The 57,671-nt window shown below is 44.3% G+C and carries 57 protein-coding genes (1 of these 57 running past the window's edge); 24 read left to right on the plus strand and 33 right to left on the minus strand.

Annotated features, from left to right (window positions below; genetic code table 11):
• Nucleotides 1-603 (minus strand): IS3 family transposase (locus tag CK503_RS12315; protein WP_141239929.1); only part of this gene is annotated, 603 nt, incomplete at its 3' end.
• Between the two features lie 11 nt (nucleotides 604-614).
• Nucleotides 615-920 (minus strand): transposase, encoded by a 306-nt coding sequence (locus tag CK503_RS12320; protein ID WP_095607132.1) that lies wholly within the window; start codon nucleotides 918-920, stop codon nucleotides 615-617.
• A 457-nt stretch (nucleotides 921-1,377) separates the two neighbouring features.
• On the opposite strand from CK503_RS12320, the gene CK503_RS12325 reads away from it, so the two are divergent.
• Nucleotides 1,378-1,836, plus strand: coding sequence for a nucleotidyltransferase (locus CK503_RS12325; protein WP_095607133.1), 459 nt, complete (start codon nucleotides 1,378-1,380; stop codon nucleotides 1,834-1,836).
• Nucleotides 1,837-2,323: 487 nt separating this feature from the next.
• On the opposite strand, the gene cysN is transcribed toward CK503_RS12325, so the two are convergent.
• The 11 genes from cysN to CK503_RS12380 form a co-directional block, all read right to left on the minus strand.
• On the minus strand, nucleotides 2,324-3,604 hold the full coding sequence (gene cysN, locus CK503_RS12330; RefSeq protein ID WP_095607134.1) for a sulfate adenylyltransferase subunit CysN: 1,281 nt from the start codon (nucleotides 3,602-3,604) through the stop codon (nucleotides 2,324-2,326).
• Between the two features lie 92 nt (nucleotides 3,605-3,696).
• Nucleotides 3,697-4,107: a four helix bundle protein gene (locus CK503_RS12335; protein ID WP_095607135.1), complete on the minus strand. Its 411-nt coding sequence runs from the start codon at nucleotides 4,105-4,107 to the stop codon at nucleotides 3,697-3,699.
• A 44-nt stretch (nucleotides 4,108-4,151) separates the two neighbouring features.
• Nucleotides 4,152-5,057 carry a sulfate adenylyltransferase subunit CysD gene (cysD, locus tag CK503_RS12340; protein ID WP_095607136.1) on the minus strand — a complete coding sequence of 302 codons (906 nt, stop codon included), beginning with the start codon at nucleotides 5,055-5,057 and terminating at the stop codon, nucleotides 4,152-4,154.
• A gap of 696 nt (nucleotides 5,058-5,753) precedes the next feature.
• Nucleotides 5,754-6,293 carry an adenylyl-sulfate kinase gene (cysC, locus tag CK503_RS12345; RefSeq protein WP_095607137.1) on the minus strand — a complete coding sequence of 180 codons (540 nt, stop codon included), beginning with the start codon at nucleotides 6,291-6,293 and terminating at the stop codon, nucleotides 5,754-5,756.
• 61 nt (nucleotides 6,294-6,354) lie between these two features.
• The gene (locus CK503_RS12350; protein ID WP_095607138.1) at nucleotides 6,355-6,714 is read right to left on the minus strand and encodes a four helix bundle protein; all 360 of its coding nucleotides are present in this window, start codon (nucleotides 6,712-6,714) and stop codon (nucleotides 6,355-6,357) included.
• Between the two features lie 133 nt (nucleotides 6,715-6,847).
• Nucleotides 6,848-7,618: a 3'(2'),5'-bisphosphate nucleotidase CysQ gene (gene cysQ / locus CK503_RS12355; protein WP_095607139.1), complete on the minus strand. Its 771-nt coding sequence runs from the start codon at nucleotides 7,616-7,618 to the stop codon at nucleotides 6,848-6,850.
• A 495-nt stretch (nucleotides 7,619-8,113) separates the two neighbouring features.
• Nucleotides 8,114-9,883, minus strand: a complete 1,770-nt coding sequence (locus CK503_RS12360) for an SLC13 family permease (RefSeq protein ID WP_095607140.1) — start codon at nucleotides 9,881-9,883, stop codon at nucleotides 8,114-8,116.
• A gap of 512 nt (nucleotides 9,884-10,395) precedes the next feature.
• A complete protein-coding gene (locus CK503_RS12365) occupies nucleotides 10,396-10,800 on the minus strand; it encodes a hypothetical protein (protein ID WP_095607141.1) in 405 nt (134 codons plus the stop codon).
• Nucleotides 10,801-12,038: 1,238 nt separating this feature from the next.
• Nucleotides 12,039-13,850 carry an SLC13 family permease gene (locus CK503_RS12370; RefSeq protein ID WP_095607142.1) on the minus strand — a complete coding sequence of 604 codons (1,812 nt, stop codon included), beginning with the start codon at nucleotides 13,848-13,850 and terminating at the stop codon, nucleotides 12,039-12,041.
• A gap of 539 nt (nucleotides 13,851-14,389) precedes the next feature.
• Nucleotides 14,390-16,447, minus strand: a complete 2,058-nt coding sequence (locus CK503_RS12375; RefSeq protein ID WP_095607143.1) for a helix-hairpin-helix domain-containing protein — start codon at nucleotides 16,445-16,447, stop codon at nucleotides 14,390-14,392.
• Complete coding sequence (locus CK503_RS12380) at nucleotides 16,447-17,205, minus strand: PorV/PorQ family protein (RefSeq protein ID WP_095607144.1); 759 nt, start codon at nucleotides 17,203-17,205, stop codon at nucleotides 16,447-16,449. Before CK503_RS12380 ends, CK503_RS12375 begins: the two co-directional genes overlap by 1 nt.
• Nucleotides 17,206-17,338: 133 nt before the next feature.
• On the opposite strand from CK503_RS12380, the gene porD reads away from it, so the two are divergent.
• From porD to CK503_RS12405, 5 genes are all read left to right on the plus strand, one after another.
• Nucleotides 17,339-18,250, plus strand: a complete 912-nt coding sequence (gene porD, locus CK503_RS12385; RefSeq protein WP_095607145.1) for a type IX secretion system protein PorD — start codon at nucleotides 17,339-17,341, stop codon at nucleotides 18,248-18,250.
• Between the two features lie 158 nt (nucleotides 18,251-18,408).
• The gene (locus CK503_RS12390) at nucleotides 18,409-19,179 is read left to right on the plus strand and encodes an electron transfer flavoprotein subunit beta/FixA family protein (RefSeq protein WP_095607146.1); all 771 of its coding nucleotides are present in this window, start codon (nucleotides 18,409-18,411) and stop codon (nucleotides 19,177-19,179) included.
• 116 nt (nucleotides 19,180-19,295) lie between these two features.
• Nucleotides 19,296-20,270, plus strand: a complete 975-nt coding sequence (locus CK503_RS12395; protein ID WP_095607147.1) for an electron transfer flavoprotein subunit alpha/FixB family protein — start codon at nucleotides 19,296-19,298, stop codon at nucleotides 20,268-20,270.
• A 123-nt stretch (nucleotides 20,271-20,393) separates the two neighbouring features.
• Nucleotides 20,394-21,722 (plus strand): FAD-dependent oxidoreductase, encoded by a 1,329-nt coding sequence (locus CK503_RS12400; protein ID WP_095607148.1) that lies wholly within the window; start codon nucleotides 20,394-20,396, stop codon nucleotides 21,720-21,722.
• A gap of 148 nt (nucleotides 21,723-21,870) precedes the next feature.
• Nucleotides 21,871-22,164, plus strand: a complete 294-nt coding sequence (locus tag CK503_RS12405; RefSeq protein WP_095607256.1) for a ferredoxin family protein — start codon at nucleotides 21,871-21,873, stop codon at nucleotides 22,162-22,164.
• Nucleotides 22,165-22,480: 316 nt separating this feature from the next.
• On the opposite strand, the gene CK503_RS12410 is transcribed toward CK503_RS12405, so the two are convergent.
• Nucleotides 22,481-22,891 carry a carboxypeptidase-like regulatory domain-containing protein gene (locus CK503_RS12410; protein WP_095607149.1) on the minus strand — a complete coding sequence of 137 codons (411 nt, stop codon included), beginning with the start codon at nucleotides 22,889-22,891 and terminating at the stop codon, nucleotides 22,481-22,483.
• A 221-nt stretch (nucleotides 22,892-23,112) separates the two neighbouring features.
• Between CK503_RS12410 and CK503_RS12415 the strand changes: the two genes are divergently transcribed.
• Nucleotides 23,113-24,297: an acyl-CoA dehydrogenase family protein gene (locus CK503_RS12415; protein ID WP_095607150.1), complete on the plus strand. Its 1,185-nt coding sequence runs from the start codon at nucleotides 23,113-23,115 to the stop codon at nucleotides 24,295-24,297.
• A 138-nt stretch (nucleotides 24,298-24,435) separates the two neighbouring features.
• Complete coding sequence (locus CK503_RS12420) at nucleotides 24,436-25,653, plus strand: acyl-CoA dehydrogenase (protein ID WP_095607151.1); 1,218 nt, start codon at nucleotides 24,436-24,438, stop codon at nucleotides 25,651-25,653.
• A 92-nt stretch (nucleotides 25,654-25,745) separates the two neighbouring features.
• Here the strand turns inward: CK503_RS12420 and CK503_RS12425 are convergent, their stop codons facing one another.
• From CK503_RS12425 to CK503_RS12460, 8 genes are all read right to left on the minus strand, one after another.
• A complete protein-coding gene (locus tag CK503_RS12425) occupies nucleotides 25,746-27,707 on the minus strand; it encodes a heavy metal translocating P-type ATPase (RefSeq protein ID WP_095607152.1) in 1,962 nt (653 codons plus the stop codon).
• Nucleotides 27,708-27,725: 18 nt separating this feature from the next.
• A complete protein-coding gene (locus tag CK503_RS12430; RefSeq protein ID WP_095607153.1) occupies nucleotides 27,726-27,953 on the minus strand; it encodes a heavy-metal-associated domain-containing protein in 228 nt (75 codons plus the stop codon).
• Between the two features lie 34 nt (nucleotides 27,954-27,987).
• Nucleotides 27,988-28,587, minus strand: coding sequence for a DUF6448 family protein (locus tag CK503_RS12435; protein WP_095607154.1), 600 nt, complete (start codon nucleotides 28,585-28,587; stop codon nucleotides 27,988-27,990).
• Nucleotides 28,588-28,723: 136 nt separating this feature from the next.
• A complete protein-coding gene (locus CK503_RS12440; RefSeq protein ID WP_095607155.1) occupies nucleotides 28,724-29,470 on the minus strand; it encodes a Crp/Fnr family transcriptional regulator in 747 nt (248 codons plus the stop codon).
• 23 nt (nucleotides 29,471-29,493) lie between these two features.
• Nucleotides 29,494-30,282: an undecaprenyl-diphosphate phosphatase gene (locus CK503_RS12445; RefSeq protein WP_095607156.1), complete on the minus strand. Its 789-nt coding sequence runs from the start codon at nucleotides 30,280-30,282 to the stop codon at nucleotides 29,494-29,496.
• Nucleotides 30,283-30,340: 58 nt separating this feature from the next.
• On the minus strand, nucleotides 30,341-30,775 hold the full coding sequence (locus tag CK503_RS12450; protein ID WP_095607157.1) for a hypothetical protein: 435 nt from the start codon (nucleotides 30,773-30,775) through the stop codon (nucleotides 30,341-30,343).
• Between the two features lie 114 nt (nucleotides 30,776-30,889).
• Nucleotides 30,890-31,381, minus strand: coding sequence for a PH domain-containing protein (locus CK503_RS12455; protein ID WP_095607158.1), 492 nt, complete (start codon nucleotides 31,379-31,381; stop codon nucleotides 30,890-30,892).
• Between the two features lie 15 nt (nucleotides 31,382-31,396).
• Complete coding sequence (locus tag CK503_RS12460; RefSeq protein WP_095607159.1) at nucleotides 31,397-32,428, minus strand: LLM class flavin-dependent oxidoreductase; 1,032 nt, start codon at nucleotides 32,426-32,428, stop codon at nucleotides 31,397-31,399.
• Nucleotides 32,429-32,944: 516 nt separating this feature from the next.
• Here CK503_RS12460 and CK503_RS12465 point away from each other — a divergent pair.
• The 10 genes from CK503_RS12465 (at nucleotide 32,945) to CK503_RS12510 (ending at nucleotide 45,637) form a co-directional block, all read left to right on the plus strand.
• Complete coding sequence (locus CK503_RS12465) at nucleotides 32,945-33,991, plus strand: hotdog domain-containing protein (RefSeq protein ID WP_095607160.1); 1,047 nt, start codon at nucleotides 32,945-32,947, stop codon at nucleotides 33,989-33,991.
• Nucleotides 33,992-33,994: 3 nt separating this feature from the next.
• Nucleotides 33,995-34,681 (plus strand): response regulator transcription factor, encoded by a 687-nt coding sequence (locus tag CK503_RS12470; protein ID WP_095607161.1) that lies wholly within the window; start codon nucleotides 33,995-33,997, stop codon nucleotides 34,679-34,681.
• Nucleotides 34,668-35,987: a sensor histidine kinase gene (locus CK503_RS12475; RefSeq protein WP_095607162.1), complete on the plus strand. Its 1,320-nt coding sequence runs from the start codon at nucleotides 34,668-34,670 to the stop codon at nucleotides 35,985-35,987. Before CK503_RS12470 ends, CK503_RS12475 begins: the two co-directional genes overlap by 14 nt.
• A 263-nt stretch (nucleotides 35,988-36,250) precedes the next feature.
• Nucleotides 36,251-37,489: a TolC family protein gene (locus tag CK503_RS12480; RefSeq protein ID WP_095607163.1), complete on the plus strand. Its 1,239-nt coding sequence runs from the start codon at nucleotides 36,251-36,253 to the stop codon at nucleotides 37,487-37,489.
• 15 nt (nucleotides 37,490-37,504) lie between these two features.
• On the plus strand, nucleotides 37,505-38,734 hold the full coding sequence (locus CK503_RS12485) for an efflux RND transporter periplasmic adaptor subunit (protein WP_095607164.1): 1,230 nt from the start codon (nucleotides 37,505-37,507) through the stop codon (nucleotides 38,732-38,734).
• Between the two features lie 18 nt (nucleotides 38,735-38,752).
• Nucleotides 38,753-41,842: an efflux RND transporter permease subunit gene (locus tag CK503_RS12490; protein WP_095607165.1), complete on the plus strand. Its 3,090-nt coding sequence runs from the start codon at nucleotides 38,753-38,755 to the stop codon at nucleotides 41,840-41,842.
• A gap of 18 nt (nucleotides 41,843-41,860) precedes the next feature.
• Entirely contained in the window at nucleotides 41,861-42,367 is a 507-nt protein-coding gene (locus CK503_RS12495) for a hypothetical protein (protein WP_095607166.1), read from the plus strand.
• Between the two features lie 206 nt (nucleotides 42,368-42,573).
• On the plus strand, nucleotides 42,574-42,897 hold the full coding sequence (locus tag CK503_RS12500) for a hypothetical protein (RefSeq protein WP_141239930.1): 324 nt from the start codon (nucleotides 42,574-42,576) through the stop codon (nucleotides 42,895-42,897).
• Nucleotides 42,898-43,005: 108 nt separating this feature from the next.
• A complete protein-coding gene (locus CK503_RS12505; RefSeq protein WP_095607168.1) occupies nucleotides 43,006-45,285 on the plus strand; it encodes a TonB-dependent receptor in 2,280 nt (759 codons plus the stop codon).
• An 88-nt stretch (nucleotides 45,286-45,373) separates the two neighbouring features.
• Complete coding sequence (locus CK503_RS12510) at nucleotides 45,374-45,637, plus strand: hypothetical protein (RefSeq protein WP_095607169.1); 264 nt, start codon at nucleotides 45,374-45,376, stop codon at nucleotides 45,635-45,637.
• Between the two features lie 204 nt (nucleotides 45,638-45,841).
• Here CK503_RS12510 and CK503_RS12515 read toward each other — a convergent pair whose 3' ends face one another.
• The 11 genes from CK503_RS12515 to CK503_RS12565 form a co-directional block, all read right to left on the minus strand.
• Nucleotides 45,842-46,297, minus strand: coding sequence for a plastocyanin/azurin family copper-binding protein (locus CK503_RS12515; RefSeq protein WP_095607170.1), 456 nt, complete (start codon nucleotides 46,295-46,297; stop codon nucleotides 45,842-45,844).
• Nucleotides 46,298-46,332: 35 nt separating this feature from the next.
• On the minus strand, nucleotides 46,333-46,815 hold the full coding sequence (locus CK503_RS12520) for a cupredoxin domain-containing protein (RefSeq protein WP_095607171.1): 483 nt from the start codon (nucleotides 46,813-46,815) through the stop codon (nucleotides 46,333-46,335).
• The gene (locus CK503_RS12525) at nucleotides 46,815-47,429 is read right to left on the minus strand and encodes an SCO family protein (protein ID WP_095607172.1); all 615 of its coding nucleotides are present in this window, start codon (nucleotides 47,427-47,429) and stop codon (nucleotides 46,815-46,817) included. Before CK503_RS12525 ends, CK503_RS12520 begins: the two co-directional genes overlap by 1 nt.
• Entirely contained in the window at nucleotides 47,429-48,223 is a 795-nt protein-coding gene (locus tag CK503_RS12530) for a formylglycine-generating enzyme family protein (protein WP_095607173.1), read from the minus strand. The genes CK503_RS12525 and CK503_RS12530 overlap by 1 nt, the downstream gene beginning before the upstream one ends.
• Before the next feature lie 40 nt (nucleotides 48,224-48,263).
• Nucleotides 48,264-49,397 (minus strand): multicopper oxidase domain-containing protein, encoded by a 1,134-nt coding sequence (locus CK503_RS12535; protein ID WP_095607174.1) that lies wholly within the window; start codon nucleotides 49,395-49,397, stop codon nucleotides 48,264-48,266.
• Nucleotides 49,398-49,624: 227 nt separating this feature from the next.
• Nucleotides 49,625-50,371, minus strand: coding sequence for a DUF2249 domain-containing protein (locus tag CK503_RS12540; RefSeq protein WP_095607175.1), 747 nt, complete (start codon nucleotides 50,369-50,371; stop codon nucleotides 49,625-49,627).
• Nucleotides 50,372-50,538: 167 nt separating this feature from the next.
• Nucleotides 50,539-50,892, minus strand: a complete 354-nt coding sequence (locus CK503_RS12545) for a DUF488 domain-containing protein (protein WP_095607257.1) — start codon at nucleotides 50,890-50,892, stop codon at nucleotides 50,539-50,541.
• 68 nt (nucleotides 50,893-50,960) lie between these two features.
• Nucleotides 50,961-51,785 (minus strand): phosphosulfolactate synthase, encoded by an 825-nt coding sequence (locus CK503_RS12550; RefSeq protein ID WP_095607176.1) that lies wholly within the window; start codon nucleotides 51,783-51,785, stop codon nucleotides 50,961-50,963.
• Between the two features lie 65 nt (nucleotides 51,786-51,850).
• Complete coding sequence (locus CK503_RS12555; protein WP_095607177.1) at nucleotides 51,851-53,218, minus strand: MmgE/PrpD family protein; 1,368 nt, start codon at nucleotides 53,216-53,218, stop codon at nucleotides 51,851-51,853.
• Between the two features lie 119 nt (nucleotides 53,219-53,337).
• Nucleotides 53,338-53,967: a helix-turn-helix transcriptional regulator gene (locus tag CK503_RS12560; protein ID WP_095607178.1), complete on the minus strand. Its 630-nt coding sequence runs from the start codon at nucleotides 53,965-53,967 to the stop codon at nucleotides 53,338-53,340.
• Between the two features lie 32 nt (nucleotides 53,968-53,999).
• The gene (locus CK503_RS12565) at nucleotides 54,000-54,755 is read right to left on the minus strand and encodes a hypothetical protein (protein ID WP_141239931.1); all 756 of its coding nucleotides are present in this window, start codon (nucleotides 54,753-54,755) and stop codon (nucleotides 54,000-54,002) included.
• A gap of 168 nt (nucleotides 54,756-54,923) precedes the next feature.
• On the opposite strand from CK503_RS12565, the gene CK503_RS12570 reads away from it, so the two are divergent.
• From CK503_RS12570 to CK503_RS12595, 6 genes are all read left to right on the plus strand, one after another.
• Nucleotides 54,924-55,280, plus strand: coding sequence for a ferredoxin family protein (locus tag CK503_RS12570; RefSeq protein ID WP_095607180.1), 357 nt, complete (start codon nucleotides 54,924-54,926; stop codon nucleotides 55,278-55,280).
• A 76-nt stretch (nucleotides 55,281-55,356) separates the two neighbouring features.
• A complete protein-coding gene (locus CK503_RS12575; RefSeq protein WP_095607181.1) occupies nucleotides 55,357-55,599 on the plus strand; it encodes a DUF2249 domain-containing protein in 243 nt (80 codons plus the stop codon).
• A 6-nt stretch (nucleotides 55,600-55,605) separates the two neighbouring features.
• A complete protein-coding gene (locus CK503_RS12580; protein ID WP_095607182.1) occupies nucleotides 55,606-55,932 on the plus strand; it encodes a metal-sulfur cluster assembly factor in 327 nt (108 codons plus the stop codon).
• Nucleotides 55,933-55,944: 12 nt separating this feature from the next.
• The gene (locus tag CK503_RS12585) at nucleotides 55,945-57,054 is read left to right on the plus strand and encodes a DUF8744 domain-containing protein (RefSeq protein ID WP_095607183.1); all 1,110 of its coding nucleotides are present in this window, start codon (nucleotides 55,945-55,947) and stop codon (nucleotides 57,052-57,054) included.
• A 13-nt stretch (nucleotides 57,055-57,067) separates the two neighbouring features.
• A complete protein-coding gene (locus CK503_RS12590; RefSeq protein ID WP_095607184.1) occupies nucleotides 57,068-57,505 on the plus strand; it encodes an OsmC family protein in 438 nt (145 codons plus the stop codon).
• Nucleotides 57,506-57,572: 67 nt separating this feature from the next.
• Nucleotides 57,573-57,671, plus strand: the beginning of a protein-coding gene (locus tag CK503_RS12595; protein ID WP_095607185.1) for a plastocyanin/azurin family copper-binding protein. It continues 474 nt past the right edge of the window; only the first 99 of its 573 coding nucleotides appear in the window; it begins with the start codon at nucleotides 57,573-57,575; the stop codon falls past the right edge of the window.

Below are 57,671 nucleotides of genomic sequence, written 5' to 3' on the forward strand. Positions count from 1 at the left end.
CCTGGTAAACTCCCCACAAGCATACTGGATACCACGATCGGAGTGGAACAACAGCGAATCCGTCGGTCGGCGTCTTGCCAGCGCCTGTGTCAAGGCTGCAACAGAGGTGGCTTTGGCCGAAAGGGTTCGGCTAAGATTCCAACCTATAATTTGTCGGTCTCCCAAATCCATCACCGTGGTAAGGTATAACCATCCCCCGCTACTGGGCAGGTAGGTAATATCGCTCACCCATACGGTCCCAAGCCCCGATGGAGCAAACTGGCGATCCAGCAGGTTGGGAGCCACCGGAAACACGTGCCGAGAATCTGTGGTCGCTTTCCATTTACGTCGAATTCGGCTTTGCACACCCATGGCTTGCATCAGTCGAGCTACCCGCGGGCGACTGGTCGACCACCCTTCGGCCTCCAGTTGCCGGTAAATGCGAGGCGCTCCGTAGATCCGGTCTGAGGCCTCCCAAACACGGAGGATTGCTCTTTTGAGCTGTTGGTTGGCCATAGCACGCCTTGAGGGCCCACGACCCCGCCACTGGTAATAGCCGCTTCGGGAGACCCCGAATAGTCGTGACATCTTCGCAATAGGGAACCTGTGATTATGGTCTGTCATAAACTGGTAGATTACCCACGGCGGCTGGTGAAGATGCCAATGGCCTTTTTTAGAATATCACGCTCCATCCGGGCATCTGCCAACTCCCGGCGGAGTCGGTCCACCTCGGCTTGCTCGGGGGATAGCTTCGGTATGCCATTACCGGGAAAACTTTCCTCGGGAGCCTCCTTGTATTCGGTTCGCCAGCGGTAGATCAGCTCTGGGCGAAGCCCCAACTCATCAGCCAGCTCCTTTATGTTATCTCGCTGGTAACTCTGGGTGATCACGTCCAGCTTGTACTCCTTGCTAAATTTTCGTCGTGTTCTTTTTTCTGTCATCGTTGGTATGGGTACGTTATAGCCACAATCTATGACTTAACCGGGTGTCCACCAAAATGTAGCAACTTCAGAGATTGGGGCTAACCTTTCACCTTGTTACTCAGTAACTTTATTACTTTGTCACTGCATCACCTAATTACCCCTTCACCATTCACCACCGTCGTCCGTCCCTGGTCCAACTTTGCAACTTAGTCAATCTGTTACTACCCTTAAAACAAAAAGGAAACTGAATATCCACTCATGATTTTTTAGACAGATATTTTATATATTATCAATCTGGTAAGAAACTCAACATCGATTGTTATCATGATTCATAAAGCAAAAATCCTTAGTAGAGAACAAGCTGAACAGGAGAATATTTCCTATTGGAAGTCGAAAACACCGGAAGAACGTCTAAGTCATCTACAGGACATACGAGAGCAACACATCAAGCTATTTAATAAAACCAAAGCATACAATGAGGCTCGAAGAGGACTACGAAGAGTTTATAGAATTGTTAAACGAACATAAGATACAATACCTTATCGTTGGAGCCTATGCAGTTTCGTTTTATGCCCGCCCAAGAAATACCGGTGACATCGATTTTTTTATCGATAACTCTTCTAAAAATATCTCTAATCTTTTAAAGGTACTCCAAAAATTCGGATTTGGGGAACTCGATCTTACTTCGGATGATTTTGAAGGAAATGATAATATCATCCAATTAGGCTATGAACCGGTTAGAATAGATATTATGACCGGCATCAGCGGTATATCTTTCACTCAGGCTTACAAGAATAAAGTACGAGGTAAATTAGGGAATCAGCCTGTTTATTTTATTTCTTTAGATGATCTGATTATCAATAAAAGATCGAGCAATAGAACACAAGATATGGCAGATGCTGAGCTATTGGAAAAGTTTCAAAATAAAAATTAAATAGTTCCTTCCAGTGGGTATTGGTCCTCAGAGAAAGCAAAAAATGCTTCTCCATTCTGGCTCAAATGACGTCATCCCGTATCAATACTTCACAACTTGAAGTCCCTCCCTGCTTGCGGGGAGGGATTTAGGGTGGGGCAAAACATTGCTCGCGCGTACAATTCACTCACAACCTTGTAGGGCTGTAAACGAAACCATCCTCAGCCACGAATTAAAAACAAAGATTTCTCCACTCCCTATCGGTCGGTCGAAATGACATCTACATGTATTAGATTCACCATTAAAATCTAATATTAAATGCTTCAACCGTCATTGGTCATCCATCTTCCGTCAATCTGTAACTTTGTTACTCGATCACTCAAAAACTTCCTCACCTAATCACCCTTCACCATTTCCCCGTCGTCCGTCCCCGGTCTAACTCTGTAACTTTGCTTCTTTGTCACTTTGCAACTTAGTCACCCAGTAACCTCATCACCAAAAACCGCTCTTAAAGAATCATCCCCGCACCCACGGTCTCATTGGTATATTCATCGATCAGGATAATACTCCCCGTCTTGCGGTTACGCTTGTAGCTGTCATAGAACAGCGGCTTGGTGGTGCGGATTTTGATCCGACCAATGTCGTTGAGGCCAATCTCTTTATCCCCTTCCACGCGGTGCAGCGTATTGATATTCACTTTGTATTTTACATCCTTGATGATGCATCGCGCTTCTTTGGTTGTATGCTTGATGGCATACTTTCCATTGGGATCAAGCGGCTCTTTATTCAGCCAGCAGACCATCAGCTCGATATCCTGCCCCACTTCCGGCTGATTATCCGGCTTGGCAATCATATCGCCGCGGGAGATATCAATATCATCCTCGAGCGTCATCGTCACCGACATAGGAGAAAAGGCTTCCTCCTCATCCTGCTCAAAGGTTTGTATCTGGTCGATGGTACTGGTAAAGCCGGATGGAAGAGCAATAATTTCATCACCGGGCTTAAATACACCACCGGCAATTTGTCCGGCATAGCCGCGGTAATCGGGGTAGTCGGTGGACTGCGGACGCGTAACCCACTGCACGGGAAAACGGCTGTCGACGTGATTGTAGTCGCTGTCTACCTGCACGTTTTCGAGGGTGTACAACAGCGTAGCCCCACCATACCACGGCATGTTATCAGATTTATCCACCACGTTATCTCCATACAGGGCGCTGATGGGTATATAGTGGATATCGGGGACATCCAGCTTGGAGGAGAAGGTCTTGAACTCTTCGCGGATCTCTTTGAATCGCTCTTCACTGTAGTCAACCAGATCCATCTTATTGACACAAAGCACCACGTGCTTAATTCCCAGCAATGATGCAATAAATGAGTGTCGGCACGTTTGCTCGATGACGCCACTGCGCGCATCCACCAGAATAACAGCCAGGTTCGCCGTAGAGGCTCCAGTCACCATGTTGCGGGTGTACTGCACGTGTCCCGGCGTATCGGCAATAATAAACTTGCGATTGGGAGTCGAAAAATAGCGATAGGCTACATCAATAGTAATCCCCTGCTCGCGTTCGGCCGAAAGGCCGTCGGTAAGCAGTGCCAGATTCGTATATTCGTCTCCCTTTTTGCGACTGGATTCCTCAATTTTCTCCATCTGATCGTCAAAGATCGATTTGGAATCGTACAGCAAGCGCCCGATCAGGGTACTCTTGCCGTCATCCACGCTGCCCGCCGTCGTAAAGCGGAGCAGATCCATGTCTAAATATTTTTGTGCTTCAGTTTCGTCAGTGCTCATTGTGATTACTCAGTATCTTAAAATTAAATTCGTTAAATATTCTCAGCCTCAACAGCAGATATTGTTGAATGTTATATGTTGAAGGTTGCAGGTTAAGTTCCATAATCAACTAAAATATCCTTAACCCTGTCATTAGAACTGTACCCTTCCAAATAAGAAATTAACTTCTTTGTCTTTTTGGAAATAGTTGTACATCGATCAAAAAGTGTATGGAACTCCGAATCAGTAATATAATTACAATCTAAAGCTACATAAGATAGAGATCTTGTTTCACCACAAGATCCTTTAGAATGTCCCAAGTAATTAATGAATCGCTTAGTTATTCTACTTTCAAATCCTTCACTAATATTACTCATAACTGAAACAGAAGAGCGACGAATCTGATCCTTTAACCCATAGTCTTTAGAGAACTCTTTTTTTCGAGTCAATTTATAAACATCTCTAACAAGCTGTCTTGCCAGCTGCCAAATATCTAAGTCTTCAAATTTCTCAATCGATGCCATAACGTTTAACCTGCAACATTCAACCTTTAACCTGTAACTGCCCTTTAAAAATACCCTTGCTTCTTTCGCTCTTCCATGGCCGCTTCCGCTTTCTTGTCATCCGTGCGATTGCCGCGCTCGGTAATACGTGCAGAGGCCACTTCCTCAATAATTTGCGGAATAGTATCGGCATCGGATTGAAAAGCTCCGGTGCATGTCATATCGCCGATAGTACGGAATCGGATCTTCTTCTCTTCGTACTCTTCCTCTTCGGAAAGGGTAATAAATTTCGACTTTGCCAGGTATGTCCCTTCTCGCTCCACCACATCACGGGTATGCGCCAGGTACAGGCTGGGGATATCGATATCCTCGGCGGCAATATACTGCCAGACGTCCATTTCCGTCCAGTTACTCAACGGAAACACGCGGAAATGCTCGCCTTGGTTCTTGCGTCCGTTATATAGATTCCACAACTCCGGACGCTGGTTTTTGGGATCCCACTGCCCAAACTCATCGCGATGTGAGAAAAACCGTTCTTTGGCTCGCGCCTTTTCTTCATCACGTCGCGCGCCGCCAAAGGCAGCATCAAAGTCATGATCTTCCAACGCCTTTAACAAAGTGGGGATCTGTAGCTTATTACGACTGGGATTTGGCCCTTTCGGTGCCTTCACTTTACCCTCGTCAATCATATCCTGAACGTGAGCTACGATGAGCTCCACGCCCAGATCATCCATCAGCTGGTCGCGGAATTCGATCGTCTCATCAAAATTATGTCCCGTATCAACGTGTAAAAAGGGAAAGGGAATTTTGCCGGGCCAAAACGCTTTTTGAGCCAGCCGCGCCATCGTAATTGAATCTTTTCCCCCTGAAAACATCAGCACGGGATTCTCAAATTGGGCCGCAACCTCTCGGAAGATATGAATAGATTCCGACTCCAGTTGCCGGATATGGTTCAGTTTATATAAATGCATTTCCTGATATTATTTTAGAGTAAAACTAAAGCGCATGAAATTAAGGATTTTAACATACAATGACTATTGGGATTATGACTCTCGCGGAAGGAGTCTTCTATCGGACGACTATATTTGCCATCCGATAGATGTAATAGTTTGAATATTCGATTTGTTTGGAGGGGTTGCAAAGTTTGAAGGGAGTTGTACCCCCGAGAAACGCTCCCTGATATTGTTCGAGGGTGCAACCCTCTCACAACTTCAACGACAAGAATTCCAAACGCCTAACAGATACTCCTTTTGATTCTACGCGAATCTATTCGAGGAGATTCCTGTAAGAAAGGTTTTTTCCTCTCAACTTCACGGTTTTAACCTTTAACCTTAAACACTGAAAACCTTATCTCTCTGTCCCTTTGTTTCTTTGTCACTGAATGACACAGTCACCCAATCACAGCTTTAAATTCCGTTACAGACATCCAACATCCGTCAAACCACACACCCCGACCCCGAAGATTCGCCCCCCCCTCTCAAGAGGGGAATTTCCCAGTGCCGGGTTCACGGTTTTAACCCAACATTTAACATTCAACCTTCAACATTGAACTATACTCTGTCCACAGTCAACCGTCGTCCGTCCTCCATCCCCAGTCCAACTATGCAACTTTGTTTCTTTATCACCGCATCACCTAATTACCCCTTCACCATTCAACACCGCCCCAATCATCCGTCAGCTTCTCCGCGCAAATACTCAAAAACCCTTTGCACCCCTTCCTCAGGAGTAATATTGGTAGTATCAATGCTGAGTTCCGGATCTTCCGGTTCTTCATAGGGATCACTGATGCCGGTAAAGTTATCAATTTCTCCTTTTCTGGCTTTTTCGTACAATCCTTTTACATCGCGCTCCTCACAAACTTCGAGCGGCGTCGATATATGGATTTCGGTAAAATCCTGACACATATCGCGGACAAAGTCGCGGGCATCCTGGTAAGGCGAAATAAACGAAGCAACCACAAAAACACCGTGCTTTTGCAGCAGGCTCGCTACAAAGCCGACTCTCTTAACGTGATCATCGCGCTCTTTTTTAGAAAATCCGGTCGTAGGAAACACTTCACGTACTGCATCTCCATCTAAATGCTCAACCTCATATCCCTGTTCCTTTAGCTGCGCATATACCCTTTCTGATATCGTACTCTTCCCCGAGCCGGATAAACCCGTAAACCAAAGGACGGTGGGCTTAAGGGCACTTTTTTTATTTTTCATAAAACAATTTTTTTCCTAATAGTTTAACCTTTCAGACGGGCGACAAATGACTGATGACCGCCTATGTCAATGCTTTTAAAAATGCATTTAATTTTGCAAATAATGTGGATCCCAACTGTTTAAAATCTTTAACCAACTTACTGTTTGGATCTATATAATCTCGCCTTTGAATTAATCGAATACATGCAATAACCTCTACATGAGACCGAATTGCAAAAGATAAAAATCTTGACTGCTGAGCATTACTTTGCCCTGTAGAACCTTCAGCAATATTCAAAGCGATTGAAGTAGAGGCTCTTCTGAGTTGTGAATTCAAATTATACTTTTCACTTTCCGGTAATTTCTCAGCTATATCATATGAAAGTGCGTTAAACTCCATTGCAAGTTTCCATACTTCAAGTTTCTCAAACTTATATGTCATGATAATAAGATCTTAATTAAATGAAGCGGTCATCCGTCGTCTATCAACCGTCTTTAATGTAAGACCATCAATCAACACCTTACAATATTTTTGAAAACGGTCTCCCGTCCCCGGTCCTCTATCATTCAAAAATTTACAATTTAACATTCTCTTTCAGCCCAATTAAAAAGGAGCCATTTTTCAAATCCGGCTTATTATAGGTTAACGGCGATTCATGAACGCCTTCCCGCGCCGAATAGCGATACACCGCATCCCCCGCTGCCACATCCCATTCCATGGTAGGCCCCATTCGCGGATAGATATCAGCCCTGCCTTCGGCCACTAAACAAAACTTTATGGAACTTCCGGCCGGAATCGTCTCCTCTACCGTAAGTCCTTTCTCTTTTAGCTGAGTGACAAGTTTACCCGATCCGTGGGACCGGCTCTGTACGGCCACAAGTGCTTCATTTTTATCACTGCCCGTAGAATAGATACGTTCCGGGGCCTCCGTTCCCACCTGCTTAAATGATCCTTTCCCTTCTTCTGCATAGTACATCGTCTGCTTATCCGGGACATACACCACTCCCATTATGGGCTGACCATCCTCAATCAAAGCGATATTAACCGTAAATTCCCCATTCTTTTTAATAAATTCTTTGGTCCCATCCAGCGGATCGACGATCCAGAACTTGGTCCATTTTTTACGCTCTTGGTAATCAGGTATACCCGATTCTTCTGATATGACGGGCGTTTCAGGATCCAGTTCCTTTAGGGCATCAATAATGATGTGATGCGAAGCCAAATCAGCTTTCGTAAGCGGAGAATCATCTTCCTTTCGGGTGATCTCCACATCCTGCGCATCATGATAAATTTCCAGCATCGCTTCGCCGGCTTCTTTTGCAACACCAATAATTTCTTTAAGCATAATTTTTTAATCAATATTGCGGGAATACAACTCCCTTTAAACTATTCTTTGTTTTAGTACTTAACCTTCAACATTTAACTTTTGCACGGTCAACAGCCATCACTTCACACTTAAAACTTAACACTTTATAACTCTGTTTCTTTGTCACTTAGTTACTTAATCACCCTAATTTATCAGGAGTACAACTCCCTTTAAAAACTATTCTTGGCTTTAGTACTTAACGTTCAGCACCCAATATTTAACCTTTCTTATCACTTTTTCGTTACAACGCAGAGCACTGCTACGTTAAAAACTCCGTAGGACAGGCATTGTAGCGAGATTAAAATATCCAACCCAAACACCGTCCGCAGTCACCCGTCGCCCGTCTTCCGTCACAAGTCCATAGTCAATCATTCCTACGCGAACCTAATGGCAGGAGATCCCTCGGCACCGCTCGGGATGACATTGCTTTTAATTGAACATTCAACACCCAACATTCAACCTTCAACATCTAATCTAAAACGGCCAAATCTGAGGCACCAAAAATATAGTAATCGCTGCAATCATCAAATTCAAAGGCAGCCCTATTTTGGTAAAATCGGTAAATTTATATCCGCCCGGTCCATATACCATCAGGTTGGTCTGGTAGCCAATAGGCGTTGAAAAACTGGCTGATGCCGCCATAATAATCGTCATTACAAACGGCATATAGCTAACCCCGAATGATCCGGCCAATGATATCGCAATGGGAAATATGAGCACCGCTGCGGCATTATTGGTAACCATTTCGGTTAACAGCCACGTGGCCAGATATACTCCTGCCAGTGCTAAATACGGACTGCCCTCAGTATATCCTAAAAACTCTTCTGCCAAAACAGTGGCCCCGCCCGTATATTGGAGCGCGCTGCCGAGGCCAAGGCTGGCAGCAATCACAAGCAACACCGACCAGTCGATATAATCTTTCGCAGTAGCCGCCCTGCAACAACCCGTCGCAACCATTAATCCCGCCGCTAAAAACGACGCCTGAAACATTGAAAGCCATCCCAATGCCACGGTAGCCACCATCACTCCCAACACGCCCCATGCCATACCGGACTTCTCATAATTGGGCGGACTCGAATCACTGATTCCGCTCGTCAAATAGTAATCACTGGAATTTTTAAACTGCTCCAAAAAGTTGGGATGGGCCTCCAGCAAAAGCGTATCGCCCGTTTTCAGGCGAATATCTCCCACTTTCTCTTTGATACGTTCTCCATTCCGGGATACCGCCAGCACAACGGCATCATAAATATTACGAAAGCGCCCTTTTTTAATCGTTGTTCCGTTTACCGGATGGGAGGGCGAAACTACGGCCTCAATCATCAATCGCTCGCGACGAGGAGCGTTCAATTTAAAAATTTGGTCGGTGGCGGGCTTCAAGCCCTTTATCTGCTGCAGATCCACAATAGAATCAACGACTCCCGTAAAAATAAGACGGTCACCGCCCTTTAGCTTCTGCTCTGGGTCAACAGCAGCAATAATATGATCTTGGCGATAAATTTCCACCAGGTATAATCCCGGGAGGTGGCGTAGCCCTGCTTCTTCTACCGTTTTCCCCGGCAGTGGACTATCATCTTCAATAATCATTTCAATAGTATATTCACGCGGATCCTTAAAGGTATCGAAGCCGGAGCCCCGATCGGGCAACAGCTTTTTGGCAAAGACTGTTAAATAGATAAAACCGACAATAGCCGCTGGCACGCCAATAAGTCCTGGCTCAAAAATTCCAATGGTATCCGTAGAGGCCTCCTCAATAAGCAGGCCGTTGACAATAAGATTGGTACTGGTTCCGATGAGCGTACAGGTGCCTCCCAGGATAGCGGCATAGCTCAATGGAATTAATATCTTGGACACGGCAATTTGATTCTTTCGTCCCCAATCTTCCAATGCGGGGATAAAAGATGCCACTACGGGTGTATTATTCAGGAACGCACTAACCACCATTACCGGTGCCATAATGCGAACCTGCGCGCCCCGAATGCTTTTTACCTGTCCAATAATCTTGTTCACCACAAAATGAATGGCTCCGGTCTCTTTCATTCCCGCCGCTACAACATAGAGGGCCGCTACCGTAAGCATTCCCTGATTCGAAAATCCGACAAGCGCCTCTTCGGCCGGAACCACCTGGCTCACAATTAGTATGGTCAGCCCACCGATAAACACAACATCAACCGATAACCGGGTGGTTATCAGCAAGGTAAGACATAGCAAAATAGTGGCTATTACCGTCCAGCCGGCAAAAGTCATAAACGCAGCATTCTTGTTACGGAATATATTCGAGACACAAAGAAAACGAATTGTCTCACGTTTTCAAATCAACAAAAACAGCGCAACTGGCACCTTTCCAACTTTTTAAAAGAGTTTCAAGCTTTGAGAGATTCCGAGACTGGAGAGATCAACTAAGTTTAGAGGGAGTTGTACTCCCGAAAAGATGTATTACACAAGGGGATTCGAATCCCGGTCTAAAATAATCCTTAAAAATCAATAAGCCCGTTATTTTCCATTTGCCAGCCAGTGCTAACATATTGTTAAAACTCTGACAGGCAAGTTGACAATGCAAGTAAAAGATATTTTACTTCTCCAAAAGTTGGGATGAGTATATTCGGATTCCCGAATTTAGGATTTAAAATCTATTGCCTTTCCCATCGTCGGATGACATATAAATCCATTGCCAAAGTTTCGTTTCTTCTTGATATTTTATCTTCAGATATATGAGCAGACAACGAGGACTGTCTCGTTGAAGCGCGTGTTATGGGGCTTTACTTACTATTACTATAGCCAAGAATATGTAAATCGGGATTATCTTTTGTCTCTCTTTTATCTACTGATAGGGAAATTTTATACTGTTTATTTTTCTGAAATTGCTTTGGGTCAACTGTTTCGATGAATAACGTATCCGTAGGAGGCAAGCTTTCTGATGTCCATATTCCATCTGGAGCAACGCAGATTGCATCTTCAGGACACTGATTAATAGCAAATATATAGCTCTCGATATTTACGGAATCAGGTGTTTCAATCTCGGTAAGTAATTGTTGAATACTTACAGTCTCAAAATTAAAAGCTTCTGGATATGTTCTCTCAATCTCCTCATCTGAGTTACTAACATTACATCCAACAAAAGCTAATACACAGGCAACAAATGTGAATAGTTGGATTGTTTTCATAACTTAAACCCTGTTTGTTACAGGTGTTTTAGTAAAGTAATAAACAAAAAGAGCTGCTCAAAACTGTTGTTGTACAATTATAAAAGCTGAATAACAGTAAAAAATGTAGTTTTAAATATATAGAAGTGGGGACCTATCCCTTTCGCAACTGAAAACAATAGCTTCGAGAGAAATGATTTTGCACGCGGACAAGCTGTTCGTCCTACATCCTAAATCAGCTTTTCGTACACAGCTTACTGTGTACCTCTTGAAACTTACTAATAAAAAGGCAAGCCTTAAATTGATCGTGAGTACAACTCACTCACAACTAAGGAATTTATACCCTGATAAAAATATGTAGTTTCTCAAAAGTGGGGGCATGGTGATTACAAAAACAAAAATAGCCCTCTTCGTCTATCATCTGTCATATCAAACATCCATCGCCCTCCCGACGGATCGGGATGACACTTCCAGAAGGAGAGATTCATCCCCGACTATTCAAAGTTTTTAAATTCCGGCCTAACGAATTTTATGCGAAGACCAAAAAGTACGATTATGCATTTTATACCGACCCCTTTTTTATTTCCAAAAGTTCAAGGATCATTAAAATGCATGTATCTTGCAGGTCATAGCCGATTATAAAATTCTCAGCCGGTGAGTTTTTTGGTTACTTTTTTGCTCATACAAAACAGTAACAATGTCCTACGGTCACAAAAAAATGGACAGCCTTACCTTGATCCTGGGTACATCTCGCTCACAACTATGGAGTCATAAACCAAACCGTCATCCATCTTCCATCACCTTTTTCCTTCAATCAATACCCAAAATCCCGCTACGTCGCTAAAGCATGTCTGCCGAAGCTTTATGCGTAGTGCATGAGCCCACCCACTAAGGCCGCCTGCCTGCGCGTAGCCGAACTATGCTTCGGCGAAGGCTGGAAGCACATGTTACGTAGGCCGTACTATGAAGCGTCGGGGACCTGCTCCAAGGGAAATTCTACTGCTATGTTCAATAGTTTTTAAATCCAACATTCAACCTTCAACATCAAATACTAAAACCGTTACCTGTCCTTTGCCCTCCGTCATCAAAACAAAGATTTCTCCCATCCCTTCGGTCGGTCGAATTGACAATATCGGTCGTTCGTCAACCGTCGTCAGTCATACATCTTTTCTTTGTCACTTAGTCACCTCATTACTTCATCGCCTAATCACTCAGTCACTTAATAACTTTAAAAAACCATTCAACCTTGAACCACACACCTACATCGGCCAAACGTATGGTATCAAGATGATGAGAACAGACCAGAGCGTTATTTGCAATAGAAAACCTACTTTAAAGAAGTCAGTAAACTTATAATTACCGGGACCATATACCATCAAATTGGTTTGATACCCGATAGGGGTAATTAGCGACATAGAAGCTGCCAGGGTTATCCCAATGACTAATCCCCGCGCCTCAATGCCCTGTGTTTCTGCAACAGATAATGCAATGGGAAACATCAGAGCTACCGCGCCGTTGTTCGTAATGAATTCCGTTAATATAACGGTAATGATAACCACTCCCGCCAAGGTTGCCCGGGGGCCGTAAGCGCTTGTCAGCTCAACCACACCTTGACCGATAATAACAGCTGCCCCACTCACTTCCATTGCTTTTCCCAACCCCAAGGCCGCCCCTATGACAATTAAAACCGTCCAGTCAATCGACTTTCGGGCTTCTCCGGCTTCAATAACGTTAAACGATAAGAGTACAGCCACCCCTAAAACACCAGCCAGTGCTATATGAAGTACGCCTCCCGCAACCAAACCAATCACGCCAAATAATACTGCTACTGAAACATATAAGTCTTTACCACCCGGACGCTCCTCCAATATTTCTTCGGGATCTCCGGGTTCTTCTCCCCCAGCCTCACTGGTTAAGAAAAAGTCTTCGGTATCTTCATGTGCTCCGCGGAAACCACGTCCCGTATCCAGCAAAAGAACATCTCCGGGATGTAACACAAATTTTCCCAGTGGCTGATCAATACGATGTCCGCGGCGACGAACTCCCGTTACAGCTGCACCAAAACGTTCCAGTAATTGGGCTTCTCCCACAGTTGCTCCTACTAAGCGCGATCCCTCTTTGACCACGACCTGGTGAAGCTCCCGATCTTTTTCGTTGCGCCTGATGGTCCGCGGGGGCTGATAGGCCAATTTTAGTCCGGGATAACCTTCGAGCTCGGGCGTTTTTGCAGCGATGCCCCCGTGCGCAGCATAAAAAAGATGATCCCCGGCACGCAGCTTTTCCTCATCAGGGACAGGTGCAATTTCTTGCTCATTTCGATTTATTCGTGACAGGTAAAACCCTGAAATCGTTGATAATCCCGCCTCCGATACTGTTTGTCCCACAACATCTGCTCCATCTGTAATCTCTAATTCTACCAGCAGTTTTCTGTTTTGCTCCTCTTCGTAACGGATATCACGCCGGGCAGGAGTAAGTTTCGGTGAAACAATTACCAAATATACTAATCCCACAATTGCACAGGGGACACCTACCCAGGCCAATTCAAAAAATGAGAATCCCCTGAACCCGTGGCTCTCCAATAACCCATGGGTAATCAGGTTTGTGCTGGTACCAATTAATGTACAAAGTCCGCCTAAAATGGCTGCATACGAAAGGGGCATCAGCAGCTTAGATACGGGAATATGGTATTTTTTTGCCCAACTTCGTATCGCCGGTATCCCCATAGCCACAATGGGCGTATTATTCAGGAAGGCTGAATAAACCGATACGCTGGGACATAACCGCAATAATATTCGTTGCACACTTCGGGTTTCTTCTCCCAAAATAAAGTTACTGGCCCTATCCAATGCCCCACTTTCACGCAGTGCTGCTCCTATTACATACAAACTTCCCAACGCCAACAGTGTGGTATTACCGAATCCAAGGAAAGCTTCCTCAATGCTCATTACCCCGGTGAGAGTAACAACTGCCAAACCGGTTAATAAAACGGCATCCGGACTCCATAAATCAATGGCCAAGGCCACAAAGGTGAGCACCAGTACTGCTAATATGATAATAATATCAAAACTCATGAACGCTGCTATCAATTTCTAAAATGATCAATCCTATACAAGATAGAAGAACTCTACAAATATGCTATCGCGAATTTTTTATGGGGAAAATGACCAGCATTTTACTAACCATTTCGGCTGAGTAGTATTGTGTTTTTTAAATAACGTTTTGCATTGGATATCCAAAACCAGATCACCCCGATATTTATTTTATTGAGTAGTCAGTATTTTGACAGGTGATATCGACCGCAATTCCCCTCCCCTCACTATAAAGTGCTGAGGGAGTTACACTCCCGAAAACGCTCCCTGCGATATTGTTCGAGGGTACAACCTTCTCACAACTTCAACTCAGAATAATGTAACATGATAGATTTCTCCGCCCCCCCGACTGCTGTCGGAATCGGTCGAAATGACAAATCAGATATTTGAACTGTTTTCTGGTTCCTCGCAGAGCGTAAAAACGAGATTTAAAACTTAGCATTAACTACTTAATTCACTTTGTAACCCTGTTACTTTGTCTCTTTGTCACTGCATCACCTAATCCCAGCAGCTTTGTAACCCTAAAACCGTACTCTTGCCTGAATACCAATCTCGCTGCGCTGATCTCCTTCAATCTGATTCAATCCACTGCCAATAACCTGTGTATCTTCATATACCGTGATTCCAAATTTAGCCCAAAGCTCTAAAAAATCGAAGGGATCGTAATTCAACAGTACATACATTCGCTGTCCTTGGTCAAAAAACGATTGACTGGAAAATACATACAGCAGATCATTTTCGAACTGGTAGACCCGGGTGGCAAAACTTTCGGTATCGAACATGGAAAGCCGCGTATCCAAGCTGAACTCATCATTAATTTGCAATCGTAAATCCTGGTACAGCAAATAACCAAGCTCCAACTCTTCTCCCGCCTGTCGGCTCCGGATCACCTCTCCTCGTGTGCGCAGGCGTACATTTCTGTTTACCCAATATTCTAAATTCGCCCGGAAGCTGCTGCGTTGTGCATCACCCAACCTGCGCTGAATTCGACCAAAAGAGTCCAACACCTCATATTCATCATCCTCAATTTCGCTACGCAGTTGGACATAAAAATTTAAATTACCCGTAAAATCTATCTCTGCCTTTATCAGCCAATCAAAGCCCTGTGTAGGTTGGTTCGTGCCAAAGCGGGCGCCGGGAAATCGAAACTGGTCGATATACGCACTAAGCGTTACTTTTTCGCCAATAATATGGCTCATCCCCAAATAGATACCTTCTTCGTTTTTGGGCTGACCAGATACCTCTCCGAAGCCATTCCCCAAGATAGATTGAAACTCTTTCTGGTACTTCCGATACGCCAACGTTATATCCGTGTCTTCACCAATACCACTTTCAACACCGGTAATGAGGCCATAACCCCCATTTTCACTTTGAGCAATCTCTCCGAAAACAACCGCTGGTCCGGCTAAAAAAGTATAATCTACCCCATAGGCATAATTTGATTTCCCCTCAAAATCGTGCTGCGCATACGTCCGGTTACTGGCTGCAATATACCGATCAAAAGTCGTCTGATAGCCGGTTGCGCCAATAATACCGAAGGGCATCTCTAATTGGATATGTCCGCCATATAACATCTGGTGCAAATTATCTTTCTGCAGAAATTCATTTTCAGTACGGTGATAGCCATCCGCTCTCGGAAAGCGGGTGGTATCGGGACTTATTTCGCTTGCACTGCGTTTTCTGTTCGAATAGAAACCCGTAAGTTGAAGTTTGCCTCCATACGTCAGCGCCCCGCCACGATAGTAGTTGGTTTCCTGCGCTGATGTGTACGGTTTAATCCCTCGACCGTTTCGGCTCACCGCCCCTGCCACATTACTTCCTTTTCCAAAAGCAGCTCCGCTCCAAAGCACCAATCCCTGACCAAATCCCAGGCTATAATCTCCGCCCACTAACATTTGCAAACGACCATTATCTTCAAGCGCTACATGCCAGGTTCGATGATCAAATTGAAAGGGGCCTACGAGTTCTTCTCCGGGATCTTTTTCCTGTGTCAAATTTAGGGACAGGTGATTGCTCTGGTATTCCATACGCTGATAATACTTGATCGGGCTACCAATATACCCTCCTTCCTGTGGCGGCTGTTGATACCCTACTCCCTCTTGCAAGTCGCGCTGATAACGCGAAAACATCTGGAATTCCCCATCTGAGGTCCAATAACGCGGATCGGTATAAAGTGCTCGTCCTAACTCGAGGCCACTTCCAACCGTTACATAGGGACGCACTTGCTCCAGCGTTACCCGACCGATCCCCGTCACCTCATCCAACTCCTCAATCGTTTCAAATGGTTTTACATCAGATCGGTATTCAATAATACCTCGGGCAAGTTTAAGATTTAATCCCGGAACCTGCAGTAATGCATTTACGCCGGCATTATTAATATTGATGGGGTTTTCGGCCAGCTCTTGCAGTAGCTGAGTCATCTGTTCACTATCAAACTCCGTATCACCGGGATCAAAGTTTTCAATAGCATCTTCGATATCATCCTGTACCTCCGACCGGGTAGTATCCTGCTGCTGTGCCAACAGTGTTACCGGCATTGCAAGAAGAAATACCAATATAATCAGTCTACTGATGCGCATTACCAAGTAACTTTGAAGTCAATGGCGGGACTATATCCCAATACCCTATTCTCATGACGCTGAACAGAAATATTGACCGCCCATAAATCGCTGCCGTACCCAAACCCTCCCGAAAATGTCAGAGGTTCAGTGGTAATACCCGTACGTCCCACCAAACTTTTAATAATTGATACTTCTACCCCACCGCGATATGAAATAGGAAACTGCACATCTTTAACAACATCGGTGGAGAACAAAGCTTTATCAGATAACTGATACGATAACCCTATACTTAGCTCTCTGGGCAACTTTTCATTATTTTTTGATCCATACTCCGGCTGATTAATATTCGTGGTCTTGGCTCCAATCCATAAATCAGATACAACGGAAGCGGCCAACCCCACATCTACACCAAACGCACCTGCCGATCCGTATCCACCTCCAAATGCAACGTGACTATAATTGAAAATAGCCCCAAAATGGAATCCGGCAAACGAATGTTTATACCCAAGCCTCAGCCTGCTTTCATTGAAAAGGTCATCCCCATATCGATGTGCACCAGCTCCCATAACGCCAAGCTTTGTGGGATATGATCCGGCAAAAGCCATATCCGTTATTTCGGACAAACCAAAATAGCGCACACCGAAAAATGAGACCGATCGTGCATCTTCCGACATCAAAGCCGGATTCCCAAACATCGACCAATCGGTATTCTGCAAGGCCGTAGTGGCCTGACCAACAGCCAGCTCTCTTGCCCCGATAACAGCTTGTGCTTGCATCGACGAGCCCACACCATTTATCATTATTAATAGTGCGCTTAATAATATGAGCTTAAATCTGTGTAAATCGAATAGCTTTCGTATCATATAAATAGTCTCTCTCTGATGATTTCAAGTAACTTATGAATTCAAAATGAATATTTCTTCTTTAAATTGGGTTTTCGGAGTTTTTTTGGGAATTATCATTGCGATGAGTGGTGCCCAATCATTGTCTGCTCAGGAATTAAACGCTCAGGTTACCCTAAACAAAAGCCAATTAAGCAGCACCTCTCTTGACTACCTTGACAATCTCCCTCAACAAATTGAAGCATACATCAATCAATATGAGTGGACTAACGCAAACTTCAATGAAAATGAGCGTATAAAGATGTCTCTACAGATAAATTTATTGTCGGTAGAGGATTACAATTTTGAAGCCCAAATAATTGTCCGCTCTCAACGACCTATTTATAACACTACTCGAAGTACGGCCCTTTTTCTGTTTAACGATGAGAAGTGGAATTTTGAATACCCTCCCAACCGTACCTTCCTGCACGACGAACTCCAGTTCGACCCACTCACCAGCTTGCTCGACTTTTACGCTTACACTGTTCTGGGATATGATTTTGACAGCTTCGAAGAGCTGGGCGGTACCGATTACTATCAGCGGGCGCAGAACATTCTATCTCTTGCACAAACCACCTCCGCAATAGGATGGTCGCGTAGCAGAAATCAGCGAAACAGAGCCCAGTTGGTTTCAAACCTCATACAAACTAACTACGAACCGTTTCGGATTGCCCTTTACCAATATCACAGAAAAGGGATTGATCAATTTTTGGAAAACCCCGAGCAGGCACGCAACGAGATTTTATCGGCATTGGAAAAAATCCAGCAAGCCCAACGACAAACTTCTTCTAACTTACTTTTTGATACCTTCTTTAATGCCAAGTATCGCGAAATTACATCCATTTTTGAAGATGCCGAACCGGAAATACGACTGGAAGCTTATAATTTGCTATCAGATATTGATCAAGGTCATCTCAGTGAATATCAAAAATTACAGTAGTACCCAGCTATAGCGTTGCTATATAAGACTTCAAACACTTTTATATGAGTTGTTGTTTGTAAGTGACTACCAGCTGAACATTTAATCTCAGGTTTTGTATATTCTCAGCCTGATGTGTTACAATCTTTTTCCATTCTAACCGAAAATATTTTCATCGTATGAAATTTTATGTTTGTATAAAGCAAGTTCCCGATGTAGATGCGCCCATCCAAATTAAAAACGGTGACCTAATGCAGGATACCGATCGCATGGTGCTCAATGCCTATGACGCTTCGGCCGTTGAAGAAGCACTGGTACTTACCGAAGAACATGGCGGAGAGGTTGAAGTCGTACTTGTTGGTCCCGACAAAGCCAAAGAAACCATTCGTAAAGCACTGGCCATGGGTGCCGACAAAGCTACACACATAACTACCGAAGACGACGTTGATTACGATTCTGCCGTGTACGCAAACATTCTGGCCACCTTTTTTAAAGACAAAGAATACGATGTCATCTCATGCGGTAAGCAGTCCCAGGATACCGATGCCGGATTAGCCGGAGGCATGATTGCACAACATCTCGATCTGCCCTATGCAACTAATGCTGTCGGACTTTCAATTGAGGACGATAATCTTATAGCAAAACGACAGGGCGACTCAGGACAAGAAATAATTGAACTTCCACAACCTTGCCTGGTTACCTGCTCCAATGATATGAATGAGCCGCGTATCCCCAGCCTAAAAGGAATTATGCAATCCAAGCGCAAGCCGATGGAAACGACCGCTCTTTCGGATATGAACCTCGATGAATCGGCCCTTTCAGCAAAAACGAAGGTAACCGGTTACATGGAGAAGCCGGAACGCGAACCGGGGCAAAAGTTTGAAGGCGAACCCGACGAACTGGCACAAAAAGTAGCCAACCTTCTCGATGAAGAAGAAAATGTCATTTAATCATGTCAGAAGGCAGACCTGAAAAGGCAAATTCATCTCATATTTGCCGTCTGCCGGTTTGATCATAATGATTTAAAAGCAATGAAATTCAATAGTTAAAAATATTCCTTAAAACAATGAGCACTCTACTAACCCACATCGCAGTAAGTGACGGAAAAATTAAACGATCTTCTCTCGAAGTATTATCTCGGATGACAGAACTCGCTGAGGCTAACGGACATTCCTCTGAAGCCGTTATCATTGATGCCAATGCTTCGGATCTCGTTGAGGAAGTTCAAAAATATGGAGCTTCTAAAGTTTATACCATCTCCGATCCCATCTTTGAGAATCATCAAAATACACCGCTGCTTAAGGCTCTTTCCAAAGTGATGGATGAAGCTGATCCCTTTGTCTTTGGATTCGGTTCTACCGAAGGTACTAAAGATATTTTAGGTGCCCTGGCCGCAAATATAGATGCAGCTGTCCTTTCGGATGTTTCCGAATTTGAACTGACCGATGACGGTATTAAAGCTACACGTCCCGTAATGGCGGCTAAAATCCTTTCCGATAACAAAGCTCACGGCGATAACATCTTAGTTTCTGTACGCTCCGGTTCTTACGATCTAAATGAATCTCCCACCGAAGCCGAAGTGGTGGATCTCGATTTCAGTTTTGACGAAAGTGAGCTTAAAACAACCCTTCGTGAAATTATTGGCGCTTCAGGCGATAAAATCGACTTATCCGAAGCCGAGACAATCGTCGCTGCGGGACGCGGTGCCAAAGACGATGAAGGGCAGGAGTTAGTAAACGAATTAGCTTCAGTCCTAAATGCTGCACTCGGTGCATCACGAGCGTTAACAGAAGCAGGAATCATGGATCCGAGTTTGCAGATTGGTCAAACCGGAAAAGTTGTTTCTCCACAACTCTATATTGCCGTAGGCATTTCGGGCGCTATCCAGCACGTAGCAGGTATGGCTAACAGTAAAGTTATTGTGGCTGTTAATAAAGATCCCGATGCTCCCATTTTTGATATTGCTGATTATGGTATCGTCGGTGATCTGTACAAAGTACTGCCCCCGTTTATTGAGGAACTCAAAAAGATTAAAGGATAGGAAATTTTAAGTCATAACTATAATCTCGTGACGATGCTCTGCGTCGTCACGAGTAATTCATTTTTGATGTCGCAACGCAGAGTATTGCGGCGAGATAAATAAATTAATCATTCAACATTTATTATGATGGACGAAAAGTTTGACTGTATTATTGTGGGCGCTGGGATTGCCGGATTAGCGGCAGCTATGATATTGGCCCGCAATAACATGAAGTTTTTACTCATCGAAAAAGGTGAATTTGCCGGATCCAAAAACGTCTCGGGCGGTGTGCTCTGGGGCAGCGACCTGGCGAAGCTCGTCCCCAATTACTGGGAAGAGGAAGACGGCGGCTGGGAACGATTTATCAACCACCGGCGACTTACGTTCATGGACGATCAGTCAACTTTTTCTATCGATTTTAAATCATCGCACTTCAACGAAACGCCCTACTCAGGCGTAGTGGTGCTTCGCTCAAAATTTGATCGCTGGCTGGCCGGTAAAGTCCAGGAGGAGATCGATAACAGTGATTATGCTATGGAATCGTTCATCGCCACAAATATCAAGGTGGATGAAATTCTGATGGAAGATGATAAAGCGGTGGGTATTCGCACCGGCGAAGAAGAATTTCATGCCGATAGTGTCATTATTTCGGAAGGGGTAAACAATCTACTTACGCGTCAGGTTGGCCTGCAGGATGATTATGTGCCCGCCGATCACATGCTGACCGGAATCAAGGAAGTCATACGATACGACCAAAAAGTGCTGGAAGATCGCTTTCAGCTTAACGGACTCAGCGGTATGTCGAATGAATTTGTCGGCTTCGCCACCGATGGCGTAGAGGGCGGAGGATTTCTTTATACCAACCGTGATACGATATCGCTCGGCTTGGTGGCCGGAATCAAGGATATGCGGGAGAAAGAAAAAAGTCCGCATGACCTATTGAATACCTTTAAGGGTCATCCGGTAATTCAGGATACCATCAAAGGTGGTGAGGTCGTTGAATATTCGGCACATGTGGTATCATCCGGAGATAAGCGAGCCATGCCTAAAGAATTGTATAAGGATGGTGTTTTGCTATGTGGTGAATCGGCAAACTTGTTGATGAATGCCGGTAAAGCCATTCAAGGTATGGACTACGCCATGCGATCAGGTATTCTGGGAGCAGAAACAATTGTGAAAGCGAGAGAGCGCGACGATTTTACAAGCAACACGCTCAAAGAATACAAACAGGCACTTAAGGAAAGCTATGTTATGAAAGATATTAACAGCTTCCAGGATGCGGTACACATGCTGCACAATCCGACAATGTATCAAGATGTTCCAAACTTAATTTGTGACTTCGGACGCAAGTTCTTTACTATTGATAACGAACCGACCAAGAAATCACGTGAGCTGATGAGTGAATCTATTAAAGAGCACTCGTCGTACTGGGATCTCATAAAAATCGGATTTAAAGGAGCGAAATCGTTATAAGATTTTAGGAGTAACTTCAAAAATAATGTGTCATTCTGAACTTGGTTCAGAATCTATACAACAGAGAGCAGTTACAGATCCTGAAATAAATTCAGGATGACATGATATTTAAAATGTTAAGTTTTTATTTTTTCGCATTATGAAATTAATGGATCTTACAGAACGACTGGGACTGGTCAGCTATCGCAACCAGGCAAAATCAGATATTAAGCCGCATATTACTGTGGATACGGATATCTGCAATTCAACCTGTCCGCATAAGTGTACCACCTATGTTTGTCCGGCCAATTGCTATACCATGGATGAGGATGGTAAAGTGCACTTTCAGGTGGAAGATTGCATCGAATGCGGAACGTGCATGTATGCCTGCGATCAGGGAGCGGTGGATTGGAACTATCCTGATCCGGAAATCGGTCGCGGCGTAACCTGGAATTTCGGGTAGGTTTTCACCGTCACGCAGAGCGTAGTAACATGATGTAAATTTATCTCATTACGACGCTCTATAATTTTGTTAAAATGCTTATCTGCAAATAGTTCTTTTCTCCCCACGTTGCAACGCAGAGCATTGCAACGAGATGTAACATTGAAAATACAATCTGCCCGCAATCTCGTTACGATGCCTACCTTCGCAAAGTCATTTAATAATGATGACAACTTATCTTGTTACGACGTTCTACGTCGTAATGAGTATTTATTCATTCTAATAAAAAAAGGCCATCCCTTTACGGAATGGCCTTTTTCGTTGTGTTTAATACTTTCTATGAAGATTCCTTGGGTTCTAACTTAACAGTTATTGAATCTCCGCCTTCCTTCACTTCTACTTCTTGGCTCCAGCCCTCATATCCATCAGCTGATACTGAGAGAGTATAAGTTCCCGGGCTAACCATTTCAAAAGTGAAAGATCCATCTTCACCAGTAGTGGCTTCCTTATCTACACCCTGTAGAACTAACTGGGCTCCGGATATTGCTTCCTGACTGGAAGCATCAACCACCTCTCCTGATAGCTCCGCTTCTCCTTGCTCTTGAGCCATTACTGGGTTCGTAAACATTGCAATTCCAATGATCATCACAAGCGCTGAAAAGAAAGCTTTTTTATTAAAGATATACATATTGTCTCCTCTTATTTGATTTATTTTAATTCGATTAAGCTCAATGAATGAACTTCTCATCTATACATAGCTGTATTTTTCATTTTTGTTCCAAGGACGATGAATTTTTATTTCACTATGTTGAAACAATGGCCCTGGATCGGTTTTTTATTATTTGATTACAAAATTTTACCCACTCCGGATACACTTTCTTCAGCTAAGTCTTCTTTCCCAAAACGATTTATCAAATTTTTTTCTATTTTAATAGATAGAGAAATTCCAATCTATTTTAATTCCATCTTATGAGTACCGACGTATTACAAAAAGCTACCGGGCTTAATTTTGAACTTTCCGAAGAACAGCAACTCATCCGAGATAGTATCAGAGATTTTGTTGAACGACATGTTAAACCCGGCGTAAAAGAGCGCGATACCAGTAAAGAGTTTCCACACGACCTCGTTAAAAAATTAGCCGAACAAGGTTTTATGGGGATGGTTCATCCCGAAAAATATGGTGGCGGTGGTGTGGGGCACGTTAGCTTTTGCCTGGCTATCGAAGAGATCGCCCGATGGGATGCTTCACTGGCCTTAACTGTGGCTTCGCATACCTCGCTGGCATCCGGACATATTGCCCTGGCAGCCAACAAATCCCAAAAAGAAAAGTATTTAACGCCCTTGGCTAAAGGAGAAAAACTGGGAGCATGGTGCCTCACCGAGCCCGGATCCGGCAGCGACGCTTCGGGAATGAAAACAACGGCCATCAAGAAAGACGACAAATACATTCTTAACGGAACCAAGATTTTTATCACGCAGGGCTCTGTCGGTGATACTTTTGTGGTGCTTGCCAAAACGGATCCGGATAAAGGCACCAAGGGCATTAGTGCTTTTATTATTGAGGGTGATTGGGATGGCGTTGAATCCGGTAAGAAGATGGAGAAGCTGGGCATGAATTCCAGTGATACCACGGAAGTTATCTTTGAGGATGTAGAGGTTCCCGAAGAAAATCTACTGGGCGAACTCGGTCGCGGTTTTGTTGATACGATGAAAGTGCTCGACGGCGGACGTATCGGCATTGGTGCCCTGTCGGTCGGAATTGCACGCGGAGCCCTCGAAGAATCCTTAAAATATTCGGGCGAACGCAAGCAGTTTGGATCACCCATCGGTGATTTCCAGGCTATTGAAACGAAAATTTCGAATATAGCCACTGAAGTAGATGCCGCGCGCATGCTGGTGCACCGCGCAGCCTGGCTAAAAGATCAGGATAAACCCTTTACAAAAGAAGTTTCCATGGCGAAGCTTTTTGCATCCGAACTGGCAGTACGTGCTGCAGATGAGGCCGTACAAATTCACGGCGGCTACGGATACATCAAAGAATATCACGTTGAGCGATTTATGCGTGATGCCAAGCTGATGACGATTGGGGAAGGCACCTCCGAAGTTCAGCGCATGATTATCGGCCGGGAACTCAAGAAAGAATTCTGGGGATAAAACCAAGCTTTCAGTGATCAGTTATCACAGTTTGATTAATGTTAAGCTGATAGCTGATTGCTCTTACTCATTTACATTTATTCTCCAACCGCTTACCTTGCACAGGGAAATAATTAAGGTAACCAATTTTGTTAATTTATGGCCAGTAACAGTTTTAATATCGACGACCCCTTTCAGTTTGAATCTGAGCTTTCCGAAGATGATCGCATGATCATGGAAACAGCTCGCGATTATGCGCAAAGTAAATTAGAACCGCGTGCCCTAAAAGGAAATCAGGAAGAGCATTTTGATCCCGCTATCGCCACCGAGATGGGCGATCTGGGGTTGCTTGGTTCCTACCTCCCCCCTGAATACGGAGGCGTGGATGCCAGTCAAACAGCCTACGGACTCATAGCACGGGAAGTAGAGCGCGTGGACTCTGGGTATCGCTCGTTCATGTCGGTACAGTCGTCCCTGGTGATGTTCCCTATTTTCAAGTTTGGCACCGACGAACAAAAAGAACGATTTTTGCCAAAGCTGGCCACCGGAGAACTCATCGGCTGCTTCGGATTGACGGAACCCGATCACGGCTCTGATCCCGGCTCCATGTCTACTACTGCCGTAAAAACTGACGGCGGCTGGATTCTTAACGGGGCCAAAATGTGGATTACTAACTCTCCCATTGCCGATGTAGGCATCGTCTGGGCAAAAGCAAAAGAAAACCAAGATGATGAGGGAGAAATCCGCGGTTTCATCGTAACCAAAGATATGGACGGCTACAGTGCACCAGCCACTAAACACAAAATGTCACTCCGTGCTTCTGAGACCGGAGAAATGGTTTTTGAGGATGTCTTTGTGCCCGATGAGAATGCCTTTCCGGATATCCGCGGACTTAAAGGACCATTCACCTGCCTGAACTCTGCCCGATACGGCATTGCCTGGGGCACCGTTGGAGCAGCCGAATTCTGCTATCAAAAAGCGCGGGAATATGTGCTTGACCGTAAACAGTTTGGGTATCCCATTGGAGCTAATCAGCTGCCGCAAACCAAGCTGGCCAACATGCTGACGGATATCACGCAGATGCAATTGCTCGCATGGCGACTGGGTAAACTTAAAGATGAGGGACGTTCTCATCACTCAATGGTATCACTGGCTAAGCGTAACAATTGTGGAACGGCTTTGGAAATTGCACGCATTGCTCGTGATATGCACGGTGCCAACGGTATAACCGGTGAGTATCGCGTCATCCATCATGTAATGAACCTCGAATCCGTAAACACTTACGAAGGTACTTACGACATTCACGGACTAATATTGGGACGTGAAATTACCGATATCCAAGCGTTTGTGCCACGAGGCAACGACATGCCGGAATAGAATTTGTGTAAAAAATATCAAAATTTTAAGCCTGTCAGATTATTCAACCTGACAGGCTTTTTTAATTAATAGTGGGAGATCACAATTTAACCTTATGCCCACCGCAGTCGCATGCCGTTCAGGATTACCGCCATCACCGAAAGCTCGTGGATAAGCATTCCACCCGCCATTTGCACCGATCCCATAAATACACCCGCAAGCAATGCCGTTACGGTTACAAGCGCTACTACCACATTTTGACGAATATTGCCAAGCGTCTTTTTAGATAGAGACAGCGCCTCCGGAATTTTCATCAGATCGTCACTCATAAGTGCCAGATCTGCAGTTTCAATGGCTACATCCGTCCCGGCCGCGGCCATGGCAATTCCAAGATCAGCGGCAGCCAGTGCCGGGGCATCATTAATACCATCTCCGGTCATCGCTACTTTGTAACCCTCTTTCTGAAGTTTCTTAACCACCTCCAATTTATCCTCGGGTAGCATCCGAGCATGGACTTCATCGATCCCTGCACCTCCAGCGATGTAGCCTGCCGTCTCGGGAGAATCCCCGGTAATCATCAACAAGCGTTCTATACCATAATCTCGTAATTTCTCTATCATTTGTGGTGCATCGGGACGCATGGTATCCATGATGCCCAAAGCCCCAATCAATTCACCATTTAATGCCACTAATACTACCGTTCTGCCGGAAGCTGCCAGCTTCTCTATTTCTTTTGCAACCTGACCATTAACGGTAACTCCCTGTTCTTTGATAAACTTCGGTTTCCCAACTAATATATCATTAGACTGATATTCTGCTTCTATTCCCTGCCCGGTGTGAGCAGTAAATCGATCGGCTTCGGCTATCTCAGAGTTATTATCGGTAGCAGCTAAAATGGCATCGGCCAGCGGATGTTCGGAAGCTGATTCGGCAATTGAAGCCCAATACAAAATATCTTGCTGTTCACCGGAAAATGACTCTTTCCCATTTTTATCAAAAGTTTTCGGAGTGGCTAATATTGATTCTTCTTCATACGTCCCTCCAACTGAAACGGCAGTCGATTTAAAGTTCAACACATTCGTTACTTTAGGATTTCCTTCGGTAAGCGTCCCGGTTTTATCCAAAGCTAATGCCGTAATCTTTCCGGCATTTTCGAGGTATTCCCCTCCTTTAATCAGGATGCCCTTCTTTGCAGCGCGACCTATGCCCGTAATGATTGAGATAGGCGTAGAAATAACGAGTGCGCCGGGACAGCCAATTACCAACAGCGTTAAAGCCAGTTCAAGATCTTGGGTAAACGCAAATGAGCCTATACTTAATACTACAATACCCGGTGTGTACCACGTTGCAAATCGTTCGATAAATCGCTGGGTAGGCGCTTTTTCTTCCTGGGCTTCCTCTACCCGGCGGATAATTTTAGCCAACGTCGTATCCCCACCGGAATGGGTTGCCCGAAGCCGAATACTCCCATTTCGATTGATCGTCCCCGCAAACACTTCATCACCTTCCTGCTTTTCTGCCGGCATAGATTCCCCGGTCACCATACTCTCATCAACCGTAGTATGACCACTTTCCACAATGCCGTCCACCGGTATTTTTCCGCCCGGCTTTACCAAAATAAGCGAACCCGACTGCACTTCCCGCGCCGGTATTTCGTTCTGCTGACCATCCTCTAACACAATAGCAGTTTCCGGGGCCATATCGATGAGTTCTTTGAGCGTGCTTCGGGTTTTGCTGAGCGTCCGCGCTTCGAGCCATCCGCCCAACAGAAACAGAAAGGTCACCGCTGCCGACTCCCAATATACCCCTATTGCAAGCCCACCAACAGCTGCAATACTCACCAGCAGCTCAATATTGGTATGCCGATTCTTCAGCCCCTGCCAGGCACGACTTACGATATCATAGCCGGCCAGCAGGGTGGCAGTAATCATCATCGCATTAAACATAAGCGGAGCGTTAAGAATCCAGTTGGCGAACCAGCCCATCACGATAAACACCCCGCTTACAGTAAGTAACAATCTTTTTCTGCTTGTCGGATTTCTAATCTTCTGCTTTAATTGATTCAGTAAGTTCATAATACTCACCTGCTTACCTTAAAATTGTGATACTTTTGCTTCGTATCCTGTGTTCTGAATAGCCTCAATCAAATCCTGCTCGGAAACGGTATCCGTATTGTGTTCCACTTCAATCCGCCCGGTATTAAAATGAACCTTCGCTTGTTCAATACCATCCATATTATTCAAGGTTGATTCGATATTACTTACACAGGATGGACAGCTTAATTCGTCGCTTCGCAGTATTGTTTTTGTCAGTGATTCCATAGTGTTCTGTTTTTTGATGATTAGTTTTTGCCGGTTAATTCCCGATTCCGTGTGCTGGTCCCGCCTGGATGGTTTTATACAGACTGTGGACATACACGACATATCGCACGTAGGCATCCACGGCCTCACGCCCCAACGCCACACTTTCATCCTTTCCGTTTTGGGCTTTCATTGCCTGTTGATGTAGCTCCGTGACCTTTTTTTCGATCTCACTGGCAAGCAACGTAGCTACCGGTTGTACATCTCCTGATTGCAGTGCCTCTTCGGCAACGGCAATATCTTCGGGATTGGGTTGGGCCGGTTTCAATCCGGTATAAGACATGCCTTCGGCTTCGCGGTGCAATCGCACGGTGGTCTCCATGAAAAAGCGTTCGGCTAATTCTTTAGATTCTTCGCCCTTTGCATAAACCTTACTTGCCTGTTCAAAGACTGATTTGAGTTCATCGGATTGTTTTTCCGTCACCCAGATGAGAGCGTGACTTACCTCACCGGTTTCCAGGGCTTTTCGAGCATCCATCGCTACCGGACCGTTAATTCGATCGCAGTGCGCTTCGGCCTGTTGTGGGAGGCTTAATCCCGCTAAAAAGAAAAGTGATATAAGTGCAGATAGTTTTGCTGTTTTTAATTCTAACATAATGTTCTCCGTTTGTTGTCATTGGTTTCTGTGCCCAATGTAACGGAGGCCTATCTGCACTAAAATGATCTGGCTCAATTAAGGGAGGATTTATTTACTGCCGGGAAAAAGTAACCTTTCCTATACACTACCCTGACTACTCTTTGGCGATATCGGCAAGGCGATTGATATCACTGATCGCAACCCACTGGCGACCGGTTTTAATGATATCCTGATCTTGAAAGTCGCTCATAATTCGGCTGGCGGTCTCGGAAGACGTTCCCACCATATCGGCCAAATCTTTGCGGGATAGCGGAAGCTGCAAAAGTAATCCGTATGCATTCTGCTCACCGAATTTTTCAGAAAGCATCACCAGTATATGCGCAATGCGTTTTTTAACGGTGAGCGTGGTGAGGTGACGAATTTTCTCCCGGGATGACTGAAGTCGGTCGGCCGTAATATCGAGCACAGCCACCGCAACTTCCGGATAATCGTTAAGAAGCGATCGAAAGTTGCTCATCCGAATAGAAAGGATACAGACATCGGTTTGGGCGCGAGCGGTCTCCGAGTAAATGGCTTTACCTGTCGTAGAAAAATTCCCAAAATAATCACCCGGCTGAAGCATATCCAACAGCACATCTTTCCCATCCATAGTGTGACGTACCAGCTTTACCGCACCGTGGACCACAACCCGCAGCATCGTCGCCCGTTCATCTTGGTGATATATGGTTTCATCCGCATGATGGTGTGCCGCACTAAATTGCTGATTGATGGCCGTAAGCTTACCTTCATCCAAATCAGTGAAAAAAGGGACCATGCTCAATTTTTCCAGTCGCAGATCAACCGAACAACGGTGAGTGCCAAGTGAAAAATCTTTGAGCGGGGTGGTTTTGCGACCGGCCATAATTCAGGCTTAAGGTTTCATCTCTAATACAGGGTAATATTAAAACCGAAGGCCAGTATTAAAAATATGACCGCCAAACCGATGCGGTAATATCCAAAGTGACGGAATCCATAGGAATCCACCACTTTCAGAAATCCTTTCACGGCAACCCAGGCAAAAATGAAGGCGAAAACGCTTCCCAGTCCCAACAGCATAAACTGCTCCATTGATATGCCCGAAGCTGTTTTAAACAGGTCATAGCCCGTGGCGGCGGCCATAGTAGGTATCGCCAACAGAAAGGAAAATTCGGTAGCCTGACGCTCGTTATAGCCAATGGCCGCTCCACCGATGATCGTTGCCGCCGCTCGTGATGTACCGGGAATAAGTGCAAAACACTGGGCAATTCCAATCATCAGCGCACTCTTGGTAGAAATATCTTCAAGTTCCTTGTATTGGGTTTCCCGGTTGCGGGTCCATTTATCGAGCCAGATGAGCACGATCCCACCCAGAATAAGCATGACGCTCACTACAATGGTGTTAAATAAGACCGCTTTTATAGCATCATAAAACAACAACCCCACTACCGAAACGGGAATAAAAGCCCAAAACAACTTGTAATAAAGCTGTAAGCCAGCAAATAGCTTATCCCGATACATCACTACAATGGCCAGTACCGCCGAAAGCTGGATAGAGATCTCAAATGTTTTGAGAAACTCGGTATTCTCTATCCCCATAAAATGGGAGGCCAGAATCATGTGCCCCGTTGAAGAAATCGGTAAAAACTCGGTAATCCCCTCAATGATGCTGAGGATGATAACTTCAATAATACTCATACCGCCATATTTTAGATGGGAAGAAGGTTTTCAGATTATATCAGAATAAAAAAGAAGACTACATGCCCGGCCATGCTGACCACGGAATGCGAAGCAGGATCAGGAATAATCCCAGACCATAAAAAATGAGAATCTTTTTGTATCGGGCAGCATCATCGTCTCCACTTTTTGCCTTGGAGTAGCCGATGGTAATCAACACGATACCGATAATCATCGTCAGCGGATGCTCGAGCATATAGAGTCGTGACATGGCATCCCCCATCGCTTCACCGGAGAAATTGGAAATACCCATTGGGGAAATAACGTACAGTACTAATCCGATTAATAACTGGATATGGGCAGCAATCAATCCCACTAATGAAATTTTACGAGATTTTTCGGTAAAAGGCTTTTTATTGATGAAGTTCATAAGTGCATAACCAATGACGCCTACTAAAATAAGGAGCACCAAATAGGCCAGACCAGAATGCAGGTGTTGAAAGCCGGTGTACATAGCAGATGGATTTTAAAGGTTTGGTTTTGAGTGGCTCAATAATAAGAAACTGCCGTTGAAACAGAAACTTAAATAAGATCAATTCTTAATAGCAGTGATTTCTCCAAAAGGTTATCAATTATCAGCTGGGTTATCCTCTAAAACTGATTTTACGGATGCCACAAATGCTTTCGGGTCATCCGGAGAAATTACAACTTCGCCTTCTTCGGTGGTTAGCACGACCGTTTTATCCCGATGGGTTACATACGCTTTGTAACTTTTTAGGATGCTATTCCTGAAATAGCCGATGTAGCCGAATAGTCCACCTATACCAAATGTTCGTACGGACCCGGTCATGGCGTTTGGTTTGAATTCGACTTCGGTAATTTTGGACAAATCGATATCCTTCGACCATCCGAGCCGTAAAATTTTAAGTTGACCGTCTTGAATATGATATCCGAATATACCGAAACCGAGTGCACCCAAAATAATGGACCACGTTATAAGAGTAGATACAACTCCGGGAGTATAATAATTCAGTCCCAACAGCAGTATCGTGACTCCACTCGTCATCAGGATCAGCAACCAATCCCACGGTGCTTTAAAGGTTCTCCTGACATCGTCCATAACATCCTCGTTTATTTATTTTTCATTAAGCGCTTTATTTACCGCAGGTTTCACCTCAGTGGCAAACAGCTCAATAGATTTAAGCAGCTTCTTGTGCGGGATGGATCCCACGCTCATCTGCAGTAAAAAACGATCGTGACCAAAAATTTCGTACTGAAAGAGCACTTTGTCAATAATTTCCTGCGGATCCCCAACGGCATTGGCCCCGCGCAGCGTCCGCGAAGCCTCAAACTTGTCGCGCGTCATAGGTGGCCAGCCGCGTTCTTTACCAATTTTATCCATCGTTACCTTGAACGCGGGAAAGGAAATATCGGCCGCCTCTTTGGAGTTTTCGGCAATGAATCCGTGAGAGTTGATACTCAGCTTAGGTGATTCGTGACCGTTTTCTTCGGCTCCCCTTTGGTGGATATCAGCCAGCTGTTTAAACTGCTCGGGCTGACCGCCAATAATACCCAACGCCATCGGCAGTCCCAGTGCTCCCGCTTGATAAGCTGACTTCGGCGTCCCTCCGACCGCTCTCCAAACAGGAATCTGATCCTGATACGGCTGTGGATATACACCTCGGTTGTCAATATCAGCGCGATGTTTGCCGCTCCAGGTGATGGTTTCGTTTTCACGAAGTGTTAGCAACAGATCCAGCTTTTCTTCAAATAGCTCTTCATAATCCTGCAGATCGTAACCAAACAGCGGAAAGGATTCTACAAACGAACCGCGTCCCACCATAATTTCGGCCCGGCCTTTGGAAAGTTGATCAATGGTAGCAAACTGCTGGTACGCCCGCACGGGATCTTCGGAACCCAGCACCGTCACCGCACTGCTGAGTTTGATCTGCTTGGTGCGCGCGGCAGCTGCGGCCAAAATGGTGGTTGGGGATGAAGATAGATATTCCTCACGATGATGCTCCCCGATGCCAAACAGGTCGAGCCCTGCCTCGTCGGCCAGCTCAATCTCTTCCATCAGGTTTTCGAAGCGTTCGTCAGGCGTAAGCATGCGATCCAATTCGGGATGCGGCGTGTTTTCAACAAAGGTGTATAGACCAAATTCCATAGATGTTCCTTTTAAAAGAGTAATTTATTTTAATGTTAAAATAACTGTCTACAATTGTAATTAAAAATAGCATGATCTAATTCCATACTAATTGAACACGAATTCAAATAAATTCCACGAATTTCGAACCAAACGATTTCTTTAAATTATTGTAAAAACAACCTCCCCTAACCCCTCCTTACAAAGAAGGGGCTGTTTTGGCAATATAAAATAGAAGTGGTTCCATAAGTCTCCCCTTCTTTAAGGGGAAATACAAAAGGAGTCGGGCCAAACAAGAGATAAACTTTAAATGATATCATAACACAAGCGGATGCTTTCCCCATTTTTGTTAAGGTGAAACGGATCCGGTAGTTAATCGATTATTTAGATACCCGTAAAAATCTGTTCGATTGGCGTCATCCTTGCTCTATTCACATCAGTAAAAACTATGCATTAGATCAGCAGAAAGAATATTTAAAAGTATCCACAGATTTCTATCTTCAAGTAACTTTGAGATGCCAACAAAACCAACATTCCATGCGTCCATTAGATACTTCAATCGAGCGAACCCTCCCCTTTAGCAGTAACAAAAAACTCCGTAAAAAATTCATGATTATTGATAAAGATATTCCCGGTAATATCAGGTGGGGACGTCTGCTCGAGGAGCTCGATAAATTAGCGGAAGACATCGCCCTCGACTACGTGCACCAATTTGACCCTGAAGGCAGGGTGGTGACTGCGGCTGTGGATGATATTGCCCTGCACACTCCCGCAGATATTACGCGAGATGTATATTTACGAGCGCGCATCAATTATGTAGGACGCACATCCATGGAGGTCGGTATTCGAGTCGACCAGGATAAGGAAGCCGAACACTCGCTGGCGGCCTGCTATTTTACGATGGTGGCACGCAAAGGCGAAGGCGATGAAGCCGAAAGCCTGCCTATACAATCGCTGGATTATGAAAGTGAGATTGAAAAACGACGATACAACGACGCTATAGAACGGCGGCAAAAATACCAAGAGCAAATTAATGCCCTTGAAGAACCGCCCAGCAAGGAAGAGTTTGAGATGTTGCGTGAACTACACAATGCCCAAGAAGCAGAGGACTTCAATGGACTGCTGGCAGGCAAGCAGATTCGTAACAGTGTGGAGCGAATGTACCCGGATCTGGAAAACGTGCCCCACAAAATATTTGGAGGCTACGTCATTCGGCGGGCCTATGAGCTGGCACTTATTCAAGCCGAAGAAATTATGCCCGACCGGCCGATATTTGTTCGTGTTAACCGAATTAACTTTTTGCAGCCCATCCGGATTGGTGACAAGCTCGACTTCACCAGTCGTGTGGTCTACACCGGCGATACCTCTATGACCCTTGAAATTGATATCGAGCGGACCAGCATGGACAAAGTGACCAAGGCGCTGTCAAACACCTGCGTGTTTACCTTTGTAAATGTAGATGAGGATCTAAATCCAAAACCGGTGCCCGATGTTTATCCCACTACCTATGCCGAAGATGAACGGTACCTTAAAGCGCATCGGCGTCGGATTGAGCACCATCAAACGGAACACCAAAAAAGCTAACTTATGCGAGCTCTTATCGTCGAAGATGAACCGCTGCTAATTGAAGATCTCGAAGAGTGTTTGCTCGAAGAACAGTTCAATGTAGACTTAGCTCAAAAGCTGACCAAAGCTTCAGATTTGGTAGCAGCCGAAGAATATGATCTAATTTTACTGGATTTGGGTTTACCCGACGGCGATGGGCTTGACCTACTCAAAACAATAAAAAATGATCATCAAGAAACCGCTGTAATCATTATAACTGCACGCAGCGAAACAGAGGATAAAGTAAAAGGTTTGGAGCTGGGTAGTGATGATTATCTGGCTAAGCCATTTCCCATTGCCGAGCTGAGAGCACGTATTCATGCCGTAATGCGGAGGAAATACAACATCAATGATAATCAAATTGCAGCCGGACCGGTAAAACTAAATGTCGATCACATTAAATTGCTGGTAAATGATGAACCGATGGAGGTCACTGAGACCGAGTACAAGATGATGCGTTACCTGATGCTTAACAAAAATAAGACCATCACTCGTATTGCTCTGGCAGAACACATTTGGGGAAGCAAAATTGACGATCGTTTTTCACTGGATTTTATCAACTCTCACATGAAGAATATCCGCAAAAAATTAAGCGCGGCCGGAGTAGAAAATCTCATTAAAACAGTGTATGGTGTAGGTTATAAACTGACGACTTATGAAACTGAATAACAAAATACTGCTGAGCAATACCCTTTTAACGCTGATTGTTTTTGCACTCTCTTCAATCGGCATTTATTACCTGGTCAATTCTACCGTTTATGGTGAACTCGATAATCATCTGCTACAGCATAAAATTGATCTTATAAATCAGATCGACGAAGATGCTTCCAGCCTTCAAGATATCAAGGAACTGGGCATTCTCGGATCATACGAGTGGATCGACATACAAAAATATGACGGCACCGTTGCCCCCAATGCAAACGATTTCGCAACTATTGATACCATGCGAAATCCTAACAAAGAAATTGAGAAAAAATCCTATCGTCGGTTGACCACAGCCATCAATGTCAACGATACCTATTATACCATACGGCTATATGAAGAAGTCGCTTCCTGGGAACACATCAGCAGAACAATATTACTGAGCGTGCTGGCCGGACTGCTGATCTGGATTCTGTTGCTCTATGTTCTCAATCAATTTGTACTGGATAAAGTTCTTGCCCCCTTTTATGAAACCGTATCTAAGCTTGAACATATTTCCAACCCTTCAGATCTTACCGAGACTTTTCCTGATACGACCACATACGAAATTAATGTTCTTAACCGAGCGTTAAACTCAATGATGCATCAGATCCGATCATCATTCGAGGACCAGAAACAGTTTATTCAAAATGCGTCTCATGAGTTACTGACTCCCCTCTCAATTATCCGGCAAAAGGCGGAGAAAATTCTTTCGAATGCAGACGCACTCGACGAACAAACCATTAAAGCAGCGGGAAATATACAAGATACGGCCGTGCGACTGAGTCGCCTGAGCAACGCCCTGTTGCTTATTAGTCGGATAGAAAACCGGCAATATTCACTTGATGAAGACGTCGAGATTACTAACATCACTGAAAATGTAATAGATGAGCTCAGTGATTTTATTGAAATGAAGCAACTCACGATGCATAAAGAGTTTGACTGTACGATAACCGTAAAGGGGAACAGCGAATTAATTCGGGCGACCATCTATAATATTATTCAGAATGCAATCAAGTACACGCCAAGCGGGGCTTCTATTTTCCTCAGAACAAGCTGTGATGAGGAACAACGTATCTTTTCGGTACTGGATGAAGGCCCAGGCATTCCACAAGAGTTTATTGATTCGGTCTTCGATCGGTTCCAAAAAACACAAAATCACACCCATGGTTTTGATGATAACAGTCCCGGTTTGGGACTCTCCATTGTCCAAAGCATCTGTCGACTGCATGATTTCAATTGCTCGGCCCATAATCGCCCGGACAAAGGAGCCGAAGTTTCCATCCAGTTTTAAATCCAAGACTATACATATAAAGTCAACAATTAGTCATTGATTGGCAGCCCTCGGATTTAACTGCATCTCTCGTTTGCAAGAATCTCTCTAATTATTACAAAAACCTTATTCAAGAGAGCAGGCCATAGTATTTCCTTGAGATGGCGAATAAAGGGTCTATAACTGTCGAGGGTCCAAATCCATATTCTCTACAGATTTGATTATTACGTTAGTCCACAGAACAACTACGCTTTCTCGCGTTTTAACGGACAAAGAAATACGTAATGATTTTTTCTGTAATAATTGCACTACTTGTTTCATTTCAACCGATTCCACAGGATACAACCGACCTTAATAATTTGAGCGTTGGCAAAGCCCTTGAAATTGCCTACGAACATAGCCCACAGGTTAATCAGCTAAAAAATAGTATTGAAGCCCAAAAACAACAGGCCGGTCTAAGTCTGGGCATTAAAAATCCTACTGTTACCTATGCCAAGGAAGGCATTGGTCAGGGTACATTTGGAGAACAGCGCTGGATTGTTTCACAATCATTGGACTTTCCCTTAACCGGCTACTATCGGGTAAAAAGCGAACGTGCTAATACCAGTTCGCTGGAACTCCAACTACAGGCATTGAAACTTCAGCTCAAGGCCAATGTGAAATCTGCCTATACCAAGCTTGCCTATGCTATCGAATCGAGCCACCTGGCACAAGAGCGGGTGCAACTGTTAAAAAACTTGCGAAATGCGGCACAAGCTCGGTCCGATCTCGGTGAATCCTCCGAAATTGACGCCATGCAGGCCGATCTTCAGCTTACCGAAGCACAAAATAATATGGAGAAAGCCTACCAGCAGATTATGGAGGCACGCTACAATTTATTTGAGACGATTGGGCTGGATGAGGAGCAACAAACCTATGAAATTGGCTTCCCCGATACACTGCATTATGTAGAAGTGAATATTAACCAAGAGGAAGTCCTTCAACAATTAGAAAGCCATCCACAACTGCAGCAAATAAATAAAGAACAGCTTGCTGCTTCCTATCAGACAAAAGCCGCCAAGAGCAGTTATCTGCCTGACCTAAATGTTATGTACTACCGGCAGGATTTTGGCAATGGTTTTGATTTCAACGCTTTTGAAATTGGAGTGAGCGTGCCCCTTTGGTTCGGTATAAACCAGTCTAACAAAGTGCAACAGTCGAAAGCAGAATATCGCAGAGTCGAATGGAAACACCGTGAAGAACAACTTTCCATCAAAAAGCAGGCTGAGCAAGCCTGGCACGGCTATGAAACTACGCGTGCCAACGTAATTCGATATCGCAGATCTATCCAAGAAAAATCAAAACAGTTGGTAGATATGACCCAAAAAGGGTACCGACTCGGTGAGCTGGATCTGCTTACCCTGCTGGAAGCCCAGCGAACGTACCTGCGAACACAGCAATCGTATTACGAAACACTGAGAGATTATTATCTGCGAGTCATCGAACTCGAGAAATATCTGCAAACAGATATCATATTTAATTAAAATCCAGCATCTATTATGAACGTTTTGTCATCACAAAAAATAAATTCATCCATTAAATCTGCGGGATTGATTCTGTTGTCTCTTCTTTTTCTTGGAAGTTGCAGCTCAGATACCAGTCCGGAAGGGACTACTACTGATCCGGGAACCCCGCCTTCCCTTTCGGATAAAGAAACCCAGGAGCAGGTGGTGCGGCTCACCGAGCAACAAGTTGAAGACCTCAATATTAAAGTGTATGCCGTAGAAAAAGATCAGATTAATTTCTCAATTAATGCGCCAGGACAAGTTTTTGCGGCCCCGGAACGCATTTCTGTGGTTAGCTCCCCTATTAACGGAAGGGTATCTAAAATTTATGTCCACGAGGGAGACCGGGTGCAAAAGGGAGATCCCCTACTAACGTTGGAAAGTCTGGAATTTGCCAACTTGGTTGGTGATTATTTGGAAGCAACCGCTGAAGTCACCTATCAAGAACAACAGGTAGAACGCCTGAAAGTGTTAACGGAAGAAAAGATTAGCCCGGAACGCACCCTTCAACGATCACAAGCCGACCTCCGAAGAGCAATGACGAAACAGAGCGCTTCTTTAGCTCGGCTTCGTGCTGTGGGTATTACAAACAATGAGGTTCAAAATTGGGATCCTTTTACCTCGGACCCAAAATCTGAACTCACGATTCATGCCCCCATTTCAGGCGTATTAAATCAGCATCTGATAGATCTTGGAGAATCCGTCAACTCCTATGACAAACTCTTGGATATCATTGATAATACCGAAGTTCTTGTTAAAGGCTTTGTTTCAGCAGCAGACGCCCCCTTTGTGCGTGAGGGTACCCCCGTTGTAATTACCGAAAAAACAGAAGGCAGTACGCCTCAAAAAAAGAGAATTGAATCGACGGTTAGCTCGGTCAATCCGGCTCTGGACGAAGCAAACAAATCCATCGTGCTTAACAGCATTGTACCGACTCAGAACAACTGGCCTATCGTGGGTCAGAGTGTACGGATGAATTACGCCGCACAACCCTCAGATTCAAGTTTTACGATTCCCCTTTCTGCTATTCAATTTGAACAACAAGATGCTGCTGTTTTTGTACAGCGTTCTCCGCGAGAATATGTAAAGAGGATCGTCGAGGTTGAACGTATGACTAATGATCGTGCCGTCATAGGTTCAGGACTAAAACCGGGAGAAAAGATCGCAGTGAGCCAGGTTTTCAGCCTTAAAGCATTAGAACGTTTCGAACAATTTGCCGACTAACCTACAGTTTCGCCTACTATGTTAAACAGAGTTATCGATTTTAGTTTAAAACAGAAATTTGTAGCCCTTGCCCTGGTCTTGCTGATGGCTGTTGGGGGTGTGTTTTCATTATCAAATATCCCAATAAATTCTCAACCTGATGTTACTCCGGTTCAAGTACTGGTCATTACTAAAGCCGGTCAATACTCACCCTATGATGTAGAACGGTTGGTGAGCTATCCCATAGAGACGTCAATGAACGGGCTTCCAAATGTTAAAGAAGTTCGCTCTATTTCACAGTTTGGCTTGTCAGCAGTAACCATATTGTTTGAAGAGGGTACCGACATCTATTTTGCCCGCCAACAGGTAAGCCAGCGTGTCCAAAGTATTGCGGGCGAACTACCTGAAGGTGTATCCACCCCCAATTTGGGCCCTATATCTACCGCTATGGGCGAAATTGTTCAGTATGAGGTAAAAGGCAAAAACCATACTCTTACCGAACTCCGCACTATTCAGGATTGGCTGATTGCCCCTCAATTAAAAACGGTTGATGGAGTAACCGAAATCAACTCGTTCGGAGGCTTTGTAAAGCAGTATGATGTATCAGTAGATCCTGATAAGCTAAGGAACTTTGGCATTGGCCTAAAGGATGTTACCGACGCTATTAAAAACAATAACAGCGTATCCGGAGGTAATTTTCTTGAACACAACCGGGAACAGTATATTATCCGGGGTTTTGGGCAAATTTCCAATGCCGATAATATCGAGAACATCATTGTTAAACGATCGGAAGATCGTCCCATCTATGTTAAAGACATTGCAGATGTAAATATCGGCAAACAATTGCGGCAAGGCGCGGTAACCCGCGATGGACAGGGAGAGATCGTCACCGGTATTGTAATGATGCTTCGCGGAGGAAATGGCCGCAAAGTAATCCAGGATATGGACCAAAAAATTGACGAGGTCAATAAAAGTTTACCCGAGGGGGTAACAATTGAAAAATTTTATGATCAATCTGATCTCGTTGACCGTACGACCGACACCATTATTACCAACCTGGTAGAGGGTGGGTTCTTTGTGATTGCCGTGTTGCTACTCTTACTCGGTGAAATTACCGGTGCCCTCATCGTTGCAGCGGTAATACCGTTGTCTATGCTCTTTGCATTTATTGGAATGGATCAGCTGGGACTTGCCGCAAACCTTATGAGTTTGGGAGCCATTGACTTTGGTATGGTCGTCGATGGATCGGTAGTGATGGTGGAGAATATTGTAGAGAAACTGAACAGCGATAAAACGGAAAAATCAAAACTGAAGATCATTCGGGAGGCCGCTCATGAAGTAGCCCGTCCTATTTTCTTTGGGGTGTTAATTATCCTGATGGTATATGTCCCCGTAATGACTTTTTCGGGAATGGAAGGTATTCTATTTCGACCCATGGCTATCACCGTGGGAGCTGCGGTTCTGGGATCGCTTATTTTAGCCTTGGTTTATGTGCCTGCTATATCAGCTCTTGTGTTTCGTAATGGAGTGAAAACGCGTAAAAACTATGTCATTAACTGGCTAAAGCCTCGCTATGAAAATTTCCTCAAGCAAAGTCTGAATAAAAAGGGCATCATTGTGGGTTCTGCTGTAGCAATATTTGGTATTTCCATTGCAATAATGCCCTTCCTTGGCACCCAGTTTTTACCGGAGTTAGATGAGGGATCCATACTCATTGAACAAATCCGCATGCCGTCGGTAACGCTGGATGAATCAATAGAAAATGCCAATTGGCTGGCCGGCAAAATCAAAAAGAACATCCCTGAAGTCAAAACGGTTGTACCTAAAACAGGACGCTCAGATCTTGCCAATGATTGGATGGGCATTCACCAGACGGATGTGTGGGTAATGCTCCATCCTCGAGATCAGTGGCGTGATGGAATCAGTAAACAAGATATTATCGAAAGTATTCGCCCCTACCTGGAAACGGAGCCAGGTCTATCCTACAACTTTACCCAACCTATCGCCATGCGTGTGGATGAGTTAACGAGTGGGGTCAAATCTGATATTGCGGTGAAAATATTCGGTGAAAAGCTTGATACCCTCAATGCCGTGGGACAAAAAATATCAGGACTACTCAGTGACCTTAAGGGGACCGATAACTTTATCATGGAGCAGAGTAGCGGACAACCCTATTACAATATTCAAATTGATCGTGAAGCAGTAGCCACCTATGGGCTCAATGTAAATGAAGTTCAAAGTGTGATTGAAACAGGTATAGGCGGGAGTACAGCCGGGCAGATTTTTGAAGGCCAGCGCCGCTTTGATATCAGGGTGCGTCTTCCTGAAAACCTGAGAAAGGATTTTCAGGACATTATGGATGTTCCCATACAGCTACCCAACGGTGGATATATTCCGCTTAAAGAAGTTGCCAATATTAATGCTGAGGAAGGGCCCCGGCAAATTTCTCGAGAAAACGGATGGCGGCGTGCCATACTGGGTATAAATATCAAAGATATTGATATCGGTACCTACGTATCCAATTTAAGAGAGGCCATCAATGAAAATATTGATATCCCGGCCGGATACTTTCTGCAGTACGGTGGAACGTTTGAAAACCAACAGCGAGCCATGAATCACCTCTACATCGTGGTACCCATTTCGTTACTGATTATTATTGGGTTGCTTTATATGATGTTTGGCAAGTTCAGATTTACCCTGTTGATATTTCTTAACCTGCCAATGGCCTTGTCCGGAGGTATTTTCATGCTCTGGATAAGAGGACTCTACCTCTCTGTATCAGCCAGCATCGGTTTTGTGGCCCTTTTCGGGGTGGCCGTACTCAACGGTATTGTTCTAGTCTCTCATTTAAATGATCTGAGGAGAGAAGGACAAGACCTCAAGACAGCCGTCATCCAAGGAGCCAGCGACCGTTTACGTCCCGTACTTATGACCGCCCTGGTAGCCAGCCTCGGATTTATCCCGATGGCCTTTAACACCGGACCCGGTTCGGAAGTACAACGTCCATTGGCCTCAGTAGTCGTAGGCGGACTTGTTACAGCAACACTGCTAACACTGCTGGTATTACCCACCATCTATCACTGGATGGAAAAAGGAAAAGAACTGGTATCGGAGGAGGAATCCTTCTAAACTTAAAACGGAGTTATTATGGAAGCTGATTATTTACATCTCGTCGTCAATCATATTCCCATTTTCAGTGTTGGTTTTGGCCTGCTGATCTTAGTGTGGGGATTGATCAAGAAAAATACTTCTATACTGCAAATTGCCCTTACCTTCTTTCTGATCGGGGCTGTGAGCAGCTATGCAGCCATGGAAACCGGCGAAGCCGCCGAAGATATTGTTGAAGAGCTAAATGTGGCTTCTCATGATGTGATTCACGATCACGAAGAAGCTGCTGAAATTGCCTTCTGGTTCACTATTCTAACTGGCGTGATAAGTGCCGTGGGATTTTTTGCCCTCTCCTACAATATTCGCTGGCAAAACACCCTCTTTGGAATTCTTACCATCTCGGCATTGGTCTCACTGGGAGCACTGCTGTACACCGCTTATCAGGGAGGAAAAATTTTTCATTCAAAAAATCAAAGCAGCAGTGTTATACACCTGCATCAAGATGAAGAGGCGACCCAACAGCCACCACTAATTTATTATATTTAGCCTACCCAGAGCAAATCATCTGGGCAGGAATTGAGTAAACTATTATTAAACTTTCTATTATTAGAGCAAATTCATACATTTAAGACAATTTACTCTTTTAATATAATTACGTGTTAAATAGGCTAAAACACATATCGTCTGTGGTGCTCTTCATTTTCCTGGGAGCATCAGTATTACAAGGGCTATCTCCAATCGTCATGCAGCAAATGAACGCTCATCACGACGGAGAAGTCATGGCTTGTAACATGAATGGAGATTGCGACTCTTCCTGTGCCGTCGATGGAGAAAAAGTCTGCAGTTGCAATCACACTGCATCAGATGAAAATTCTAACGCCACCAAGATATGCGGCTGTGATCATCACGGGAATGAACCCGTTGGCACGAATGCCCCATTTCAAATCAAAGCTCCATTGGTTTCGGTTTTTGACAGTATTACCTTTTCTCCAAAAACGGTCTTTTTAAGACTAAAACAGCACTCTTTGTTTATCTTTACGGATGATATTTTTCATCCGCCCCGCCTACGCGCATAATCTGCTTATTTTTTTATCAATTACAATAATCAATCTGCATAATAATATAGTTACAGCATAACTATAGCTGAACGTCTTTATGCAGATAAATAAGACTATGACAGAATTATGCGTTTACAAAAAATATTTTCTCTAACAATAGGATTATTACTCCTTTTTGCCCTTCCGAATGCTGCTTGGGCCCAGGAAACTATTTCCGGTAAAATAGTAGATCAATCAAACAACAAACCACTGGTCGGAGCACACATACATTGGACCGAAGGTGATCTTACTACTATCACCGATGCCAACGGTACATTTAGCTTTACCGCTGATGCCAATAAATTCACGCTTCGCATTACGTATATAGGCTATAAAAGTAGAACTGTTCAACTCACCGCAAGTGATATTACTGATGAGACAATATCGATCTATTTGCGCAAGTCAACGGAGGCTATGAGCCCGATCACTGTACTTTCTCGAAAAACATCCAATCAGCCCGACCAGTTTATGGATGCGATTTCGACCGTCAATATCTCGCATGATGCGGGGCAATTTCTCAAAGATTCACCCAATATTTCTGGTATACGTAAGGGCGGCGGATTCGGCGTCGATCCGGTATTGCGCGGCTTTCAAAAGAATCAGCTGATGGTCGAGATGGACGGCGTTCTGCAATCACAAGGCGCCTGTCCTAACCGTATGGACCCGCCCACCTCACATGTTCAGATGGAGCATATCGAAGAGGTTGAAATCTTAAAAGGACCCTATGCCCTCAAACACGGTCCTTCGTTTGGCGGAGTCATTAACTTTAAATCCCAGCAGCCGGATTACTATAGCGACCCCGTTCTTTCAAGCTATTTTACGGTAGGCTATGAAAGCAACATCGACCGCCAACGCTATGCCGGCGGCATCAAAAAAGAAGGCGGACGCTGGACGACCAATCTCTACGGGGCTTTTGCATCCACCGAAAATTATGAGGATGGTTCCGGAAACAGCATCAACGCCGGGATGTCGAATGCCGAATATACGGTTGAAACCTCGGTTCAGTTAAATGATGCAAATTCCATCAAGGCGAAGCTGAGCCAGAATTTTGCCCGGGATGTCCAATATCCCGCGCTGATGATGGATATGCGTGAAGATAACATCACCAATGCTACGCTTACTTACACCAATACTAATCTTGGCAATGGACGTTTTGAGAGCTCATTTTTTGGTTCTTACGTAGCGCATATAATGGATAATTTGGATCGGGAGATGTCCAACATGACCGAAGCAGTAACCGATCTCTCTACCGAAACTTATGGTTATGATCTTTCCTATGTGCTTCCGGCGGCATCCGGCAACTGGACCCTCGGCACCGATGCAACACTTCGCTATATGGAGGGCTTCCGCACTCGGGATTTCAACATGGGTTCGATGGCCGGACAGACCGTCACTGATAACGTCTGGCAGGGCGGTAAGCGCAATCGCTTTGGGGGTGTCGTTGAATATCAGCCAAATATCAGTGAATGGAATGTAGTACTCTCTTCCCGCCTTGATTACTACTATTCTAATGCCAGCGATCCCGATACCTATTTTGCACAGACACTTGGACAACTTGATCAAGAACACCTCGGATGGAGTGCCAGTGCCGGCTTTACCAAAGATCTGCACTCCAACTGGACAGCCGGCTTTTGGGTGGGACGATCAGAGCGTTACCCAGGCATGGATGAGCTTTTTGTCAACTATCTGGCTATCGGGATGGATCCCTATGAATACGTCGGAAATCCACAGCTGAACCCTGAGACCAATCACCAGGTAGATGCGATGGTCAACTATACAAACGGAGCGATCAGTATAGAAGGGTCGCTATTTTACAGCTACGTTACCAACTATATCAGCGCGACTGTTCGGTCTGATTTAAGCCCTAAACAAATGGGAGCACCGGGTGTTAAGCAGTTTGTGAATGTAGACCAAGCAGCCCTTTATGGCTTTGAGCTGACCTTTCAGAACAATGGAAACATTAAATTGGGATATAATTTGTCCACAGCCTATACCATCGGCCGCAATTTAACAATGAATGAAGATCTTCCACAAATTCCAGCTTATGAGGCGAATTTGAAACTGGATTACAGCTTCTTAAATCGAAAGCTAATTCCTCAATTGCATCTGCGCGGAGTAGCAGAACAAAGCCGTGTGGCCGAATCATTTGACGAGCAGCCAACAGACGAATATCTGCTAACACACTTCAAGCTAAGCTCGCAACTGGGAAGTGGCATTCAACTCTCAGCGGGCGTTAACAACCTGTTTGATGTGACCTACCACGAACATCTGAACCGAAGCCTGCAGGGATCAACCATGCCGCTTAATGATCCCGGACGAAGCCTATTTGTGGAACTCAAATGGAACGGCATATTGTCATCACTGTAATAACCGATAATTCTTATTACGAGGGGATGCTTTATAGACATCCCCTTTTTTATCAATCGCTATAAAAGGTTACTAAAGATTTAATCGGATGGACAAAAAAACGTTACACTCATTTATCCAAACGACATCTGCAATCATTGCCACCATTTTCGGCTTGATTACAATATGGATAGGTGGAATGACGCTTTTTGGCTTCTTCGATCCCGGGTATGTTATCTTTGTACCCTTACTGACATATAATGTCATAATGGGACTTTTCTATACAGCCATAGGAATATTAATCTGGCGACAACATCCCAAAGCAACCCAAGCGTCTAAATTTATTTTCCTATTGGATATTGTTGTGTTATAAATCATCACCCTACTATATTGGACAAACTTAGAAGTAGCTTTCGATAGTGTAAAAGCTATGTTATTTAGAACACTGGTTTGGGGAATTATTTCTTTCAGTTTATCAAAAACAGGATATTAATATAGTTACTATAACATAATTCCAATAAAAAAGGGCATCCAAATGAAATGGATGCCCTTTGAATTACTAATAGTTAGCTAAAAGTTATTCTCGAACTTGTAATACACCTTTCATACCGGCTGGATAGTGTCCGGGAAAAGTACAGATATACTCATAGTCTCCCGTTTCTTTAGGCACGGTAAAGGTTATTTCTACGGTTTCCCCCCCACCGGCAAGACCTGTGGCCGCAATAATTTCATCCTTATATTCAGGAGAAATATAATCATTATCTCGGGCTCGGGCCGAAGCATTTGCAACCTCATCCACATTAGCATCTTTGTCTATAACCACAACGTTGTGTGCCATGGCCTGTTTAGGAATTTGGCTTTTTGTGGTAAGCTTAATCGTAATCTCTTCACCGGGAGAAGCCTCAATAGTAGTTACGTCAAACTTCATATTGTCCATGCCAACTATTTCTATGGTTCGCTGTGCCATAGCAGAGGACACGACCCCGGTAAAAATGAGTGCAAATATTAGCGTTATTTTTGTAAGTGATTTCATAGTAAGTAACCTCTTTTATGTTTATTGGTATGTATTTATTGATTTAAAAACTGTTCTGTCTCAGTACTCAATTTTTGTAAAACTACGTTGGGCATCCCTTCTTCGGGATAATCTATCGCAGCATCATAAGACCCTGCTATTACTCGTCCCACATGTCCCATCTTTTCATGGGGAAGGCAAAAATAATCGTACACGCCTTCTTCTTTTATATTCAAAAACCACTGGTCGCCCTGCTCCATCAGCCCCGAATCAAAAGGCTTTGCCAAATCTGGAATTCGCTTTGGTCGCCGGTTTGTGGGATGGTACGCCGTTACCGTATGTAATCCCTCGCGTACGATAAATTCTATCACATCGCCCGGATTCACCGCCACTACCACCGGGTCGAATCGCGCATCTGCATCCGTGCCTTTAACTTCTACTGTCACCGTATCTGTCTGGAAAACATCAGAAGCAATTGCACGGCCCCAGCCAGTGATCAACACAAGAGTTATTAATAATGTTAGTACTGAAAATTTCATTATTTGTTCAGCCTATCCATTATTAACTCAATTGTTCCCTTAACTTCGTCCATAGGCTGATTCAATCCCTCGACCCTGTGGGCAATTCTGCCTTTCTCATCTAATACTGTTACCAAATTCGAATGCGCAAAATGTCCGTCACTTTTCTTCGAATACTGCACCCCCAACATCATGGCAAGCGTGCGTACGTCGGCATCATCGGCCGTCATAAAGTGCCAACCGGGGATATCCAACTGCTCATACTTTGCATACTCATTTAATACCTCAGGCGTATCGTTTTCTGTATCAAAACTCACAGCCAGCACGTTGATATCCTCGCGGACAGATTCATCCACGCTACTATATAGTCGCCAGGCATCCTGTATCAGGATGGGACAAACGTCAGTACAGTTTCCGTAAAACATCACTACAATCACCGGTTGCCCCTTAAAATCATCAAGTGTTACCGTACCGCCGCGATGACCTGTCCACTTGGCATCCAGGTGATATATGGAGTGCTCAGAATCAATTTCTTTAACATCAAGAGTGTTATCAGCACTATGGTTGTGATTATGCTGAGCAACTAAGCTCGTAGCTGTAAATAAAAGCAGTATGATGAGGAATATTTTTTTCATTATAAACTCGCTTCTTTTTCTTCAATCGTTTCTACATCGTAAGCGCAGCGAAATCCCACGGTGCTGTTGGTGCTTTTGGGACTAAAACTCATGCGTGTGATATACCGGATAGACGCAGCATAGCTATAGGCATTGCCGAGTTTTTGCATGCGTCCCACCGTGCCACAATCCAATGAAAGATCATTAGCAATGACCGGTTTAAAATCTTGAACCCATTCCATAATCAATCCAAACTGATCTTTAACGCCATATCGATTTTCGATTCCGGTAGATCCCACGTCTCCGACATTTTCACTATCAAAAGTGGAGTACCAGCTCATTAACCTATTGGCAAATTCTCGTGCATCGGCGGATGAATCAAAATCCATAAGCTGTGCCGAATACTCCCATTCATTGAGGGTAGGCAGTCGTCCACCTACCGATTGGCAATACGCATTGGCCGCATACCATGAAACACTTGTAACCGGTTCATCCGGGTTTACAACTTCATCAGAATTGGTATTTTCCCAGCTTTTCAGATATCCCTTATAAGCAAAAATGCTCGGAACGTTTCCAGGTTGCCAATCCTCATGATCTTGTAAAAATTCACTGTACTCTTTATTTGTTACAGCTGTCGTATCCATATAAAAAGAATTAACTGCAACAGGTTCTCCTTTTACTTCGGGCATTACGGAATGAAATGATCCCGACGGAACCAGCACCTGTGCCCCTACCCAGTTGGGGAGGCTTAGCATCACCACTGCCAGTACAGTCAGCGTGATTTTAACAGGTGCTATGTTCGTCAGGAGTTTCATTTCAATATTTAATAATTGTTACTAATTATTATTCTGTGATTTACTTCTCGCGTGGACCGGCTTTCAATGTTCCCGTCGCACCTTTTTCTGCATCAGCGAATTCGTGATCGATCAGGATGTATTTTCCTTCTTCAGGAACAATCATATCTATTGTCGCTGAACTTGAAGCACCTAACAGTACCGTCTGCATGCCGCGCATTTCATTGAAGGGATGTCCTTCGAGCCATACTCGATCGAAGATGCCACCAATTACGTGAAAACTTGACGTTCCGCTTGGACCATTATTGGATACGTGTAAGCGAATACGATCACCGGCATTGGCTTTTAGCGGCTGATCGTGCAAGATTGTTTGGTGTCCATTAAATACGACGTGAGAAGGATTTCGATTTTGAGCCGCCTCATAATCATACTGGAAAAGATCTCCAGACCCTTTTTTCAAGTAATATTCGGATTGTACGACTACATATTCCTTGTCCACTTCATAATCTGTGTCATAGCCATCCTTGGGCGAAACAACGACTACACCGTGCTGTCCCATAGCTGTGTGCATAAGTACACTGGGTGTTCCACAGTGATAGATATATGAGCCAGCATAGTTGGCAACCCAATCAAACTTGATGGATTGGCCCGGAGCAATAGTTCTCCACTTGTCATCTTTAGCTACCGTTCCCGCGTGGAAATCCATGGAGTGTGGCATGGGCATCGTAGCTTCTTTAGCTTTCATATAATTATTCTGGGCCACCTGCTGCATAAAAGGCGAACCTTCTTTGGTCGGCTCTGTAATGGTTACCGGTTCATCCGAACGATTCTTCATTGTAAAGGTAATGCGATCGCCCTCTCTGACGTGCAGTACCGGACCGGGAACGGTTCCACCGAACGTCCAGGCCTCGTATTTTACGCCATCAGCCACTTCAATTTCCTGGGCAATGATATCGATGCGAACTTCGTGTGTCTTGTTGCCCTCGTAATCGAGTGGCTCAAGATTCGGAAGCATACTCAAGTGGTCTCCTACGACGGGAGGTCCGTCATAATCTTCGGTGAATACTTCAGCTTCAGGCATGCCAAATGTCTTGCCATCTATTTGATATTCACCACTTTGGGCATAGCTTAGGGTCGTAATCCCGGTCAGTAACAATCCTATTATAAGAGTAAAAGTAAATTTTATTGATTTCATAGCAGTTAGTTTTATTGCTAATTAAGAATTAAGACAACTTTGTCTTTTATTTGTTCTGGGTAATATGTTCACAAAATGTATGCCAAAATTGAAATTATCTAAAAGAAATCAAAGCCTGTTCTCAAATGGATCTTTTTCTCTGCTATGGAAAATTATTCTACCAAGTATATGGCACCAATGCAATACTTCCAGTTTCCCGGTATTGCAACAGTGCAATACCGGGAATGTTACTCTTCAAGTTTCATCACTTTCACCTTCCACTCCTTGGGCATGGTCTCCAGGTATTCCCATTTAAACGGTTCATCACTTTCAGCCTCCATCTGGTAGTACAACGGCTTGGGATCGTGATCATTGACAAAAACAAATGCTTCGCCGGGATTTAGCTCATCAAAAGCGTCAAAGACCATATCGTGACGTTTGGCAGGGGCATGCGGACGCACATCAAACGAATTTACGATCGATACATCCTCAAGCACTGGATCAGTTTCTTCTCTTTTAGTCACATGGATCACGTATTCGCCCGGCAGATCTTTTTTATAACTCCACGTATATTCACCGTCAAACTTCTTCTTAAATATTTTTCGAATTTCTTCCGGATCCTTCTCGGATATTATTTCCATCGTATCCCCTTTCAACATCATCCCGTAGCGGTGAAATACGGCATATTTCCAGTCTTTAGGATCAGCTTTCCTGAGATCCATTAAAGTAGAGACATCCTCAAATTCGCGTCCTTGTGAGGCTTCAATTCGGGTTACGCGTACCTTCCACTCTTGTCCCCCACGCTGCAGGTATTCCCAGCCGACCACATCGCCATATATCGATCGGAATTCGTAATAAAGCGGCTTGGGATCGTGGTCGTTGATAAAAACAAAACTGTCTCCCGCCGGCAGCTCCTTAAAGAGCTTTAGCAGTTTTTCGTGTCGTTTAATGGGGATTAACGAGCGTACATCAAGCTCTTCATCAGTTGCTTTCATGTTAAATTTAAGTTATTTGTTTTATGATAGATTCAGGAAAACCATGTCATGCTGAACCCCGATGTATCGGGACAGGCTTTGTTTCAGCATCTATAAGCATTAATTATATAGATATATTCTTTAGAACCTGAATAAATTCAGGGTGACACGATAATCGCATTATAAATTCATTTGTTCTCTAAAAACTCTTTTAGTACCTGAGCGTGATTATGCCCTTCATCTTTGGCAGCATAAAGGAGCGTTATCTTTTGCTCTTCTGCTATTTTAAGTAAGTGCTCAACCACCTCTTCTTTCTGAGTTAACTCTGATTTATACCGATCCGAAAATTCATCAAATTTATCAGGATCATGATCAAACCATTTGCGCAATTCGGTAGAGGGAGCAATTTCTTTGAGCCATTCGTCCAGCCAGGCCTCCTTTTTGGATACGCCCCGCGGCCACAGCCGATCCACCAGTACGCGATAGCCGTCATCTTCGGCACATTCCTCGTAAATCCGTTTTATATAAAATTGCTTGTCCATAATTTCTAATTGGTATTTAGACATAAGCCACCTTGGAGATAGCCTATGTCTATTCGAATAATTCTATTTTATTCTTTATACGTCAGTACCCGTCCCCAAAGACTTTTAGTGCCCCAGATACCGCGTCGCAACGTTTCCAGCTGCACGATCTGGCTGTGATCCACAAACATATTGACTTCGGGACCATAGTTTTTGATATACCAAGCGAACACTTCCGGATCGGCTGCTTCAAACATCAGCTTTTCCAGGCCGATTTCGTTGATAAAGGCCGCCGGGACATCGGTTCTCCACGGGTCAGCATTTTCGGTGATGCCTTCCGACTCAATCATGATCATATAGGCTCCGGCATCTACAAACCTTTTGGCTTGCTTTACGGCATAGCTGGTATCCAATGTGCCTTCAGATTCCAATTCGCCCTGCGCTGTATCGCCGCCGGCTCCAAACTGGATACCAATTTCGGGCTTGGCCTTAAGTCCGGCCTCCTGCACTTTCTCGATCAGACGCAGCCAGTCGTCGGTGGGCAGGGTGATAAATCCGGCCGAGAGCTCAATAATATCGAAACCGTAATCTTTGCAGGTATCGATATATTGGTCGACGGCGTCTTTACCCTGCGTAAGCACGTACTCCATGAATCCACCGGTAGATACCAACGCATCGTGATCGTGGGCAATGTCAATCAGTTCAGTTACCTTATCTTTGGGCATAATTGAAAACGATCCACCAGAAAATTTCAGTGAGTCTACATGTTCGCCCATCGTTTCCATGATATCATTGAGATACCGTTTGCCCATAACCGCGTAATACGGGCCGCGGATTTCGGTAATGCCAGTTTTTCTGGGTTTAGGTTCTCGTTCGTTTTTATTTAAGAAGTCGAATGTTTTTTCGTCGGCCATAACAGCCACCTTTTATTTATTGTTGTTGGGATACGGAAACCGTATCCGCACAATTCAAATATTCCTTAAGACTCTAATTTTACTTTTGTTAATAGGTTCATCAAATCAGATACCGAATGCTGTTCAAAATCCTGTACGGTCTCAATAATCTGGTCACGTAATTCTTCGGAAGTATAAGGTTGAGCTAACCCTTTAAATTTTTGGATGATGGTGTCCCAGCTCATGGGACGCGTGTGAAAGCCTTCGTAATCGCGCTTTTTGATGGAATGTCTTTCTCCACTCTTGAGGTGCACCGTCAGTTTGGTCGGCATCTCATCGGGAAAGCGATCGCTGTACTCCTGTTTCGGTGAGACCTTCACTTTCTGTAACAGCGACTGAATGTCATCAGCTTCAATGCGATTCTTCTGATACTGTTCCGGCATTACTGGTCCGTCTAATAGCGCTGCTGAAACCATATATTGCAGGCTGTGATCGGCCTCTTCTTTGGTACGGACAATCGTTTTATCGCCTTCTTCACCACCGCCTATAATGTGATATGCTACATCAAAGATGTCGATCTCAATTTTCTCAACATTTTCCGCTGTAAAGTCGTGCTTCTCCTTCAGCTCGATCATTCCTTCAATGGAGGACTGGGAATGTATCTCGGCATTGTATTTCTTAATAATGGTATTGGACACGCGCTCCAGATCTTCGTTGAACCAATCGATGGAAAATTCTCCGGCAATGGAATCCATAAATCCTTTGTTGCCTTCGAAAACAGCGGGTGGACCAGTAATGCCATATTTAGCAAGAAATGCAGCGTTGGTACCTCCAAAAGCGGTATGTGGATAGGCCAATCCCTTCCAGTTGGAAAGTGCACCGGTTCGGGTTACGCGCAGGGCGTTTAGTGCTGTACCTGCAATCGAAATAGCATTAGCCGTTTTATCTTCATCTAATCCCAGTGCTTTGGAAACTCCAGCTGCTACCGCATAAGAGCCCTGGGTGGTGTGGTCAAATCCCTTGTCGCGCACAGGCGCTTCATCACTCAACCGACACTGCACGTGGTAGGCGACACCGAGGGCAGTCAAAAAATCTTTTCCACTTAAATCAGTAGTCTCACCGGCTGCTAAAATAGACCCGATATTATCGCTCGGATGGCACGTTTCGCCCTTCGCCAGGTAGCTGTCGTTAAAATCAAGGTAGCGAACGAGTCCGCTGTTATAGAGTGCAGCGCGATCGGGCGTTGTTTTGCCGCCACCAATCAAAGTACTTTGTTCCGAACCACCAAAATCATCGAGCATCTGCCGTATTGCTTTAACCGGTGGGCCTTCAATAGCGCCAATGGCCGTACCCAGCGAATCGAGAAGCCTTATTTTAAGCTGTTTTCTGGCCTCGTTAGATAAATTACTATAAGTAGCTTGATCAGTAAAAGTTGCCAAGTCGTGTACAATCATGATACTGTGGTTTACGATTCGTGATTATAAAATCATTTGATCCTGCAAATACGAGAAATTATTATGTTTAATACTATTTTATCCTTTTATATAATGAACGTTATCTATAGACGATACATTTAATCCGTCGGGATATTATAGGTACATGAGTAATCACCATCAGCGATATAGCTGGTTCTCTCTGCATTTTCATTAAACAATCTCTTATAAAACATCTCTTCGAGTTTGCATGGCAGGCGGGTCTCTTTCACAACTTCACTAAAGGGGCAATTACACTCCCTTACCGTCAGCGACTCATCACTCTTATCAAAATCGAATTCCGGCATGAACCCCTCCTCTTCCAGCATCTGCATCAGTATCTTAATCTTGGACTCCGGATCCTCGGCCGATGATTCCTTGATCCGATCCTGGGCTTCTTCGAGGCGCTGATCCCAGAAATCCTCAAAAAAATCTTCCACCAACTGTTCGCTCCCTTTCGTTTTAAGATACTTGATAATATTGCGAATGAGCTTTGACTCGGATGAAGGAAACAAACTATTCCCTTTTGAGGTCAGCTGATACTGCAGGCTGGGGCGACCCGGTCCCGATCGTACGTAATCACGCTCTACATAGCCATCACGCTCTAACTGCAGAAAGTGTTCACGCAGAGTCGTTTTAGCCAGATCAATTTCTTCCACGGCCTCATCAATAGAAAGAGTACCTCTCCGTTTTATTAAATCGATTATCTCTTTTTTTGAACCGGTAAACATAATGTGGGCTCTATATTTTTAACCTATACAATTTAGCTTTTGGCTTTTATCTGTTCTTTAACGCATGGTAAAATCTGATCCTTCTCTATCTCAAACTGTTTTTCTAATTTAGAAAACAGGATTTTAAAATTCTCATTTTGAATTCGCAGTGTTGAACACGCATTTCCGGGATTTTCGAACTCATTCCCTTTCTCCCGAATCGTCTTCATCAAATTTCGCAGACGAGGCTGATCTCTTTCAATTACGCTAAACGATTTCTCTAATTTTTGGATGGTCCCGTGGTTCAGATTGTTATTACTATTATTTTTGAGGCGTTCGATTAGCGGATAAAACTTTTCCTGTTCAAACGCATAATACATACCGAGGGCTTCTCGGAATTTGTCATAATGCCACTTCATCGTCTTAAGCCACGGATACTGATTGCCGTGTATTTTGCGGATGCGGGGAAAGTTTTCGTCTATCTCTTCCAATAGCGATCGATTGGGGCTAATATATGATTCTTCCAGATATGTAGTCCATTCTGGCAGTGTAGAATCTTTATCAGGCTTCTCCCTACTTTTATTTGAAACTTCCCCATTTGTCGTCGAACCGTGTTTCTTTAACCACCGGAGCACTTCTACTTCACTCCATTTACGCTGCTGACAGATTGACCGGAGCGTTTCCTGTTCATGATTGGCTGGTGATAACCCAATAGAAGAAAGCAGCTCACCCGCCTCACTATCCGAACGAACTATTTCTGTAATAGTAGCTTCAGGAGTAAGATTTGAAAGGGATTGATCAGAATTCATATCATCATTTTTATTCAAATTGGATTTGTTTCCAATCCGTCTCTAAGATATCGATGATTTTATGATTAATCAATAAAAAAGGTTAAAACCGTTTTTATAGTTGATATTCATTTTAGGGACTCCTACCTTTTGGGTGAAGCAATAAAAATCGAGTAGTATTTAGCAGCTATGGCATACGTTGTAACCGATCCATGCATCCAATGCAAACACACCAACTGCGCTGCGGTTTGCCCCGTTGATGCGTTCAGGGAAGGACCCAACTTTTTGGTGATTGATCCCATTGAATGCATTGATTGTGATGCCTGCGTAGCCGAATGTCCCGAAGAGGCAATTTATCCGGATGATGAAGTACCGATGGAGTGGGAAGATTATATCGAGTTAAATGAACGGCTTTCTGAAGAATGGGCCGATCATATCATCAACCAAGCTAAAGAGGCCCTGCCGGATGTTGATCAATGGAGCGGCCAAGAAAATAAACGCAAACACCTTATTAAAAGCTGGCAAGAAGAAAAAGCAGTGAAGTAGTTATTGGTTAATAGTTATTCGTAGGTGCAAAACCTAATAATTATTAACCAATAACTAATAACTAAAGTCAAAAACAATGCCTGATACAGTAGAAGAAATTGACGTTCGTAAAATTCCTCCTCATAAAAAGCATGCAACAATTTTTGATACCTACGATGAGCTTGATGAGGGAGAAGCTTTTATCATTATAAACGACCATGATCCCAAACCGCTGCGTTACCAAATGTCTGCCATGCACGGACAGGATAACTACAGTTGGGATTACCTTGAAGAAGGTCCTGAGGTTTGGAAAGTACATATCGGCAAAACTACTGAATAACGAATTATGGATTCTACTCCCATAGATAGGCGCACGATAGTCCGGCAGCTCCGCGATGTCATTGATCCCGAGTTAGGGGTCAACATCGTTGATTTGGGACTGGTATATAACATCTTGATTGGCGATGACAAGGTGGTGCTTGAATATACCGTTACTACGCCGGGCTGTCCCATGCGCCGATACCTGCAGCAAGAGATCGAGAAAGCGCTGGAATCAATAGAGGAAATTGATAACTACGAAGCGAAAATTGTCTGGGAGCCGGAGTGGAATGTGGATATGATAAAAGATGACGTTGAGTTTTTTGCTCATCCCCCACCCCAACAACGTGTATAATTACTCCAGAACATGAACAAAGTACCAACCTCTGTACTTGTGGGACTGCTGATTTTGGCGGCCGTAGGATTACTTGCCGGCCTATATTCCGGCTTGGTCCGCCTGGGATTGCTCTCTTTCGCAACCCCACTGGTATCGCCTATAGCCCACGGACCGCTAATGATCAATGGTTTTTTGGGCACGCTCATCGGCCTGGAACGCGCCGCTGCTCTCGAAAAAAAGTGGGCCTACGCCGCTCCGGTATTTTTAGCGGCCTCAACCATCCTGCTGCTGATTGGATTTCCCGGCCCCTCCAACGGTGCGCTGATCCTGGGATCGGTAGGACTTACGTTCGTCATGGGATACCTGTACTACCTACAGCCCAAAATCTATCATTTAATTATGGCGCTGGGGGCCTTTTCACTGTTAGTAGGTAATCTACTCTTTGTGGCTGGTACCCCCATTTACTCGATTGTTGGTTGGTGGGCGGCCTTTCCCATGCTCACTATTTTTGGCGAACGACTCGAGCTCAACCGCATCATGCGTCCACCCAAGCAGGCTCAGCATATTTTTACAATGCTCATTTTAGGGTGGCTGGCCTCCCTGTCCATCACTCATATTGATCACACAATTGGCTGGCGTATAGCCTCTCTCCTGCTCATCGGTATCGCGGGATGGCTCATCAAATACGACATTGCTCGTAAGACCATTAAATCTGTAGAATGGACGAAATACAGTGCTATCTGCCTGCTCACTGGTTACGGCTGGCTTATCCTTGCCGGACTTTTTGGTCTGCGGTATGATCTTCCTACCGCCGGACCTATCTATGACGGACTGTTGCACATGCTGTTTGTTGGGTTTGTATTCAGCATGATCTTCGCTCATGCCTCGGTCATTATCCCTTCGCTTTCGGGCAAACTGGTGCCCTGGCACACTTATTTCTACCTGCCGCTTATACTGTTACACAGTTTTCTATTGATACGAATAGCCGGTGATATGATGGGGCTACATCAAGTGAGAATTATTGGCAGCTATGGAAATGTGGCGGCTATTATCTTGTTTTTAGGAGGCATTATGTACCAATTAACGAAAGAAATTTTTTCTCAGAAATCTGAATCAATATCAACAAAAACACAATCTTAAATAATACAACATTATGCCTACACGTAGAGCAAATGCACAATGGAATGGAGACCTAAAAAACGGAAAAGGAACAATGGAGCTGGAAAGCGGTTCCTATAAAGGAGCATATTCATTCGCTTCAAGGTTCGAAAATGGAGATAGAACTAATCCCGAAGAACTTATTGGGGCCGCTCATGCCGGATGTTATTCCATGGCGTTATCTAACGAACTTGCCAAGGCGGGATACGATCCACAGTCGGTAGAGACCGAAGCGAATGTGACATTTGAAGTTACCGATGATGGACCAACAATTACCAAAGTTAAACTTATCACAGAAGCTAATCTCTCTGATATTGATGAAGATACTTTTCACGAATTTGCCAACGGCGCTAAAGAAGCATGTCCCGTTTCTAAAGCGTTGTCGGGCACAGAAATATTACTTGATGCCACACTGCTTACTACAGCAAAATAATGTGTAATCACATAAATACTTTCGTATCTTATATACTTAATTTTTAACCTAAGAATAACTCACATTTATGACACGTTTTGCACCTTATTTATTTTCACTGATGTTACTTTTTGTAGCAGCTTGCGGCGGTGGTTCTGATCAACAAGCCGAAGAACAAACAGCTGAT

The organism is Fodinibius salipaludis (assembly GCF_002287075.1).
Lineage (GTDB): Bacteria > Bacteroidota > Rhodothermia > Balneolales > Balneolaceae > Fodinibius > Fodinibius salipaludis.

What these genes read in the sequence shown, in the direction of transcription:
- CK503_RS12320 (WP_095607132.1), bottom strand. Translation starts at nt 920, where the DNA reads ATGACAGAAAAAAGAACACGACGAAAATTTAGCAAGGAGTACAAGCTG.
- CK503_RS12325 (WP_095607133.1), top strand. Translation starts at nt 1,378, where the DNA reads ATGAGGCTCGAAGAGGACTACGAAGAGTTTATAGAATTGTTAAACGAA.
- cysN (WP_095607134.1), bottom strand. Translation starts at nt 3,604, where the DNA reads ATGAGCACTGACGAAACTGAAGCACAAAAATATTTAGACATGGATCTG.
- CK503_RS12335 (WP_095607135.1), bottom strand. Translation starts at nt 4,107, where the DNA reads ATGGCATCGATTGAGAAATTTGAAGACTTAGATATTTGGCAGCTGGCA.
- cysD (WP_095607136.1), bottom strand. Translation starts at nt 5,057, where the DNA reads ATGCATTTATATAAACTGAACCATATCCGGCAACTGGAGTCGGAATCT.
- cysC (WP_095607137.1), bottom strand. Translation starts at nt 6,293, where the DNA reads ATGAAAAATAAAAAAAGTGCCCTTAAGCCCACCGTCCTTTGGTTTACG.
- CK503_RS12350 (WP_095607138.1), bottom strand. Translation starts at nt 6,714, where the DNA reads ATGACATATAAGTTTGAGAAACTTGAAGTATGGAAACTTGCAATGGAG.
- cysQ (WP_095607139.1), bottom strand. Translation starts at nt 7,618, where the DNA reads ATGCTTAAAGAAATTATTGGTGTTGCAAAAGAAGCCGGCGAAGCGATG.
- CK503_RS12360 (WP_095607140.1), bottom strand. Translation starts at nt 9,883, where the DNA reads ATGACTTTTGCCGGCTGGACGGTAATAGCCACTATTTTGCTATGTCTT.
- CK503_RS12365 (WP_095607141.1), bottom strand. Translation starts at nt 10,800, where the DNA reads ATGAAAACAATCCAACTATTCACATTTGTTGCCTGTGTATTAGCTTTT.
- CK503_RS12370 (WP_095607142.1), bottom strand. Translation starts at nt 13,850, where the DNA reads ATGAGTTTTGATATTATTATCATATTAGCAGTACTGGTGCTCACCTTT.
- CK503_RS12375 (WP_095607143.1), bottom strand. Translation starts at nt 16,447, where the DNA reads ATGCGCATCAGTAGACTGATTATATTGGTATTTCTTCTTGCAATGCCG.
- CK503_RS12380 (WP_095607144.1), bottom strand. Translation starts at nt 17,205, where the DNA reads ATGCAAGCACAAGCTGTTATCGGGGCAAGAGAGCTGGCTGTTGGTCAG.
- porD (WP_095607145.1), top strand. Translation starts at nt 17,339, where the DNA reads ATGAATATTTCTTCTTTAAATTGGGTTTTCGGAGTTTTTTTGGGAATT.
- CK503_RS12390 (WP_095607146.1), top strand. Translation starts at nt 18,409, where the DNA reads ATGAAATTTTATGTTTGTATAAAGCAAGTTCCCGATGTAGATGCGCCC.
- CK503_RS12395 (WP_095607147.1), top strand. Translation starts at nt 19,296, where the DNA reads ATGAGCACTCTACTAACCCACATCGCAGTAAGTGACGGAAAAATTAAA.
- CK503_RS12400 (WP_095607148.1), top strand. Translation starts at nt 20,394, where the DNA reads ATGATGGACGAAAAGTTTGACTGTATTATTGTGGGCGCTGGGATTGCC.
- CK503_RS12405 (WP_095607256.1), top strand. Translation starts at nt 21,871, where the DNA reads ATGGATCTTACAGAACGACTGGGACTGGTCAGCTATCGCAACCAGGCA.
- CK503_RS12410 (WP_095607149.1), bottom strand. Translation starts at nt 22,891, where the DNA reads ATGAGAAGTTCATTCATTGAGCTTAATCGAATTAAAATAAATCAAATA.
- CK503_RS12415 (WP_095607150.1), top strand. Translation starts at nt 23,113, where the DNA reads ATGAGTACCGACGTATTACAAAAAGCTACCGGGCTTAATTTTGAACTT.
- CK503_RS12420 (WP_095607151.1), top strand. Translation starts at nt 24,436, where the DNA reads ATGGCCAGTAACAGTTTTAATATCGACGACCCCTTTCAGTTTGAATCT.
- CK503_RS12425 (WP_095607152.1), bottom strand. Translation starts at nt 27,707, where the DNA reads ATGAACTTACTGAATCAATTAAAGCAGAAGATTAGAAATCCGACAAGC.
- CK503_RS12430 (WP_095607153.1), bottom strand. Translation starts at nt 27,953, where the DNA reads ATGGAATCACTGACAAAAACAATACTGCGAAGCGACGAATTAAGCTGT.
- CK503_RS12435 (WP_095607154.1), bottom strand. Translation starts at nt 28,587, where the DNA reads ATGTTAGAATTAAAAACAGCAAAACTATCTGCACTTATATCACTTTTC.
- CK503_RS12440 (WP_095607155.1), bottom strand. Translation starts at nt 29,470, where the DNA reads ATGGCCGGTCGCAAAACCACCCCGCTCAAAGATTTTTCACTTGGCACT.
- CK503_RS12445 (WP_095607156.1), bottom strand. Translation starts at nt 30,282, where the DNA reads ATGAGTATTATTGAAGTTATCATCCTCAGCATCATTGAGGGGATTACC.
- CK503_RS12450 (WP_095607157.1), bottom strand. Translation starts at nt 30,775, where the DNA reads ATGTACACCGGCTTTCAACACCTGCATTCTGGTCTGGCCTATTTGGTG.
- CK503_RS12455 (WP_095607158.1), bottom strand. Translation starts at nt 31,381, where the DNA reads ATGGACGATGTCAGGAGAACCTTTAAAGCACCGTGGGATTGGTTGCTG.
- CK503_RS12460 (WP_095607159.1), bottom strand. Translation starts at nt 32,428, where the DNA reads ATGGAATTTGGTCTATACACCTTTGTTGAAAACACGCCGCATCCCGAA.
- CK503_RS12465 (WP_095607160.1), top strand. Translation starts at nt 32,945, where the DNA reads ATGCGTCCATTAGATACTTCAATCGAGCGAACCCTCCCCTTTAGCAGT.
- CK503_RS12470 (WP_095607161.1), top strand. Translation starts at nt 33,995, where the DNA reads ATGCGAGCTCTTATCGTCGAAGATGAACCGCTGCTAATTGAAGATCTC.
- CK503_RS12475 (WP_095607162.1), top strand. Translation starts at nt 34,668, where the DNA reads ATGAAACTGAATAACAAAATACTGCTGAGCAATACCCTTTTAACGCTG.
- CK503_RS12480 (WP_095607163.1), top strand. Translation starts at nt 36,251, where the DNA reads ATGATTTTTTCTGTAATAATTGCACTACTTGTTTCATTTCAACCGATT.
- CK503_RS12485 (WP_095607164.1), top strand. Translation starts at nt 37,505, where the DNA reads ATGAACGTTTTGTCATCACAAAAAATAAATTCATCCATTAAATCTGCG.
- CK503_RS12490 (WP_095607165.1), top strand. Translation starts at nt 38,753, where the DNA reads ATGTTAAACAGAGTTATCGATTTTAGTTTAAAACAGAAATTTGTAGCC.
- CK503_RS12495 (WP_095607166.1), top strand. Translation starts at nt 41,861, where the DNA reads ATGGAAGCTGATTATTTACATCTCGTCGTCAATCATATTCCCATTTTC.
- CK503_RS12500 (WP_141239930.1), top strand. Translation starts at nt 42,574, where the DNA reads ATGAACGCTCATCACGACGGAGAAGTCATGGCTTGTAACATGAATGGA.
- CK503_RS12505 (WP_095607168.1), top strand. Translation starts at nt 43,006, where the DNA reads ATGCGTTTACAAAAAATATTTTCTCTAACAATAGGATTATTACTCCTT.
- CK503_RS12510 (WP_095607169.1), top strand. Translation starts at nt 45,374, where the DNA reads ATGGACAAAAAAACGTTACACTCATTTATCCAAACGACATCTGCAATC.
- CK503_RS12515 (WP_095607170.1), bottom strand. Translation starts at nt 46,297, where the DNA reads ATGAAATCACTTACAAAAATAACGCTAATATTTGCACTCATTTTTACC.
- CK503_RS12520 (WP_095607171.1), bottom strand. Translation starts at nt 46,815, where the DNA reads ATGAAATTTTCAGTACTAACATTATTAATAACTCTTGTGTTGATCACT.
- CK503_RS12525 (WP_095607172.1), bottom strand. Translation starts at nt 47,429, where the DNA reads ATGAAAAAAATATTCCTCATCATACTGCTTTTATTTACAGCTACGAGC.
- CK503_RS12530 (WP_095607173.1), bottom strand. Translation starts at nt 48,223, where the DNA reads ATGAAACTCCTGACGAACATAGCACCTGTTAAAATCACGCTGACTGTA.
- CK503_RS12535 (WP_095607174.1), bottom strand. Translation starts at nt 49,397, where the DNA reads ATGAAATCAATAAAATTTACTTTTACTCTTATAATAGGATTGTTACTG.
- CK503_RS12540 (WP_095607175.1), bottom strand. Translation starts at nt 50,371, where the DNA reads ATGAAAGCAACTGATGAAGAGCTTGATGTACGCTCGTTAATCCCCATT.
- CK503_RS12545 (WP_095607257.1), bottom strand. Translation starts at nt 50,892, where the DNA reads ATGGACAAGCAATTTTATATAAAACGGATTTACGAGGAATGTGCCGAA.
- CK503_RS12550 (WP_095607176.1), bottom strand. Translation starts at nt 51,785, where the DNA reads ATGGCCGACGAAAAAACATTCGACTTCTTAAATAAAAACGAACGAGAA.
- CK503_RS12555 (WP_095607177.1), bottom strand. Translation starts at nt 53,218, where the DNA reads ATGATTGTACACGACTTGGCAACTTTTACTGATCAAGCTACTTATAGT.
- CK503_RS12560 (WP_095607178.1), bottom strand. Translation starts at nt 53,967, where the DNA reads ATGTTTACCGGTTCAAAAAAAGAGATAATCGATTTAATAAAACGGAGA.
- CK503_RS12565 (WP_141239931.1), bottom strand. Translation starts at nt 54,755, where the DNA reads ATGAATTCTGATCAATCCCTTTCAAATCTTACTCCTGAAGCTACTATT.
- CK503_RS12570 (WP_095607180.1), top strand. Translation starts at nt 54,924, where the DNA reads ATGGCATACGTTGTAACCGATCCATGCATCCAATGCAAACACACCAAC.
- CK503_RS12575 (WP_095607181.1), top strand. Translation starts at nt 55,357, where the DNA reads ATGCCTGATACAGTAGAAGAAATTGACGTTCGTAAAATTCCTCCTCAT.
- CK503_RS12580 (WP_095607182.1), top strand. Translation starts at nt 55,606, where the DNA reads ATGGATTCTACTCCCATAGATAGGCGCACGATAGTCCGGCAGCTCCGC.
- CK503_RS12585 (WP_095607183.1), top strand. Translation starts at nt 55,945, where the DNA reads ATGAACAAAGTACCAACCTCTGTACTTGTGGGACTGCTGATTTTGGCG.
- CK503_RS12590 (WP_095607184.1), top strand. Translation starts at nt 57,068, where the DNA reads ATGCCTACACGTAGAGCAAATGCACAATGGAATGGAGACCTAAAAAAC.